The following is a 48,801-nucleotide window of genomic DNA, read 5'->3' on the forward strand; positions in this document are numbered from 1 at the left end:
ATGCGGGGCGGCCGGTGGCTGGACATGGTTAACCGCTTCATTTAGTGATCGCCGCCCCCGCGCGCCCGCCGCGCGGCCGACCTTTCTGGATCGTCCTCCCCATGACCTCTGCCGTCATGCCGGGCAGCCGCGCCACGCCGCGCGAATGGATCGGCCTCGCCGTGCTGGCGCTGCCTTGCCTGGTCTATTCCATGGACCTGACCGTCCTGAACCTGGCGATTCCCCAGCTCTCCGCCGAGCTGCGGCCGAGCGCTGCCCAGCTTTTGTGGATCGTCGACATCTACGGCTTCCTGGTCGCGGGCTCGCTGATCACCATGGGCACGCTCGGCGACCGGATCGGCCGGCGCCGGCTGCTGCTGATCGGTGCCGCCGCGTTCGGTGTCGCCTCGGTGCTGGCGGCCTTCGCACCCAGCGCCGGGCTGCTGATCCTGGCGCGCGCCGTACTGGGCCTGGCCGGCGCCACCCTGGCGCCCTCCACCCTCTCCCTGATCCGCACCATGTTCCAGGACGACCGGCAGCGCACCTTCGCGATCGGCGTCTGGATCGCCAGCTTCTCCGCCGGTGCTGCGATCGGGCCGGTGGTGGGCGGCGTGCTGCTGGAGCATTTCTGGTGGGGCTCGGTCTTCCTGATCGCCCTGCCGGTGATGCTGCTCCTGCTGGTGCTGGGGCCCTTCCTCCTGCCGGAGGCGCGCGATCCGGACGCGGGAAGGATGGACCTGCCAAGTGCCGCCCTGTCGGTCGGGGCGGTGCTGGCAGTGATCTACGGCATCAAACGCAGTGCGGAGGCGGGCTTCGGCCTGCTGCCCACGCTGGCGATCCTGGCGGGTCTGGTGGTGGGGCTTCTGTTCGTGCGCCGCCAGCGCCGCCTGGATGATCCGCTGATCGACGTGTCGCTGTTCCGCATCCCCTCGTTCAGCGCGGCATTGCTCATCAACCTCCTGTCCCTGTTCGCCGCCTTGGGCTTCTTCCTGGTGATCGGCCAATATCTCCAGCTCGTGCTGGGGATGGGGCCGCTGGAGGCGGGCCTGTGGGTGGCGCCGTCCGGGATCGCGTTCGCGGCCGGCTCGATGGTGGCGCCCTGGCTGGTGCGCCGCTGGCAGCCGGCCACCGTCATCGCCGGTGCGCTGGCGGTGGCGGCGCTGGGCTTCCTGATCCTCACCCAGCTCGGCGGCAGCTGGCCGCTGGCCGTGCTGGTCACCGGCATGCTGGTGTTCTGCCTGGGCCTGTCCCCGGTCGGCACGCTCACCACCGACCTGGTGCTGGGCTCGGCACCGCCGGAGCGTGCCGGCGCCGCCTCGGCGATCTCCGAGACCAGCTTCGAGCTGGGCGGAGCCATCGGGATCGCCGTGCTGGGCAGCGTGCTGACGGCAGCCTATCGCGAGCGGGTGATACCGGCCCTGCCGGCGGAGCTGCCGGCCGAGCTGGCGCTGGCGGCGAGCGGCACGCTGGCGGCCGCCCTGGAGGTGGCCGAGGAACTGCCCGACAGTGCCGGCGCCGCGCTGGCCGCGGCCTCGAAGGCTGCCTTCACCCAGGCGATGGAGCTCTCCTCCATCCTGTGCGCCGCGATCGCCCTGGGCACCGCACTGCTGGCCTGGATGACGCTGCACCGGCGCCGCCGACCGCCGGCCTCCGGCGAAGCCCTGGCCACCCGGGGCTGAGCCGGCGGCTCAGCGCTTCGGCTTGGCCTTGTTCGGGAACAGGAACTCGCGGCCGACCTTGACCCGATACTCGCCGTCATAGGCGATCACGTCGGCAGTGGCATAGGTCTCGGTCCACTGGTCGGGCAGGTAGGAGCCGGTGCCGACCACATCGATGGGGGCCCGCACCGAGGCCATCAGCTTGCATTTCTGCGGGCTGAAGCCGGAGGAGGCGACGATGCGCACCCGGGGATAGCCGGCCTGGTCCAGCCGCTCGCGGACATGCCAGATGGCGGCGGCCGACACGCCGGTGCCGGTCAGCCAGCGCAGTTCCTCGTGCGTGCGGTAGGTGCGGATCGCGTCGGGCACGTGGCGGTCGAGCACCGCATAGGACTCGGCGGTGTCCAGGTCCTCCACGAAGCGGCCGCCATGGGTGTCGAGCCGAACGGAGAGCCGGCCGGACGCCGCCAGCTCCGGGAAGCGGGCGCAGACCGCCAGGCTGTCGCTGATCTCCTGCCCGAAATAGTCGACCAGCACGGTCAGCGGCTGGTCGGGGAAGGTCTCGTGGAACATCTCGGCGGCGCGCACCGTGCTGCCGGCATAGCCGATCAGCGCATGGGGCATGGTGCCCGTACCCTCGTCCCGGCCGAAGAAATGCGCGGTGGCGTCCACGGCATTGCCGATGAAGCCCACTGCACCGGCGCGGCGCCGTGCCTCGGCCGAGCCCACCGAGGCGGCATAGGCCATCATCTCGCCCATCTCCGCTCCGGCGCAGTGCCGGGCGTCCATGGCGAGGAAGCCGACCTTGGGCAGGTCGGTGCACATGTTGTAGGCGTTGAACGCCGCCACGCAGCACGGGCCCAGCCGCTGCAGGAGGATGGTCTCCAGGTCGACCAGCCCCGCGAACGGTCCGGTCAGGTAGAGCATCGGCTCGCCGGCGCCGACCCAGTCGCCTTCCTGGAAGCGCAGGTCGAGCTCGATCGCGATCCCGCGCTCGGCCATGATCCGGGCCAGCCAGTCCAGCGCCAGCCGCGGCGCGAACAGGACCGGGCGACGCATGAACACCGCGTAGGTGACGCGGACGTCGCCGTACCGCTCCACCACTTCCTTCGTGCGCACGAAGTACTTGTCGGTGAACCGGGCGATGTCGCCGTTGGTGGGGCCATAGCCGGCCCCGGCGAGCGTGGTTGGGCGAGACGACATGCGAGGATCCCGTGGAAGCCCGGCCGGAGCCGGGGCTGGCGGCAGGAGCTGTTCGGTCGGGTTCAGCTCGCGACCCGGACGAGCTCGCGCTCCTCTTTCAGCGCCCGCGCCATCAGGAAGGCCAGCTCCAGCGACTGCTGGGCATTCAGGCGGGGATCGCAATAGGTGTGATAGCGGTCGGACAGGCCGGCCTCGGTGATTGCCTGGGCGCCGCCCAGGCATTCGGTGACGTCCTGGCCGGTCATCTCCAGATGGACGCCGCCGGCATGGGTGCCTTCCGCCTTGTGGATGGCGAAGAAGCTGCGCACCTCGGACAGGATCCGGTCGAACGGCCGGGTCTTGTAGCCGCTGCCGGCCTTGATCGTGTTGCCGTGCATGGGATCGCAGGCCCAGACCACCTTGCGGCCCTCGCGCTCGATGGCGCGGATCAAGGGCGGCAGGTGGCGCTCGACCTTCTCGTGGCCCATCCGGGCGATCAGGGTCAGCCGGCCCGGGCGGTTGTCCGGGTTCAGGAGGTCGCACAGCCGCAGGAGGTCTTCGGCCGTCATGGTCGGGCCGCACTTGAGCCCGAGCGGGTTGGCGATCCCGCGGCAGAACTCGACATGGGCGCCGTCGAGCTGGCGGGTGCGGTCGCCGATCCAGAGCAGGTGGGCGGACGTGTCGTACCAGCGGCCGCTGGTGCTATCCACGCGGGTCATCGCCTGCTCGAAGCCCAGCAGCAGGGCCTCGTGGCTGGTGTAGAAGCTGGTGCGCAGGATCTCGGGGTTGTTGGCGTCGGTGATCCCGCAGGCGCGCATGAACGCCAGCGATTCGGTGATCCGGTCGGCCATGTCCCGGTAGCGCTCGCCTTCCGGGCTGTTGCTGACGAAGCCCAGGTTCCAGGCCTGGACCCGGTCGAGCGAGGCATAGCCGCCCTGGGTGAAGGCGCGCAGCAGGTTGAGCGTGGCCGCTGCCTGGGAATAGGCCTGGAGCTGACGCCGGGGGTCGGGGGCGCGCTGCCCGGCCTCGAAGGCCAGGCCGTTGACGATGTCGCCGCGATAGGCCGGCAGGGTCACGCCGTCGACCGTTTCGTCCGGGGCGGAGCGCGGCTTGGCGAACTGGCCGGCGATCCGGCCGAGCTTCACCACCGGCATGCCCGAGCCGAAGGTCAGCACCACGGCCATCTGCAGGATCACCCGCAGCGTGTCGCGGATCTTGTCGGCGGTGAAGTCGGCGAACGCCTCGGCGCAGTCGCCGCCCTGCAGGAGAAAGGCCCGGCCCTCGGCGACGTCGCCCAGCTTCTGGGTCAGCTCGCGCGCCTCGCCGGCGAACACCAGCGGGGGGTAGCCCGCCAGCTGCTGCTCGACCTCATTCAGCACCGCCTGGTCCGGGAAGCTCGGCATCTGCTGCGCGACCTTCGCTCGCCAAGTCGAAGGGTTCCAGCTCGCGACCATGTCCGTTTCTCCTTCCCTCACCAGTATAGCTAGCCTTTGAACGGCTGGTACATGGTGACGAACTCTTCCGCGGCGGTCGGGTGGACCGCGATCGTGTCGTCGAAGTCGGCCTTGGTGGCACCGGCCGTCATGGCAGTGGCGAAGCCCTGGATGATCTCGCCGGCCTCGGGCCCGACCATGTGGCAGCCCAGCACCCGGTCGGTCTTCCGGTCGACCACCAGCTTCATGAAGATCCGGTGCGCGTGCTGGCCCATCGTGGTGCGCATCGGCCGGAAATTGGCCTTGTAGATCTCGACGTCGTAGCCCTCGGCATGGGCCCGGACCTCGGAGATGCCGCAGGTCGCCGCCTCCGGGGAGGAGAAGATCGCGGTGGCCAGCGTATCGTAGCGCACCGGCATGACGCGGTCGTTGAACAGCCGCTCGGCGATGGCGCGGCCCTCGGCGATCGCCACCGGGGTCAGGTCGAACTGGCCGCTGTCCACGCCGCAGCCGGCATGGTCCGAGCAGTCGCCGACCGCATAGAGGCCGTCCACGCTGCTCTTGTAGGTGTCGTCGACCAGGATGGCGCCCTCGTGGTCCATCCGCACTTCCAGCTCTTCCAGGCCGATGCCGTGCGTCTTGGGGATCGGCCGGCGCCCGGTGGCGTAGACCACGAGGTCGGCTTCCAGCGCCGGCTCGATGCCGTGAAGGCAGAGGCCGCCCGCCGTGCGCTCGATGCGCTTCACCACGCTGCGGCTCAGGATCTCCAGCCCGCCGGCCGCCATCTGGTCGGTGAGATGGCGGCGCAGGTCCTCGTCGAAGCCGCGCAGCGGCTGGTCGCCGCGCAGGACCAGGCTGGTCTTCGCCCCGAAGCCCTGGAAGATGCAGGCCAGCTCCACGCCGATATAGCCGGCCCCGATCACCGCCACCCGTGCCGGCAGGTCGTAGACGTCCTCCAGCACCTGGTCGGAGGTGACCACGTGCTCGATGCCGGGGATGTCGGGGAAGAACGGCGCGGCGCCGGTGGCGATCAGGACCCGCTTCGTTTGGAACAGCTCGCCGCCGGCTTCGACCACGAAGCCGTCGCCCTGGCGGCAGGCGACCTTGGCCCGGCTCTTGACCACCGTCACGCCGGCACCGTCCAGCATGCCGCGATAGATCGCCTCGAGCCGGGCGATCTCGCGGTTGCGCGCCTCGAGGAAGCCGCGGAAGTCGTGCCGCACCTCGCCGAACGACCAGCCCATGTCCCGGGCCACCGCCAGCTCGTGCGGCACGCCGGCACCGTAATGCATGAGCTTCTTCGGCACGCAGCCGCGGATCACGCAGGTGCCGCCCAGGCGCGAATCCTCGGCGAGCGCCACCTTGGCGCCATGGGAGGCGGCGCGGCGGGCGCAGGCGACGCCGCCCGACCCACCGCCGATCACGAACAGGTCGAGCTGGCTCACGCCTCTTGGCCTCGCTTGGTCGACGGGACGGTTACGGGGCGACGCCGATGCCACCCAGGCTGACGTACTTCAGCTCCAGATAGTCATCGACGCCGTACTTGCTGCCCTCGCGGCCGAGCCCGGACTGCTTCACGCCGCCGAACGGCGACACCTCGTTGGCGATCACGCCGTCATTGACGCCCAGCAGGCCGACCTCCAGCGCCTCGGCGACGCGGAACACCCGGCCGAGGTCGCGGGCATAGAAGTAGCCGGCCAGGCCGTAGTCGCTGTCGTTGGCCAGCGCGATCACCTCCTCCTCCGTCTCGAAGCGGAACAGGGGGGCCACCGGGCCGAACGTCTCCTCGCGCGCGATCTGCATGTCCATGTTGCAGGCGGAGAGCACGGTCGGCTGGAAGAACAGCCCGCCCAGCTGATGGCGCTCACCGCCGGTCAGCACCGAGGCACCCTTGGCGACCGCGTCCTTGACGTGCTCGGCCGCCTTGTCGACCGCGGCCGGCTCGATCAGCGGGCCCATCTGGGTGCCGGCCTCCATGCCGTTGCCGACCTTGAGCGCGCCCGCGGCTTCCGCGAACTTCTTGGCGAACTCGTCATAGACGCCGGCCTGGACATAGATCCGGTTGGTGCAGACGCAGGTCTGGCCGGAATTGCGGAACTTGCAGGCGATGGCACCCTGGACGGCGGCATCGATGTCGGCGTCGTCGAACACGATGAACGGCGCGTGGCCGCCCAGCTCCATGCTGACCTTCTTCACCGTGTCGGCGCACTGCTTGAGCAGGATCTTGCCGACCTCGGTGGAGCCGGTGAAGGAGATCTTGCGGACCTTCTTGTTCTCGGTGAGCTCGCCGGCGATCTTGCGGGCCGAACCGGTCACGATGTTGAACACGCCCGGCGGGAAGCCGGCGCGCTCGGCCAGCTCGGCCAGCGCCAGGGCGGAATAGGGCGTGTAGGTCGCGGGCTTGATCACCACGGTGCAGCCGACCGCCAGGCCCGGCGCCGACTTGCGGGTGATCATCGCGTTGGGGAAGTTCCAGGGCGTGATCATGCCGCACACGCCGACCGGCTGCTTCATCACCAGGATCCGGCGCGACGCCACCGTCTGCGGGACGATGTCGCCGTAGATGCGCTTGGCCTCCTCGGCGAACCACTCGATGAACGAGGCGCCGTAGACGACCTCGCCGCGGCTCTCGGTGAGCGACTTGCCCTGCTCGCGAGTCATGATGATCGCGAGGTCTTCCTGGTTCTCGATCAAGAGGTCGAACCACTTGCGCAGGATCGCGGCGCGTTCCTTGCCGGTCTTCTGCTTCCAGGACTTGAACGCCTCGTCGGCCGCCTCGATGGCGCGCCGGGTCTCGGCCTCGCCCATGTCGGGGATGGAGCCCAGCCGCTCGCCGGTGGCCGGGTCGGTCACGTCGATCGTCTTGCCGCTGTCGGCGCCCACCCACTTGCCGCCGATATAGGCCTGCTCCTTGAAGAGCGAGGGGTCCTTCAGCAGGTTGCGGATGTCTTTGAGGGCAGTAGCCATCTCGTCTCGAACTCCCCTTGGCCGGAGCCGGGCGACATGGGCCCGGGCTGCCCCGGCGACGACCGACCTGGCCGGATGCGCCTGCATCCGGCCCACGTGAGGCGGCGGCCTCCATACAGGATGGGGGCTTGCGCGGTAAAGGCGCAGCCCGCCCGGCGGTCAGGGCGAGACCGCCCGCATCTCCATCACGACGGGGCGGCTCATTCTGGCCGCCCGCCGCTTGCTCAGTAGTTCTTCTGGATCTGGTCGTAGACGAAGCCCGACGCGGCACCCGCGGCGGCACCGATCCCGACCTGGCTCAGCCAGTTGCCGCCGAACAGGCCGACCACGCCACCCGCGGCCGCCCCGGTGGCGGCACCGACCGCCGTGCTGCGCCCGGTCTGGCGGTCCACCGCGCAGCCGGCCACGCCGAGGCTCGCGATCAGCAGCGCCACGCCGCCCAGCCGCTTCATCCTGCTCATGTCCCGTTGGTCTCCCATCATTGCTTGCACGGCCAGATCGACGCGGCAGCCCGCCAGAACCCGTCCACCGCACTCTCGCTGCCGGTCTGCGGGTTGGTCTCGCCCCAGGCGACGATCGCGCGGCGGATGTCGTCCAGGCTCGGCACCGGATCGGCACATGCCCAGGGCTGAATGGCACCGGCACGCAGCAAGGTGGCGTAGAGGCTGCCGTTGCCGACCAGCCAGCCGCGGCAGAACTGGGCCGCATCCTCGGAATCGGCGCCGCAGACCGCGACGAGATCGGAGAACGTCCGCATCTTGAAGGCATCGGGCGCCACCGGTGCGGCGAGCGCCCCGCCCGCAGCCGTGGCCAAGATTCCCGCAAGCGCTGCTGTCCGCCAGCCCCGCATCGTCCACCTCCATCTCGGCCGGACACCAGGCCGCGTCCGCGGCCGTCTCGACGGAACATATAGGGCCGGCGCCGCTTCGAACCAACGCCGCGGCGGCGCCGGCTGGCTGATGCCGCGGTTCAGGCGCCCCGGTTCAGGTCCCGATGCCGCGCGCCACGAAGGTCGACATGCGCCGGCCGAACGCGGCCGGATCGGGCAGGGGCTCGCCCTCGACGATCCGGGCCTGGTCGAGCAGCAGGTGGGCGAGTTCCCCGAAGTCCGGGGTGTCGTCCTTGGCGAGTGTGGCCAAGCGGCGGACCAGGTCGTGACGCGGGTTCACTTCCAGGATCCGCTTGGCCAGCACGTCCAGCTGGTTGTGGCTCTTGAGGAACCGCTCCAGGCGCATGTCCATCGCCTGGTCGCCTGCCACCAGGCAGACGGCACTCTGGCGCAGCCGCTTGCTTTCCCGCACGTCCGCGACCTGGTCGCCCAGCGCCAGCTTGAGCTTGGCGATCAGCCGGCCGAGATCGCCTTCCTCGGTGGCCGGCTCCTCGGGCTTCTCCGCCTCGGCCGCGTCCTTCTCGATCGCGGACAGGTCCACGTCGCCCTTGGCCAGCGACCGGATCGGCTTGCCGGCATGCTCGGTCACCTGCTCCAGCCAGAACGGATCGACCTGGTCGTCCAGCAGCAGCACCTCCACGCCCTTGGCGCGCGCCTCCTCGAGCTGCGGACTGTTGCGCAGGGCGGCGTGGCTCTCGCCGGAGATCACGTAGATCGCCTCCTGGCCGGGCTTCATCCGGCCGACATAGTCGGCGAGCGACGTCCAGCCATCCGCGGAGTGGGTCGAGCGGAAGCGCGCCAGCTCCATGATCCGCTCGCGGTTCTCGCTGTCCTCGTACAGCCCCTCCTTCAGCACCGGGCCGAAGTCGGTCCAGAAGGCCAGGTACTTGTCCTTCGCCTCCTGCTCCTCCGCCTGGGCCTTGTTCTTCAGCTCGTCCAGGATCCGCTTGACGATCGCCTTGCGCATCTTCGGCACGACGCTGCCCTGCTGCAGGGTCTCGCGGCTGACGTTCAGCGGCAGGTCCTGGCTGTCGATGATGCCGGACACGAAGCGCAGGTAGCGCGGCAGCAGGTTCTCCAGGCTGCTCGTGATGAACACCCGCTTGACGTAGAGCTTCACCCCGTGGGCGCGGCGCGGGTCGTAGAGGTCGAAGGGCCGGGCCGTCGGCACGAACAGCAGGGCCGTGTATTCGAGCAGTCCCTCGGCGTTGAAGTGGACCCGGGCGAACGGCTCGTCGAAGGCGTGTGCGACGTGGTGGTAGAATTCCTTGTACTGCTCGTCCGTGATCTCGGACTTGGGCCGGGTCCAGAGTGCTGAGCCTTCGTTGATCTGCTCAGGGGCGGACGGCTCGTCGCCTTCCTGGTCGGCCTTGATCAGCCGCAGCCGGATCGGCAGGGCGATATGGTCGGAATGGGTGCGCACGATCCGGCGCAGCGTCCACTCGTCCAGGAACTCCTTGGCGTCGTCCTTGAGGTGCAGGGTGATCGCCGTGCCGCGCTTGAACGAATCGGTCGGCAGCTCCTCGATGGCGAAGCCGCTGCGGCCGTCCGAGGCCCAGCTCCAGGCGGTGCTCTCGCCGGCCCGGCGCGAGATCACCACCGCCTTGTCCGCCACCATGAACACCGAATAGAAGCCCACGCCGAACCGGCCGATCAGGTCGACGTCCTTCCTGGCATCGCCGGTCAGCAGCTCGGCGAAGCGCGCCGTGCCCGAGCGGGCGATGGTGCCCAGATTCTCCGCCAGCTCCTCGCGGGTCATGCCGATGCCGTTGTCGGCGATCGTCAGGAGGCCGTTCTTGGCATCGGCCAGGATGGTGATCTCGAGGTCCGGGTCGGTGCCCAGCAGCTCCGGCCGGCTCAGGCTCTCGTAGCGCAGCTTGTCGCACGCGTCGGACGCGTTGGAGATCAGCTCCCGCAGGAAGATCTCGCGATCCTTGTAGAGGGAGTTGATCACGAGATCGAGGACACGGCCGACATCGGCCTCGAACGGCTGCATCGTCTCGCTCATCGCCTTGTTGTTTCAGTCGGTTAGGGTGGGCCTGCGTGCCGAGCCATCTGGGAATTCGCCAGGGCGTCTGCAAGACGCAAGCGGCCGCACCTGCACAGGCGAACATGCGCTCGTGGCCTTTTACCGGTGGTTGCCGGGGCGAAGCTAGCCGTTGAAGCCTAGGCTGATTGAGATGTGGCCGCCCTGGCTCCGGGTGGCGGCGTGATCGGGGAAGACGCCGATCGAGAGGCGCTGCAGCCCGGCGGTCGCGGGGGCTTCCTCGTTCTCCGCCGAGATGACCGAGCGGAGCGTCGGGATGGTCAGGGCGACGCCGTCATAGCGGATCTCGATGTCCAGGCCGTCCTTCCGGTGGGTGGCGACGACGGCGAGGGGCTTGTGCAGGTAGTGGCCTTCCTTCAGCAGCCGGAAGGCCTGTTCGACGCCGGTGAGCGTGCGGGCGATCAGTGCGGGGCCAAGCTGCCACTCGGTCGCGTTCGCGTTCAGCGTGCGGGCAAGGTCGGCCAGGGCCTTGTCGGATTCGCGCCAGTTGATCGTCTCCGACTGCGGCGTGGCGATCCGGAAGACCAGGGTGAGCGCGCAGGCCGCCGCCAGGCTGAGGGCGAGCCCGCTCTCGGCCACCAGATGCAGGTAGGCGGGCAGCCGGTCGAAGAAGCCGGGGCTCAGCTGCCGGGTGAGCGGCAGGAGCAGCCCGAGCCCGACCACGAACACCGCCCGCGTATCGAGCGTCCGCGAGGTGATCAGCTGCAGGCCACTGCCGATCATGATCGAGGCGGTGAACACCAGCAGGGCACCGGCCACCGCCGTGGGCAGGTCGAGGATGGCACCGGCCACCTTCGGCGTGAAGGCGAGCACCACCAGCACGGCGGCGCAGGCATAGGCGATGACCCGGCTGGTCACGCCGGTCGCGATCGAAATGCCGACCAGGCTCGGGCCGATGTTCATGCCGGGCGTGCCCAGCGCGCCGCCCACCGCGCAGCCCAGCCCGTCCGCCAGCACGCCCTTGCGGATGTTCGGGAAGTCCGGCGCCTTCCAGGCTGGATCGTTGGCGCGCTGGCAGGTGGTGACGACCCCGACCACCCGCAGCGCACCGGCCAGGCCGGCGGCCACAAAGGCCGGTATCAGCGCCGGCTCAAACGCGAACCGGATATGGTCGATGCCGGGCAGGGCGGCCCAGGAGGCCGTCGCGATCCCGCCCATGCCGCCCGGCCCGGGCAGGCCCAGCAAGGTCGCCGTGACCACGCCGGCGACCAGCCCGCCCAGGGAGGAGACGAGGCGCCAGACGCCCCGGCCCCAGATGGTCAGCCCGATGCAGACGGCGAGCGTCGCCGCCGCCACGGTCACGTGGCCGGCGGAATAGACCGATCCGGAAGAGCTGATGCCCAGCGAATGCTCCATCCCGACCAGGCCCAGCTGCAGGCCGACCACGGTGATCGCCAGCCCGCTGATGGTCGGCTGGATGATGATCCGGAGCCGCTGCAGGACGAACGACAGGGCCACCTCGACCAGGCCCGCGAAGATCGTCATGCCGAACACGGCCGGCAGCCCGCCCACCGCCGCCGCCTGGATCGAGGGGCCGAGATAGATGGCCGAATAGACGGGTGGGGCCAGGAAGCCCGAGCCGACCGGGCCCGAGCGCAGCGCCTGCAGGACGGTGGCGATCGCGGCCGCGATCATGCCGAGGCTGATGGCGCTGCGGGTCACCTCCTCGTCCGCCTGGGCCGCCCGGAAGACGATCACAATCAGGATCAGGTAGATCGCCAGCATCACCGCGTACTGCACGCCCAGCAGCACGACCTGCAGCGGTGGCGGGACGGCGTCGACGTCGTAGCTGAGCGGGACGAAGGTCGATGCGGCGGGGGCAGACGTCGCCATCGGGCAGGTCCCTGCTCAGGTCAGCGGCGGGATGGCCGGTCGGCGCGTGAGCGATTTCCGTGCCAGGCCCGGAACTGCCGCCCAGCTTCAGCCGGATCGCTTCGACCGGCTCCCTGGGCAGGCAGACGGCCCCGGACTGTTGCGCCACCTGGAAATCCGCATCTCGCGCTGTACAGGATGCACATCCTGGCAGGCGTAGATCATCGGGAGCGCATGGGCAAGTTTACGGCCCATCGGCCAGGGCCGGCACCAGCCGCAGGCAGGCGACCGGCTCGCTGAAGCCGCGCAGGGGCAGGGCCGCCAGCTCGCGGGTGATCGGCTGGACCAGCTCGCCGATCGCCCGATCCTCGGCCAGGGATGCGGAGATCACCACCTCGCCCGGGCCGGCCACGCCCTGGAGGCGGGCGGCCAGGTTGGCGGTGGAGCCGAAATAGTCGAGCCGGTCGTTCAGCGTGACCGCGATCGACGGGCCGGCATGGATGCCGATCTTGAGGAGGAGCGGCGGGTCGGCCGGGTCCGCGGCATGCTCGCCCGACTGGATGGCGCCCGACTGGATGGCGCCCGACTGGATGGCAATGGCGGCTCGCACTGCGTCCAGCGGATCGGCGAACGCCGCCATGACCGCATCGCCGATCGTCTTGATCACGGCACCGTCATGCTCCCCGACGATGCGCTGCAGCCGCGCGAAATGCTCGCGCACCCGCCGGAACGCCGCCGCCTCGCCGATCCGCTGGTACAGCGCGGTGGAGCCGGCCAGGTCGCTGAACAGGATCGCCACGCGCGCGATCCCGACCTCGTCCCCTGGGCGCAGCACCTGGTCGGAGAACAGGTCGCGGAAGGCCTGGATCGCGGCGACCCGGTCGGCGGTGAGCGCGTCCCGGATCCAGTCGCGCTGCTCCAGCACCGCCGTGCGCGGCAGGGCCGTCCGGTTGGCCAGGGTGAGCCGGCCCGGGGCATCCGGCAGGCCCAGCGTCACGGCGGCGTCGCCGAGATCGATCAGCGGCAGGGCGCCGCCATCGTGCTCGAACAGCACTTCCGGGCCCGGCTCCAGGGTGCGGGCCCGGTAGCTGCCGGGCGGCACCTCGATCTCGACCGTCCGGCGCTCGCCGGGTGCGAGGGTCAGGTGGACCAGGATGTGCGGGGTGCTCATCGGGCCCAGCAGGCAGAATTCGCCCTGGACGAGCGGGCGCAGACCGGCGGCCGGGCGGAAGGTGACCTCGACATTGCGGCTGAAGTCGCGGTCGTAGCGGATGGCACAGGTATCGCAGTGCACCGTCGTGGGGAGCTGGTCGAGCGAGCCCACCCGCTGCTTGGCACCCCGGCAGCGCGGGCAGAGCAGGTCCCAGGACAGGTCGAGCAGGCCACGCCGCGCCGCGTCCAGGCAGGCGGTGACCGTGGCCCGCGGGTCGAAGCCGTGGGCCTTGGCCAGCGCCAGCGGCCGGATTCGGCGCACGTCGTTCTCGCCGCCGCTGCGCAGCAGGCGCACCAGCTCCGCCAGGATCTCCGGCGGGTGCCCGGCCTGGCGGAGCTCCTGGTGCAGGCGCTCGATCTGGCCCTGCGCCCGCTCGTCCAGCCGCGGCGGCGGCGGGTCGAACGGGTCCAGCGCCTGCTCCGCCACGAATTGCTCGGCCCGGCGCGCCAGCCGCAGGAAGGCCTGGCCGAACTTGGACAGCAGGCCGGTCGCCAGCAGCACCCTGCCGGCCACGCCGCGCGGCTCGGCCAGGAGATGGTAGGCGGCCGTGCAGCCATCGTCGGTGTCGCTCAGCGTCAGGGTGACGCACAGCCGCGCCACCGGGCCGGTCTCGACCAGCCGGTCGTGCTCGTACCAGCGCTCCTTCACCCAGTTGCCGGGCAGGTCCAGCCATTCGAGCTGCCAGGAGCCGAGCCTGGCCCTGCCGCGGAACTGCCGCTCGCCCTCAGGCGTGGTGGCGGCCACGATCGGATGTGCCGGCAGGCCCAGCGCCTCGTTGAACCGGGCCGTGTCGGCCAGCGCCTCCCAGACCTTCGCGCGCGGGCCGGCGAACCGGTGATGGACTCGATGCTCGGTTGCCATGGCCGTGTCACCCCCGCGTGCACATGTGAGGGCCGGATGCAGAAGCGGGAGAAGCCACCTCTTGCAATCGGCCGCCGGGAACGGAATCTTCTCTGTCATGAGCTCGATGCGCACTACCGACTCGCGCATCTTGGCGGTCCTCGGACCGACCAACACCGGAAAGACGCACTTCGCGATCGAGCGTCTTCTGGCGCACCATTCCGGCATGATTGGCCTGCCCCTGCGGCTGCTCGCCCGCGAGATCTACGACCGGATCGTCAAGGAACGCGGCCCAGATGCCGTGCAGCTGGTCACCGGCGAGGAGAAGATCGGCAGCGACAAGGCGCCCTACGTGGTCGCCACGGTCGAGGCGATGCCGATGGACCGCCCGGTCGCCTGCCTCGCCGTCGACGAGATCCAGCTGTGCGCCGACTGGGAGCGCGGCCACGTCTTCACCGACCGGCTCCTGAACGCCCGCGGCCTGCACGAGACGATCTTCCTGGGCTCGGACACGATCAAGCCGCTGATCCGCCAGCTCGTCCCCGAGGCGGTGCTGATCGCCCGGCCGCGCATGTCCACCCTGACCTATGTCGGCGAGAGCAAGCTGCACCGGCTGCCGCGCCGCTCCGCGATCGTCGCGTTCACCGCGGCCGACGTCTATGCCCTGGGCGAGGTGATCCGGCGCCAGCGTGGCGGGGCCGCGATCGTGATGGGCTCGCTCAGCCCCCGCACCCGCAACGCCCAGGTCGCCATGTACCAGGCGGGCGAGGTCGACTACCTGGTCGCGACCGATGCGATCGGCATGGGCCTCAACATGGACCTGACCCATGTGGCGTTTGCCGCCCTGCACAAGTTCGACGGGCGCGAGCGGCGCAAGCTGGCCGCCACGGAGGTGGCGCAGATCGCCGGGCGGGCCGGCCGGCATATGGCCAACGGCACGTTCGGCACCACCAACGGGGTGGGCGAGCTCGACGAGCGGATCGTGGAGGCGGTGGAGACCCATAGCTTCCCGCCGCTGAAGCATCTGCGCTGGCGCAACTCGGCACTGGACTTCCGCACCCTGCAGGGCCTGCTGCGCTCGCTGGACGCCGGGCCCGACCGTGCCGCGCGCGATGCGCTGTGGAAGGTGCGCGATGCGCTGGACGACCGCTCCTTGCACATGCTGGCCGCGCGCGACGAGATCCGCCAGATCGCCGACCGCCCGGAGCGGGTGCGGCTCCTGTGGAGCGTCTGCCAGACTCCGGACTTCTCCAAGACCCTGGCCGAGAGCCACCTGCATCTGCTCAGCACGATCTACCGCCACCTGACCAGCCCCGGCGGGGTGATCCCGGCCGACTGGGTGGCGCGGACCATCGACCATATCGACCGGATGGACGGCGATATCGACACGCTGATGGGCCGGCTCGCCCATATCCGGACCTGGACCTATCTCTCGCACCGCCAGGACTGGTTCCAGGACGCGGCCCACTGGCAGGAACGGGCCCGGGCCGTGGAGGACCGGCTGTCGGACGCCCTGCACGAGCGGCTGATGCAGCGCTTCGTCGACAAGCGCACCACCGCCCTGCTGCGCTCCCTGCGCGAGCATGACGACCTGCCGGCGACGGTGGAGGCGGACGGCTCGCTGGCGGTGGACGGCCACCCGGTCGGGACCATCGAGGGGCTGGACTTCACCCTCCTGCCCGGCGAGGCCGACCTGGCCCGCAAGGCGCTCAGCGCCGCTGCGCGCCGGGCGCTGCGCCCGGCCCTGGAACGGCGGGTCGCCCAGATGCTCGGGGCACCCGAGGACGAGGTGTGCTTCGATCCCGGCGGCGCGGTGCGCTGGCAGGGTGCGGTGGTCGGCCGGCTGGCACCCGGCCGCGTGCCGCTGCGGCCGGTCGTGCGGCCCAAGGTCAGCGATGAACTGCCCGGCGAGCTGCGCGAGCGGGTGGCGGACGAGCTCGGCCGGCGGCTGGACGGCTGGATCGCGCGGGGCATCGGCCGGATCGCGCGGCTGGCCGCGGCCAGCGACGATGCCGGGCAGAGTGGTGCGGTGCGCGGCGTCGCCTATGCGCTGGCCGAGGCCCTGGGTGCCATCCGGGTGGATCGGATCGAGAGCGTGTCCGCTCCGCTGGGCGAGGCCGACCGCAAGGCGCTGGCCAGGCTGGGCGTGCGGCTGGGCGTGGAATGGCTGTTCCTGCCTGAGCTGATGCGGCCGCGCGCGCGGCGCGTGATCGCGCTGCTGATCCGGGTCTGGACCGGGCAGGACTGCCCGTTGCCGCCCGAGGGCGCCACTACCTGGCGGGACCTGCCGGACCTGCCCGCTTCCACCCTGGCCGCTCTGGGCTTCGCGCGGTTCGGCACGCTGGGTCTCCGGCTGGACGTCACCGAGCGGCTGGCCGCCCAGTTGCGGGCACGGGCGCGGGAGAGCCGGCAGTTCGACCTGCCGGGCGACCTCGCGGCTGCCGCCGGGCTGAAGCTCGACGAGCTGGTCGCGGTGGCGGCGGGGCTGGGTTTTGCCTGCGTGGTCGAGGGCGAGGCGCGCAGGCTGGTGCGCATGCGCAAGCGGCGCCGGCCGGATCCGGTCGAGCGCAAGCGCGCAGCGCGGGCAGGGCGCAGCGATTCCCCGTTCGCGGTGCTGCGCACCCTGGTCGCCGGACGCAGTTGAGGGTCCAGGAGAGCCGGTTGAGGGCCGGCGAAAAGGAGGCAACTTGCACGACGAAGCGCTGAGACTGGACACCTGGCTCTGGCACACGCGGTTCTGCAAGACCCGCACGGATGCCCAGAAGCTCGTCGAAGGCGGCCGGGTCCGCGTCGACGAACGGATCGTGACCAAGGCTCATCTTCAAGTGCGCACCGGCATGGTGCTGACCCTGCCGCAGGGGCGGGACATCAAGGTGATCCGGGTGCTGGCGATGCCCAAGCGCCGCGGGCCCTATGCCGAGGCCCGCGAGCATTACCAGGAGCTGCCGCTGGCCTGAGCGTCAGCCGCCGGGTGCCGGCCTGGGCGGCCGTTCGCCGAAGATCTTCGAGCCGACCCGCACGGTGGTGGCGCCGAAGCGGACCGCCTCCTCGTAGTCGGCGCTCATGCCGATCGACACGCCGGCCAGGCCATGGCGCTTGGCGAGCTTGGCCAGCAACGCGGTGTGCGGGACGATGTCCTCCCCCTCGGGCGGGATCGCCATCAGCCCCTCGACCTCGAGGCCGAGCTCGTCCCGGCACAGATGCAGCAGCTCGTCGAGGCCGTCCGGCAGGACACCGCCCTTCTGCGGCTCCTCGCCGGAATTGACCTGGACGTAGAGCCTGGGCAGGCGGCCCTGCCGGTCGCGTTCCTTGGCCAGGGAGCGCGCCAGCTTCGGGCGGTCCAGCGTCTGGATCACGTCGAACAGGGCCACGGCGTCCGCGGTCTTGTTGGTCTGCAGCGGCCCGATCAGGTGGAGCTCCAGGTCCGGATGGGCCTCGCGCAGCGGCGTCCAGCGGCTGCGCGCCTCCTGCACGTAGTTCTCGCCGAACACGCGCTGCCCGGCCGCGAGTGCCGCATGGACCCGCGGGGCGGGCTGCAGCTTGCTCACCGCCACCAGTGTCACCGAGCCCGGCTCGCGGCCGGCGCGCTCCGCAGCCTGGGTGATCCGATCCCGCACCTCGGCCAGTGCCAGGGCGATCTCCTGCTCGACGTCCATCGGGTCGCATGCTCGTGGTTGGAGGATGACGGGCGGCTGCCTTCCGTCGGCAGATCCACCAAACCGCGTGCGGACGCAAGCGATGGGTCCCGGACATGCCCCGGCACCGGTCTCCAACGCCTTCTTCCGCCCTGTCCGGGCCAGGATCGCGCCTGGATCGTGTCGCCAAGTGGCCCGCGGTCGAGAACCCGGCCATCGCGTGCCTGCCGATGGGTCGGCGTGAAGAGATCGATCAAGAACCACAAAAAAGTGGCTAAAATTTTTCGGGTTATTACTTTATCCGGATACGCGGGTTTCCATTCTCAGACCAGTCGCCATGACTTCATAGAGAGTGTTGCGGACAAGTCTTTCGATTTCTGTATGCGGTCGAGAAACCGGTGCCAGTTCTACTTTTGGTGTTGTGCCGGCGGCAAGAAGGCATGTTGCACTAATGTCGCAGGCCCCCGTCTACGCCCAGTGGAAGTAGCGAAACGAGTTGAGGCGTGCAGGCGTGGTGGGCAACTACTCCCTCGGCGACTGGGCCGTGAAGGTCACCTGGCTTATCGGATAGGATCTCGTTCGGAACCTCCGGTCCGGTTCAGAAGGTCGCGCTAGTTCGAGAAGGAAGGATAGATATGAGGATCAAGACCCTCCTGTTGGCCGGCGTGGCCTCAGGCGTTGTCGCGGCCGCCGGGGCCGCCAACGCGGCCGAGGTGATGCCGGGCGGCGCGCTCGACATCACCCTGTCCGGTCAGTTGCGGGCGGGCGTGCTGTTCGGCGAGAACGACTCGATCAGCGGAAACGATCCCGGCTACGGGATGTACACCAACAACCGCGTGTTCATCGACGTGCGCGGCAAGGACGACGGCAGCCTGATGGAGTATGGCGGACGGTTCCGTCTGCGCTTCGACAACGGCCGTGGTTCCAACAACAACATCGTCGACCGCAGCTGGCTGTTCATCCGCGGCGGCTGGGGTGAAGTCCGCCTCGGCAACGAAGTCGGCCCGGGTGACAACTCGAAGGTCTTCTCGAGCGTGATCGCGGCCGGTACCGGTGGTATCGACGGTGACTTCAATCCGGCGTTCGGCAACTCGGTCTACACCTATGTCGTGCCGCTCTCGGGCGCCGCGACCAAGGTCGTGTACTACACCCCCGAGATCGCCGGGTTCCAGGCGGGCGTGTCGTTCGCTCCCGATGACGATGCCGGCGGTCTGGTCAGCCAGAACGACGACAGCGACCAGGGCGGCCGTCAGCACGTCGAAGGTGCCATCACCTACAAGGGCGCCTTCTCTGGTGTCGACATCCTGGCCGGCGTGACCGCGTCGACCGCGAAGTTCGGTCCGGACGACGAGGACCTCAACGGCATCAGCGGCGGTGTGTCGCTCGGCCTGTTCGGCTTCAACCTGGCCGGTGCCTATGGTCACAACGGCGGCGACCTGGCCGACGTCGACTACTGGAACATCGGTATCGGTGGCAGCTTCGGTCCCGCCAAGTTGGCCCTCGAGTACTCGCAGGCCGACGGTAACGTCGACCCGCTCCTCGGCGGCACCCCGGGCGATAGCACCCCGACCGCCATCGTCCTCTCGGGCACGATGGGCATCATGCCGGGCGTCTCGCTCCTGACCGACATCGGTCTGTACGACACCGATCTGCCGGGTTCGGACGAGAACTTCGCCGGCCTGGTGGCGGTCGACATCCAGTTCTGATCCGTCTTCCCTCAAGGGAGCAGATCTTCTGGAATGCTGCGGCGGGGGATACCCCGCCGCAGTTTTTTCTTTTCGCCCTCGCACTGTGTCGGCCGCCCTGGCAGAATGGCGTGCGCCGGATAGATGCGAACGATGTTCCCGGATCGCCGGGCAGACCTGCGGGAGTGGCTTGCGATGTGGCGGATGCTGGCGGCCAGCATCGTCGGATTGGTCGGGATGAGCCAGATCGCGGCGGCTGCGGATCTGGTCGCCGGTGGCTATGTCGGCCACTCGGACGAGCCTGCCGCCGATAGCGAGCGTCCCGGCACCATGAGCTTCGGCTTCACGCCCAGGGGCAGCGCCACGGATCGCCTGCGCTTCGATCTGACCGCAGCACCGCTCGAAGTCGCCCCGGAGCCGCGTGCGGCGACCTCGCTCGACGGTGGCGATGACGGCTTCGTGCTGGGCGGAGCGCTGGTCTGGAACGACTGGACCTTCAACAGCACCATGCAGCAGTTGAGCGAGGGGCGGTTCCAGACCGAGCTGGTCGGCGCCGGCGTCGCCTATGGCGGGGTCGCCGCGCGGCTGGCGCTAGCGGAGACGGAGACCCCGGTGGGCGAAACCCGCTCGACCATGCTGCTCAGCACCGATCTCGCCGCCTGGTCCTGGCTGACCCTGGAGGGTGATCTCGCCTTCACCGGCCGCAGCGAGGGACGGCCCGACGGCGACGCCGCCGGCCGGTTCGGCATCCGCCTGAGCTTCTGATCGTCCTGTCCCGTTTCGCCCCGGGCGTGCCCGGACTGGCGGAACGCCTGGGCCGTGCTATGGTCGCGCCGCGGAGAGGGTATAGTGACGACCCTCGAATCTTTGGCGGACCCGGGCTCGCATCGTGCGCAGAACACTCACCAGCATCCTGTTCGTGGCCGCGCTCGCCGGCTGCAGCGAAGAAGTGACGCCGCCGGTCACCCAGTCGGAAGCCGGCATGTGGGACACGGACGACGCCCGGCGCCGCCAGCAGACCGGCACGATCTTAGGCTCGGACGGGTTTACCCTGTACGGCTCCCGCTCGCGCGAGGCCAAGGCCCGGCAGGACGAATCCGGCGGGGTCGGGGTGAACAGCTATCTCTGGCGCGCCTCGCTCGACACGATCGACTTCATGCCGGTCGCCAGTGCCGACCCGTTCGGCGGGCTGATCACCACTGACTGGTTCCAGCCGACGGAGACACCGAACGAGCGCTTCAAGCTGCAGGTGCTGGTGCGCGACAAGTCCCTGCGCGCGGACGGGATCAAGGTGTCGGTCTGGCGGCAGACCCGCTCGGAGAGCGGTGACTGGCTGGATGCCCCGGTCGATCCGCAGACCGCCCTGGCGCTGGAGGACCGGATCCTCACCCGTGCGCGTGAGCTTCGGATCGCCGCTGCCGCCACCGACTGACCGGTACCTTACCCTCCTTCCCCCTTCTCCCCGCCTGGACCGGACCGAATTCCTCCATGTCCCGATATGCGTTGCGTGCCGCCGAACAGAAATGGCAGCGGATCTGGGAAGAACGCCGCCTGTTCGAGGCGCGCGTCGACCAGTCGAAGCCCAAGTACTTCGCCATGGAAATGTTCCCCTATCCGTCGGGGCGCATCCATATGGGCCATGTCCGCAACTACGCGCTGGGTGACCTGATCGCGCGCTACAAGCGGGCCCAGGGCTTCAACGTACTGCACCCGATGGGCTGGGATGCGTTCGGCCTGCCCGCCGAGGGCGCTGCGATCAAGCGCGGCATCCACCCGGCCACGTGGACCTATGCCAACATCGCCGAGATGCGCGCCCAGCTGAAGACGATGGGCCTGTCGATCGACTGGTCGCGCGAGATCGCGACCTGCTCGCCCGAATACTACAAGCACGAGCAGGCGATGTTCCTCGACTTCCTCGAGGCGGGCCTGGTCTATCGCAAGGAGAGCTGGGTCAACTGGGACCCGGTCGACAACACCGTGCTCGCCAACGAGCAGGTGATCGATGGCAAGGGCTGGCGCTCCGGCGCCCCGGTCGAGCGGCGCAAGCTGAACCAGTGGTTCTTCAAGATCACCGACTATGCCGATGATCTCCTGAAGAGCCTGGAGACGCTGGACCGCTGGCCGGAAAAGGTCCGGCTGATGCAGCAGAACTGGATCGGCCGTTCGGAGGGAGCGAAGGTCCGCTTCCAGGTCGAGGGCCGCAACGAGCCGCTGGTGGTCTACACCACCCGCCCGGACACGCTGTTCGGCGCCTCCTTCCTGGCGATCGCCCCGGACCACCCGCTGGCCGAGGAGCTTTCCCGAACGAACCCGAGCCTCCGCGCGTTCGCCGAGGAGTGCAAGCTGCTCGGCACGTCCGAGGAGGCGCTGGAAAAGGCCGAGAAGAAGGGCTTCGATACCGGGCTGAAGGCGCGGCATCCGTTCCTGCCGGACGTCCTGCTGCCGGTCTATGTCGCGAACTTCGTGCTGATGGACTACGGCACCGGCGCCATCTTCGGCTGCCCGGCGCACGACCAGCGCGACCTGGAGTTCGCCCGCAAGTATGGCCGGCCGGTCATCCCGGTCGTGCTGCCCGAAGGGGCCGACCCGGAGAGCTTCGCGATCGGCGACGAGGCCTATACCGAGGACGGCCGGATCTTCCATTCGGACTTCCTGGACGGGCTCGACGTGCCCACCGCCAAGAAGACCGTGATCGACCGGCTGGAGGAGCTGGGGGTCGGCGAGCGCCAGGTGCAGTTCCGCCTGCGCGACTGGGGCCTGTCCCGCCAGCGCTACTGGGGCTGCCCGATCCCGGTGCTCTATGCCGAGGACGGCACGGTGGTGCCGGTGCCGCGCGACCAGCTGCCGGTGACCCTGCCCGAGGACGTGGACTTCTCCAGGCCCGGCAATCCGCTCGATCTCCATCCGACCTGGAAGCACACCACCCTGCCGGATGGGCGGCCCGCCACGCGCGAGACCGACACGATGGACACGTTCGTGGAATCGTCCTGGTACTTCGCGCGCTACTGCTCCCCGGATTACGAGGACGGCCCCTGCCGCAAGGAGGAGGTCGATTACTGGCTGCCGGTCGACCAGTATATCGGCGGCGTCGAGCATGCCGTGCTGCACCTGCTCTATTCGCGCTTCTATACCCGCGCGATGAAGAAGGTCGGCTACCTGTCGGTGGACGAGCCGTTCCAGGGCCTGTTCACCCAGGGCATGATCAACCACCAGACCTTCCAGGACGAGCAGGGCAACTGGCTGGAGCCCGGCAAGGTCAAGAAGAACGATGCCGGCCAGTGGGTGACGGTCGACGGTGAGCGGCCGGTGGTGGCCGGCCGGGTCGAGAAGATGAGCAAGTCCAAGCTCAACACGATCGACCCCACCGACATCATCCAGGCCTACGGCGCCGACACTGCCCGGCTGTTCATGCTCTCGGACAGCCCGCCGGACCGCGACCTGGAATGGACCGATGGCGGCATCGACGGGGCCTGGCGCTACCTGAACCGGCTGTGGCGGCTGGTCGACGAGACCAGGGAGCGGCTGGGCGAGCCGGGCATCGTACCGGAGGGAGCCGAGGGCGCGGACCTGGAGCTGCGCCGCGCCGTCCACGTGACGATCGACGGGGTGACCCATGCGATCGAGCGCTTCCACTTCAACAAGGCGGTGGCGCTGCTGCGCGAGCTGCACAACACGATCGAGGGGCACCTCAAGCGTGGCCAGCCGGGGGCGGCGGTGCTGCGCGAGGCGATCGAGACGCTGGTGCGGCTGTTCAACCCGATGATCCCGCACGTCACCGAGGAGGCCTGGGCGACGCTGGGTCATGAGCGGCTCCTGGCCGAGACGTCGTGGCCGGCGGCCGATCCCAGCCTGATGGGTGCCGAGGAGGTGACCCTGCCGATCCAGGTGAACGGCAAGCGGCGCGGCGAGATCCGGGTGCCCAAGGGGGCCGAGCGCGCGATGGTGGAGGCCGCGGCGCTGGCGGAGCCGGGCACGATCCGGGCGATGGAGGGCAAGCCGCTCAAGAAGATCATCGTGGTGCCGGACAAGATCGTGAACGTGGTGGTCTGATGGCGAGCCCGGCCGTGCGGCGCCGCTCCCTCCTGGTCCTGCCGGCCGGCCTGGCACTCGCCGGTTGCGGCTTCCAGCCGCTCTATGGCGAGTTCTCGGCCGGCCAGGACGTGCGCGCCGAGCTGGCCTCGGTCAACGTGATCGTCCCGCACGGGCGGCTCGGCCAGACCCTGAAGGCGGCGCTCGCCACCGACCTCAACCCGTCCTCGCTCCAGGTGCCGGCCGACTACGACCTCGCCATCTCGATCGGGCGCACGACCAAGGCGCTGGCGATCCAGCTCAATGCCACGATCACGCGCTACGACCTGATCCTGGATGCGGTGTTCAGCCTGAACCGGCGCAGCGACGGTGTCTCCGTCTACCGCAACCGGATCCGCCGGATCGCCAGCTACAATGTCAGCCGGGCGCCGTACTCGACCCAGGTGGCCGAGGAGGACGCCGAGCGCCGGGCGGCGGTGGACAGCTCGCGGCAGATCGCGGCCCTGCTGGCCGTGTTCTTCCGTGAGCAGAACCAGCCGGCGGACCAAGAGACCGCCTCGTGATCGTCCAGCCGAAGCGGATCGAGGCCTTCCTCTCCGCACCGGACGCGGGCATCTCCACCTTCCTGATCCACGGCCCCGACCGCGGCCTCGTGGTCCAGCGCATCGAGGCGCTGCTCGACCGGCTGGTCGGCGATCGTTCGGATCCCTTCCGGGTGGGCGAGCTGCCGGCAGAGCGGATCGCCGCCGATCCCCGCCTGCTGCTGGAGGAGGCGCAGAGCCTGTCGCTCCTGGGCGGACGGCGGGCAGTGCGGGTGCGTGACGCCGACGACCGGATCAAAGGGGCCGTGCGCGAGCTTTTGAAGCTGCCGGCACAGGAGAGCCTGGTATTCCTGGAAGGCGGCGACCTGCCCGGCTCCTCGGACCTGCGCCGGGCGATCGAGAAGGCGCCCCAGGCGGCCTCCCTGGCCTGCTATCGCGACGAGGGCCGCACGCTCGAGGACGTGCTGCGCCACGAGCTGCAGCGCCATCGGCTGGTGGTGGACCGTGACGCCTTCGGGGCACTGCTGGCCTCGCTGGGATCGGATCGCGCCGTCACCGTCGCCGAGATCGAGAAGCTGGCGATCTACATGGGCGACCCGCCCGGCAAGGTCGGTCTCGCCGACGTGCGGGCGGTGATCGCCGATGGCGGCGTGCTCAGCCTGGACGACCTGATCCTCGACCTGCTCACCGGCGACGGGCCGGGCCTGGTGGCCGACCTCGACCGGCTGCTGGCCGAGGGCGGCAACGAGATCCAGATCGTGAACCGCCTCCAGGCGGCGTTCGGCCGCCTCGCCCGGCTGCGCGCGGAGCTGGATGCCGGCAGCTCGCCGGACCAGGTGGTGGCCGGCCTGTTCTGGAAGCTGCGCGATCCCTGGAAGAAGGCGCTCGGCCGCTGGACGGTACGCGCGGCACAGCGGGCGATGCGCGAGCTGCTGGAGCTCGACCTGCGTCTGAAGGGCGAGGGCGGGCCGCCCCGGCGCGAGCTCATCGACCGGGTCCTGCTGGTGCTGTGCGATCCGCGGCTGCGGGGTGTCGGCGGCGCCTGAGCAGATGGTTTCCGGAAATAAGGTCGCCTCCTGCCATGGCGATTTCTCTCGCCATCGAAAGGCACTAGCATCTCGGGCATCCGCTCGGGGGAAGGCTCGTTGCTCAGCTACGTGATCCGTCGGTGCCTCACCATGATTCCGACGTTGATCGCGATCAGCGTCGTCGTGTTCGTGATCATCCAGCTGCCGCCCGGCGACTATCTCACCAGCCAGCTGGCGGAGATGCAGTCGCAGGGCGAGAACATGCCCCAGGCGCAGCTCGAGCATCTGCGCCAGCAGTACGGCCTCGACCGGCCCTTGTGGGAGCAGTACCTGTTCTGGGCCTGGGGCCTGCTCCAGGGCGATCTCGGCTGGTCGTTCGAGTACAACCTGCCGGTCAACGACGTCATCGGCGACCGGGTGCTCCTGACCTTCATCGTCAGCTTCGCGACGATCATCTTCACCTGGATCATCGCGTTCCCGATCGGCATCTACTCGGCCACCCATAAATATTCCTGGGGCGACCACGGCCTGACGCTGCTGGGCTTTTTGGGCCTGGCCACGCCGAACTTCCTGCTGGCCCTGGTGATGCTCTACTTCGCCAATGTCTGGTTCGGCACGTCGATCGGCGGGCTGGTCGATCCGGAATTCATCGACCAGCCGATGTCCTGGGCCAAGTTCGTCTCGGTGCTGGAGCATATGTGGATCCCGGTGCTGATCATCGGCACGTCGGGCACCGCCGCCATGATCCGCCGGCTGCGCGCCAACCTCCTGGACGAGCTGAGGAAACCCTACGTGGTGACCGCGCGCGCCAAGGGGCTGCCGTCGCACCGGGTGCTGGTGAAGTATCCCCTGCGGGTGGCGCTGATCCCGTTCGTCGCCGACATCGGCAACCTCCTGCCGGAGTTCATCAGCGGCGCCGCCTTGGTCTCGGTGGTGCTCTCCCTGCCGACCACCGGGCCGATGCTGGTGCGGGCCTTGCAGACCCAGGACATGTATCTCGCCGGCTCGTTCCTGATGCTGGAGGCGACGCTGGTGGTGATCGGCACGCTGGTGTCCGACATCCTGCTGGGCTTCCTCGACCCCCGGATCCGGCTGGGGGCCGGGGCGGAACGATGAGCGAGCGCCGTCATCCGCTGAGCGAACGCTGGGTCGACACCACCCCGTTCGACCCCAACCGCGAGGAACCCGCCGATCCCGAGCGGGAGCGCTGGGCCAGGGCGTCCCAGTGGCAGCTCCTGTGGTGGCGCTTCAAGCGGCACAAGCTGGCAGTGGTATCCATGTGGTTCCTGGCGTTCATGTACGCCACGATCTTCGTCACCGAGTTCCTGGCCCCGCATGGCCGCGACACGCACAACGCGTTCGCGATCAACAGCCCACCGCAGATGGTCCACCTGTTCCACGAGGGCGAGTTCGTCGGGCCGTTCGTGTATGGCCGGAAGCAGACGCTCGACATGGAGACGCTCAAGCGGATCTATGTCCCGGACACGACCAAGGTGCAGAAACTGCGCTTCTTCTGCCGGGGCGACCGCTACCTGTTCTGGGGCATGATCCCGGGCGACCGCCACCTGGTCTGCCCGGCGGAGAACGGCACCTTCTACCTGATGGGCTCCGACCGGCTGGGCCGCGACCTGTTCTCGCGCATCCTCTACGGTGCCCGGGTATCGCTCACCATCGGCCTGATCGGCATCGCGGTGAGCTTCGTGCTCGGGATCACGCTGGGCGGCATGGCCGGCTGGTACGGCGGCTGGGTCGATGCCGCGGTCCAGCGGGTGATCGAGGTGATCCGCTGCTTTCCGACCATCCCGCTCTGGCTGGCGCTGTCGGCGGCGATGCCGGTCGACTGGGACCCGCTCTGGGTGTTCTTCGGCATCACCATCATCCTGGGCCTGATCGACTGGACCGGCCTGGCGCGCGCGGTGCGCTCCAAGATCCTGTCGCTGCGCGAGGAGGACTTCGCGCAGGCCGCGACCTTCATGGGCGCCAGGCCGGCAAGGGTGATCGGCCGCCACCTGATCCCGTCCTTCACCAGCCACCTGATCGCATCGGCCACCCTCTCGATCCCGAGCATGATCCTGGGCGAGACGGCGCTCTCTTTCCTGGGCCTGGGCGTGCGCCCGCCGATCGTGTCCTGGGGCGTGCTTCTCAACGACGCGCAGAACATCAACGTCGTGGCCCTCTATCCCTGGCTGCTCCTGCCGGTGGTGCCGGTGATCCTGGTGGTGCTGGCCTTCAACTTCATGGGCGACGGCCTGCGCGACGCGGCCGATCCGTATCAGTGAGCGTCCGAGCTTTTGACCAGAGGGTTGAGTGACGAGGTGGCTGTGTCGGAGATCAGGGAACTCGAACGGACGAAGAAGCCGCAACCTGGGGTATCGAAGCGAAATCAGGCCGAAGCTCGCCGAGTGGTGAATGCACACATTGCCTTTCAATGCTGTGCTGTCTGCGGGATCCAGTTGCCCACTTGCCTGACCATCGCACATCTTGATCATAATCCGGGAAACAATGCGGCTGACAATCTCGCTCTTCTCTGTCAGACGCATCATTGGATGTATGACGCGGGCCTTTATCCGCTGGAAGCCATTCGGCTTCTTCAGGATCATTGGCAGACGACGCGTGGCAAGCCATGCCACAAGGCAAGGATGAAAGACGCGGGTGTCAAAGCAGCCCTGGCCCGGAAGCGGCGCGAGGCGGCACGCAAGGCCGTGGCTACTCGGAGGCGCAATGCTGACCGCCTGAAGGCAGTAGCGGCATCCAGTGCCGATCAGCCTGAGAGTTCAGTGAGGAGGCCGGAAAAAAACAGCCCGGAGGCGAGCCTCCGGGCGTAATGGCCACGAAGCGGCGGCTCGGTGGCCGCCGTTCGTGGCGCTCGGGCCAAAAGGAAGATGGTCACCCCCGACTACTAGCAAGGGGCGTGCCAATCAGGCGACACAGGGAAGGCCGGTGCCGGAGCCCGTGCCGGTTGGCCAGAAGTTCGCCAGATGCCTATCCTGTCGGCACAGCCGGGGCGGCCTTGCGGAAGGAGCAGAGGTGACGGAGTTCGACGTGGTGATCGCCGGCGGCGGGCTGACCGGTCTGGCCGTGGCCGCCGGCATCGGCCGGATCGGCGGGCGGGTCCTGGTGATCGAGCAGGAGCGCATCGACCGGCTGGTCGAGCCCTCCTTCGACGGGCGGGTGACGGCGGTGGCGCTGGGTTCCAAGCGGCTGCTCGACCGCTACGGGGCCTGGGACGCCGTGGCCGAGCAGGCCGGGCCGATCCTCCATATCGAGGTCGGCGAGAAGAACTCGCCGGCCACCGTCCACTACGACCATCTCGACGTGGGCCGGGAACCATTCGGCTGGATCGTCGAGAACCGCGACCTCCGCAAGGCCCTGATCGCGCGGGTCGACGAACTGCCGAGCGTGGAGGTCGTGGCCGGCCGCCGCATCCAGGCCTTCGACCGCACGCCGGCCCGGATCACGGTGGATCTCGGCGGCCGGTCGGCCTCTGCCCGGCTGTTGCTCGTGACCGAGGGCCGGTTCAGCCGGACCCGCGCCATGCTCGGCATCGACACGGAGGAGTGGGACTACCACCAGCGTGCTCTGGTCTGCACGCTCGCCCACGACCTGCCCCATCACGGCCGGGCGGTGGAGCGGTTCTTCCCGGACGGGCCGTTCGCGATGCTGCCGATGCGCGGGCTGCGCTCCTCGATCGTCTGGGCGCTGGAGGAGCGGCTGGCCGAGGAGGTCGCCCATCTGAACGACGGCCTGTTCCTGGCCGAGGTGGCGGAGCGGTTCGGCGATGCGCTGGGCGAGCTGGAACTGGTGGGGCCGCGCTTCTCCTATCCACTGCGCATGGTGATGGCCGAACGCGCCACGGACGAGCGGGTGGCGCTGGTGGGCGATGCCCTGCGCGGCATTCATCCGATCGCCGGCCAGGGCTGGAACCTGGCGCTGCGCGACGTGGACGCGATCGTCGAGCTGGTGACCGCGCGGCTGAGTGCCGGGCTCGATCCTGGCGATGCCGGAACGCTGGCGGCCTATGCCTCAAGGCGGCGGCTGGACGGCATCTCGATGGTCGCGATCACCGATGGGATCACCCGGCTGTTCGGCAACGACCTGTTCCCGCTGAAGCTGGCGCGCGAGACTGGCCTGGCGGTGGTCGAGCGGCTGCCACCGCTCAAGCGCCTGTTCATGCGCCACGCGATGGGCACGCTCGGCATCGGCGACAGCTGATCCCGCCATGACCAAGGGCAGTCGGGCCGGACCAGGCGTGATCCGGGTGGAGCCTCGGTCGGTCGCGCGTTAGCTTCGCGTCGGGCCGTGCCTGCTGCGGCCGATCCGACCCGATTGCCAGGAGCCTTGCCTTGCACCCTGCCGCCGAGACCGCCGTCCTGCCCGCCTCGTTCGTACCGCTGCGCCTGACCGACCGTCCGCTCGCCTGGAAGCTCCTGGCCGTACTGCTGGGCACGCTGTTCCTCGCTGCCTCATCCTGGATCGAGGTGCCGATGCTGCCGGTGCCGATGACGATGCAGACCTTCGCCATCACGCTCGTGGGCGCCGCCTATGGCTGGCGGCTCGGCACGCTGACCGTGCTCGCCTGGCTGGGCCAGGCGATGGTCGGGCTGCCGGTCCTGGCCGGCGGTGCCGGTGGGCCCCAGCATTTCGTCGGCCCGACCGCCGGCTATCTCGCCGCCTTCCCGGTCGCAGCACTGCTGGTGGGCTGGCTGGCCGAGCGCGGCTGGACGGGGCGCGGCATCGCCGCCTCGTTCGGCACGATGCTGCTCGGCAACCTCGTCATCCTGCTCCTGGGTGCCGTCTGGCTGAGCGGCCTGATCGGCGCCGAGGGTGCGCTGCAGGCGGGCGTCCTGCCGTTCCTGCCGGGCGCATTCCTGAAGGCAGCGCTGGCGGCCGCGCTCCTGGTGGCATGGCGCCGCACCGGGCGGAGCGCCACTGACCAGTGACCGTCCGCCTGCGCGCCCATCACCTCCTGTGCATGCTGACCTATGTCGGCAAGGGCTACAGCCCGGCCTTCTGCACAGGGTTCGATGCGATCGCGCGCCGGCTGAGCGGGCGCGAGGAGATCCTGATCGTCGAGGGGCCGGACGATGTCTGTCAGCCCCTGCTCGGCGAGGAGGGCGCGCATTGCCACCGGCCGGGCGTCCTGGAGCGGGACCGCCGGGCCGCGGCGGCAGTGGCGGCACTGCTCGACTGGCCGATTGCGCCGGGCGAGCGGCTGAGGCTCGACCCGCGGCTGCTGGCCCGCCTGCGCCGCGCCTTCGAGGCCGGCACCATCCGCGCCGCCTGTGGCAAATGCGAATGGTCGGAACTGTGCACCAGGATCGCGGCGAACGGCTATGCCGGCACCCGCCTCGACATGGCGAAGGACGTCGAAGCCGCCTGAGGGGAGGATGGAATGGCGCAGGACCAGACGACCGGCTCGCCGGCCCAGGGCGAGGGCGGGTGCCAGTGCGGCGCCATCCGCTTCCGGCTCGAGCAGCCGCCGATGGAGCTCTATGTCTGCCATTGCACCCAGTGCCGCCGGCAGTCCGCCTCCGCCTTCGGCATCTCGGTGATCCTGCCGGCCGACGGGGTGCGCCTGCTCCAGGGCGAGCCGAAGGTCTGGAGCCGGCCCACGCTGAGCGGCGACGAGCTGCGCTGCGCGTTCTGCCCCAGCTGCGGGAGCCGACTCTGGCATCGCTCGGCGCGCAGGGGTGTCTTCAGCGTGAAGGGCGGAGCACTCGACCGGCCGGTCGACCTCGCCGGCGCCTTCCATATCTGGACGGCGGAAAAGCTGCCGGGCGTGGTGATACCGGAAGGGGCCCGCCAGTTTCCGGGCGAGCCCCCGAGGTGACCGGCACGGGTCAGGTCACCCAGGCGATCCGCAGGAGATTGGTGGCGCCCGGCGTACCGAACGGCAGGCCCGCCGTGATCACCACGCAGTTGCCGGCCTGGGCGAAGCCTTCCTCCACCGCATAGCGGCGCGCCTTGTCGACCATCTCGTCGAGCGAATGGGCGTCGCCGGTGAAGATCGGGTGGACGCCCCAGGCCAGGGCCAGCTTGCGCGCGGTGCCCATCCGGGTGATCAGCCCGATGATCGGCCGGTCGGGCCGCTCGCGCGCAGCGCGCAGGGTGGTGGCACCACTGGTCGAGTAGGTGACGATCGCCACCGCCTGCATGGTGTGGGCGACCTGGCCGGCGGCGAGTGTGATCGCGTCCGCCGTCGTGCGCTGCGCCTGGGCGTGGTAGGCGTCGAGATAGGTGCGGTAGAGCGGGTCGCGCTCGGCGGTCTTGATGATCCGGTCCATGATCTGGACGGCCTCGACCGGATAATCGCCCGACGCACTCTCGGCCGAGAGCATCATCGCATCCGCGCCGTCGAACACGGCGGTGGCGACATCCGAGGCCTCCGCCCGGGTGGGGGCCGGCGCCTTGATCATGCTTTCCAGCATCTGGGTCGCGACGATCACCGGCTTGCCCTGCTCGCGGGATGCCCGGATGATCTTCTTCTGCAGGCCCGGCACCACTTCCGGGGGCATCTCGACGCCCAGGTCGCCGCGCGCGACCATGATGCCGTCGACCAGCTCCAGGATCTCGTCGAGCCGGTCGATCGCCTGAGGCTTCTCGATCTTGGCCATGATCGCCGCACGGCCGACCACCAGCTTGCGCGCCTCGGCCACGTCGTCGGGGCGCTGGACGAAGCTCAGCGCCACCCAGTCGAAGCCCATGTCCATGCCGAACGACAGGTCGTTCAGGTCCTTGGGCGTCAGCGCCGAGATCGGCAGGACCGCGTTGGGGACGTTCACGCCCTTGCGGTTCGACAAGGGTCCGCCGGTGACCACCACCGTGTCGGCGCTGTCGGAGGTGACCTTCTCGACCCTGAGCCGGATCTTGCCGTCGTCGAGCAGGAGCTCGGTACTAGGCTTGATCGCCTTGAAGATCTCTGGATGGGGCAGCTGGACCGCCTGCTCGTCGCCGGGCCCGCCGTTCAGCTCCAGCCGGAACGGCCGGCCGGCGACGAGATTGATCTTGCCGTCCGCGAAGGTGCCGATCCTGAGCTTGGGCCCCTGCAGGTCCATCAGGCAGCTGATCGGCCGCTGGCGCTCCTTCTCGATCGCGCGCACGATCCGGAAGCGCTCGGCATGGTCCTCGTGGCTGCCATGGCTGAAGTTGAAGCGGAACACGTCCACGCCGGCGTCGGCCAGCTCGCGGATGCGCTGCTCGGTCGAACTGGATGGGCCAAGGGTGGCTACGATCTTGGCGCAGCGTTCGCGACGCATGATGAATCCCCGTTCATAGGCCCGGCTCGCTATAGCTTCGGACGGTTGCGATGTCATGTCACGGCTGGACCGGCCTGCATGTTCATGCGCGGCCGAGCGGGTGTCGCCGCCCGGACATTGTATTTCCGGAAAGCAAATGGTACGACTTTTCTCAACTCTGAGTTGGGGAGGGGTGTGCCGCATGCTGGAACCATCCATCCTGCTGCCGTCCCTGCGCGAGAGCCTGGCCGGGATGGGGCAGGTGCTGATCGATGCCGTGCTGCCACCCCGCTGCCCGTCCTGCGGTGACATGGTCGAGCGCCAGGGCAGCCTGTGCCCGCCCTGCTGGCAGAAGCTGCGCTTCATCGCGGAGCCGGCCTGCCAGCGCTGCGCCACCCCGGTGCTGGGCGCTCCGGACGGTAGCATCGTCTGCCCGGCCTGCATCGTGAGCCCGCCCGTGCATGATCGCGCCCGGGCCGCCTTGTGCTACGACAGCGCCACTGCGCCCATGATCCTGGCGATGAAGCATCGTGGCCGGCTGCAGGCGGTCCGGGCGTTCGGCGCCTGGATGGCCAGGGCCGGGCACGACCTGTTCGGCGAGAGCGACGGGCTGGTGCCGGTGCCGCTGCATCGCTGGCGCATGCTGTGGCGCGGCTACAACCAGTCGAGCCTGCTGGCCCGCGCGGTGGCGCGCCAGGTCGGCCTGCCGGTGATGGACGGTGCGCTGGCGCGGCGGCGGGCCACGCGCAGCCAGCAGAGCCTGAGCGGCGCGGACCGCGCCCGCAACATGGCCGGCGACGTGTTCGAGGCCCCCGCGCGCAGCCTTGTCGAGGGTCGCCGGTTGATCCTGGTGGATGATGTGCTGACCACCGGCAGCACGCTCGCAGCCTGCGCCTCCGCCCTGCTGGAGGCCGGCGCCGCCCAGGTGGATGTCCTGGTGCTCGCGAGGGTGGTGCGCGGCGATTTGATGACCATATCGTCACCAGGAGAATGACAGCCGGGCCGGAGTGCTCCGTTCGTTCCGGCACTGACCTGCGGAGAACGGTAGCAGCATGTCCAGGATAGAAATCTACACCACGCCGATCTGCCCCTACTGCATCAGGGCCAAGCGGCTGCTCGACCAGAAGGGGGTCGCCTATCAGGAAATCGACCTCTGGTCAGAATCCGGCCGGCGCGGCGAGATGGTCCAGCGTGCCGGGGGCCGCACCACCGTCCCGCAGATCTTCATCGACGGGCAGGGCATCGGCGGCTCCGACGACCTGCATGCGCTGGAAGCGGCCGGCCGGCTGGACGCCCTGCTCGGGCAGGGCGAGCCGGCTGCCGTCAGCCGCAGCTAGCGGCCACCATGCCGCCAGGAGCCGCATCGTGATCAAGTTCACCCTGCAATGCCAGGCCGGCCACGAGTTCGAGGGCTGGTTCCGTGACAATGCCGCCTTCGAGGACCAGGCCGGCAAGGGCGTGCTCACCTGCCCGGTCTGCGGTGACGTCCGGATCGCCAAGTCGATCATGGCGCCGGCGGTGCGCACCTCGGAGAACGCGGCCGCCGCGCGTGCCGAGCAGCGCGCCCGCATGAAGGTCTTCATGCAGCAGCTGCGTGCCGCGCACGAGCATGTCGAGAAGAACTTCGAGAATGTCGGGGAACGGTTCGCCGAGGAAGCGCGTGCCATCCATTACGGCGAGAAGGAGCAGCGCGACATCTTCGGCCAGACCACGCTCGAGGAAGCGCAGAGCCTGCACGACGAGGGCATCGGCTTCGGCTTCCTGCCGCCCTTGCCCAAGGCCGACGCCTGATTTGCCAGTGGCCCGGGCGCTCAGCCCGGGCCGGTGCCGGCCGAAGCCTATGCCGAGGCCTCTGTTTGCGCCGGGCCTCCTTTCCCGGCTCGCCAGGCCATGGGGCTCGTTCCCGTCACCCGCCGGAACTCCCGGTTGAAGTTGGACTTCGTCTGGAAGCCGACCTCCAGCATGACGGCGGTGACCGGCAGGTCCGTGCCGGCGAGGAGACGGCAGGCTTCGCCGATGCGGTAATCGTTGACGTATTGCGAGACGTTCCGGTCGCGCAGCCGGTTGATGGCCGCCGAGATGCGCCGCGCGGGGATCCCTGCCTTGCGGGCGAGGCGATTCAGGTTGAGATCCGGCTCGCGGAATACGTGCCGGGTGCGCATGAGCGTGTCGATCTGCCGGACGATCTCGAGGTCCTCGCCGTCCGGCGGCGGCATGGCCGGCGGTGCTGGCTCTTCGGCGGGTGCTTCCTTCTGCCCGGCCGCCGCGGCGGCGATGCCCAGGAGCAGCAGGATCGGCACGTTCGCGAGACCGACCAGAAGGGCGGCGCGGCTGCCGTCCCACCACTGAAGATCGAGCCGGATGGCGAGGTCGAGGAGGGCGGAGGCGAGCAGGGCCGCTGCCGTAACCTGAACGGTCCGGTGGATCAGAGGGGCCTCGTCGAGCGGCGCTAGGCGCAGTGCGTCCGGGCCGGCCAGGGCCAGCCGGGTGAGTGCCAAGCCATAGGCCAGGTAGGTCGCGATGATCACGACGTCGATCGGGCCGGGCCACAGGACGATCAGCACGAGCACCAGGCCGGCCGGCAGCGCATGGGGCCAGAGGCGCTGGCGGCCGGCCGCTGTCAGGCCTGTGAAGCAGAGCCAGGCGAGCGGCGGCAACAGGGCGGCCAGGACCGATTGCAGGGGCAGGACGGCCTCGATGCCGTAGCCCCAGCGCAAGCCGATCACGACCGACAGAACCGCATAGACCGCGATCAGCGCCACGAAGCGCCGGTCGGCCGGACGATCGTCGACGCGCCTGACCATGCGCCCGAGCAGGATCGCGAGGAGCAGGGCGACCACCCATGGAAGCGGCACGAAGATCAAGGGGCAAGCCCGCCAACGGGGTTCTACGGGGTGACCCTGTATAGAGCCCGGATGCTCCTGCCGCGACGGTGCCGCGTCTTCCCGCTGCCTGGGACCGGATCGTGATCCAGGCCGACCTCGATCGCGAAACAGGTCGCGGTCCGGATGGACGGATCGTCTCCTCGCCATGTGCCACCGGCAAAGGTGGTGGAGGGGAGACAGCGATCCATGAAGTTTTGTTCGATCATGCTGACGGGCATGCTCGTCTTCGCCGGTGGAGGGGCCCAGGCGGCGGGCTTCCAGCATGTCCGGGTTCCGGACCCGCAGGATGCAGCGATCGAAGTCGGCATCTGGTATCCGAGCGACGCAGCGATCCGGACAGACGTCGACAGCCCCGTCCGGCAGGCGCTGGCGCCGGATGCACCGGTTGCCGGCGATCGCCTGCCGCTGGTGGTCATCTCCCATGGATCGGGCGGTTGGATCGGCGGCCATGCCGGCCTGGCGCTGGCCCTGGCGGAGGCCGGGTTCGTCGTCGCGGCACCGGCGCATACCGGCAACCACAGCGAGGACGAGCGCTACCCGCCCGCCCGGTGGATGGTCGAGCGGCCACGGCATGTGGGCCTGGTGATCGACTACCTGCTGGGCGCATGGGGAGGGCGGGATCGCATCGACCCCGATGCCATCGGCATCTTCGGCTTCTCGGCCGGCGCCTTCACGGCCCTGGTGGCCGTCGGCGCCGTTCCGGACCTGGAGCGGGTCGCAGCCCATTGTGCCGGCCATCCCGACGAGCATGCGTGCGGCATTGGCGGGCTGCCCTCACCCGGCACGGTGCTCGCGTGGCGCCACGACCCGCGCATCCGGGCTGCGGTGGCGGCCGCGGTGGGCTTCGGCTTCGCCTTCGACGCGGCGGCGCTCGCGCAGGTGGCCGTGCCGGTGCAGCTATGGGCCGCCGCGGACGACCAGGTCGTGCCCTACCGGACCAACATGGCGCCCCTCCGCCGGTCGCTGCCGGCGGTGCCCGAGTTCCACCTGGTGGAGAACGCCGGGCATTTCGCGTTCCTGCGGCCCTGCGACCCTCGGCTGGAGAGAGCGGCGCCGGAGACCTGGGCGATGATCTGCATCGATGCGCCCGACTTCGACCGCAGGGCCTTCCATAGGCGGCTCAACGAAGAGGTCGTGGCCTTCTTCGGCAGGGTGCTGCGGCCGTCGCCATCACGGCCGTGACCGTCTAGAGCTTCGTCGCGCTGTAGATCGTCGGGCTGAGGCCGCGGAGGAGGCCTACGCCGTTCAGATGGTCCTTCGTCCGGCGCATCGTGGCGTGGTTCAACTCGAACCGGATGCCACCGACGACGACATAACCCTTGTAGGTGCACGACTGGCCGGCGGTCGGCTGGATCACGCCGAAGGCCTTGCGGCTGACGTTGCTTCTGCTGGCGCAGGTCGAGCGGTCGGCCGTGAACGCGCCGGTCGGCTTGATCTCGAACGTGCAGCTCATCCAGAACGGTGGCGTGGCCACGTGGTGGGTGAAGAAGAACTGCCACGTGCCGACCAGATCACTCTGGCTGCAGGCCGCTGCGGCCGGGGCGGCCGGAACCAGGCAGGCGAGCGCCAGGGCGCCCGTGGCCGCGCTGCGGATCAGGCGGTTCAGACGCGACATCAGATTTTCTCCGCTTGAGCGGTCGGTGCGCACCGCTGCGTATCCCACGGGGCCGGCACCCTGGCAGAAGTGTGCCCGGGTGCCGGTAGGTCAGAGCTTGGTCGCGTTGAACACGATGGAGCCGGCCGGGGACGAGCCGGCCCCGTCGATATGGTCCTTGCCGCGGGACAGGGCGCCGCGCGTCAGGGAAACCCGGAGGCTGCCCAGCTGGTAGGTGCCATGGATGATGCAGGTGCTGCCGCCGATGTTCTCGACCGAGCCGGATACCTTGGTCTGCTGGCCCGCCTGATCGGTGCACACCGAGTTCTGCGGGTTGATGGTTCCGTCCGGCTTGATGGCGAACGTGCAGCTATGCCAGTAGGGATCACGCGTCGGCTGAAAGATCGACGCAGGTGCCGGCGGGTAAGTAATGACATAATACTGCCACAGCCCGGCCAGATCCGCCTTGCTGCAGGCTGCCAGTGCGGTACCGGCCTGGCCTGCACCCAGGACAAAGGCGAGCGCAACCGCCAGCCGGCTCCAAAATAGACGGCACATCTACACCTCCGCGCCCGGATTGATCGGGCATTCTGGTTCTTGATGGCTTATGTTCGCGGCACGGAGGTTGGCAAGCGATATAGTTAATACCGCTCCATTTTTCCGGAAAATACATAAACAAGAGGTTAAAGGCGCGCTGCGACCAGCAGGTAGTTCACGTCCGGCCGCGGCGCGTCGACGAACCGCCCCGTCCGGGCGTCCCAGGTAACCGCGCGGAGTTCCTGCACGACCAGTCCGCTGCCACGCACCCAGCGCGCCAGCTCCGACGGCTGGACGAAGCGGCGCCAGTCATGGGTGCCGGCCGGCAGCCAGCGCAGCAGATATTCCGCCGCCACGATCGCCTGCAGCCAGGCCCGGTTGGTGCGGGCGATGGTGGACACGACCAGGAGGCCGCCCTCGGCCACGCAGGCCGCCGCCTCCTGGACGAGCCGCTCAGGATCCTCCGCGTGCTCGACCACCTCCAGCGCGGTCACCACGTCGAAGCGCCGGCCCTGCGCCGCCATGTCCGCGACCGTGGCCTCGCGGTAGTCGATCCGTAGCTCCTGCTCCTCGGCATGCAGCCTGGCCGCGGTGATCACCTCGCCGGCCGGGTCGATCCCGGTCACCTCCGCACCCAGCCGGGCCATCGGCTCGCACAGAAGGCCGGCACCACAGCCGATGTCGAGCAGGCTGCGTCCGACCAGAGGGGTCCGCTTTGCCGGGTCGCCTCCGAACTGCCGGCAGATCGCATCGCGGATCACGCCGATGCGCCAGGGATTCATGGCGTGGAGCGGTGCCATCGGCCCGACCGGGTCCCACCACTGGCCGGCCAGTGCCGCGAACTTTTGCACCTCGCGCGGATCGAGCGCCGGATCCGGGCGCGACCCGGCCGCCTTCTGCCCGGCCGGCTTTTGCCTGGCCGCCGGCCTGCGCTTCGCCTTGCGCTCCTCGTTGCCGACCATGGTCACCCTCGCGCTTACGGTTGCCGGCTTTCCAGCGGGCCCGGCGGTCGCCCATGCCGCCCTGGCCGGGCTTGTGGTAGACAAGCCCGGCCAGTATGAGAACCGCGTCCATTCAATCGTGGGATGACGTGCTCCGCGTGCGCGGCCGGTGCCCCCACCCCATTTCGAGAGCGTCGATCCTTGGCTCTGCTCGTCCAGAAGTATGGCGGCACGTCCGTCGCCGATCCAGACCGCATCCGGAACGTTGCACGCCTGGTCAAGCGCGCGGTGGACGATGGCCATCAGGTGGCCGTGGTGGTGTCGGCCATGGCCGGGACCACCAACCAGCTGGTCAAGTGGGTGGACGAGCTGGACGCCGGCCATTTCGATCCGGCCGAATATGATACGGTGGTCGCCGCGGGCGAGCAGGTGACGAGCGGTTTGCTCGCGGTGGCGCTCAACCAGCTGGGCGTGAAGGCCCGCTCCTTCCAGGGCTGGCAGATCCCGCTGGTGACCGAGGGTGGCCACGCCAAGGCCCGAATCGAGAGCGTCCCGCCGGACAACCTCCTGCGCACGCTCGGCGAAGGCAAGGTCGCGGTGATCTCCGGCTTTCAGGGCGTCTCGCCGGACGGCCGGATCGCGACGCTCGGCCGCGGCGGCTCGGACACGTCGGCGGTCGCAATCGCCGCGGCAATCAAGGCGGAGCGCTGCGACATCTATACCGACGTCGACGGCGTCTACACGACTGATCCCCGGATCAGCGACAAGGCGCGCAAGATCGACCGGATCACCTATGAGGAGATGCTGGAGCTGGCCTCGCTCGGTGCGAAGGTCCTGCAGACGCGCTCGGTGGCGCTCGCCATGCAGCACCAGGTCCGGGTGCAGGTACTCTCCAGCTTCGAAGACAAGCCCGGCACGCTGGTGGTCGGCGAGGACGAGATCATGGAAAACAACATCGTCACCGGCATTGCGCACAGCAAGGACGAGGCGAAGATCACCCTGGCCGGCGTCACGGACCAGCCGGGCGTGGCCGCGGCGATCTTCGGGCCGCTCGCCGATGCCAACATCAATGTCGACATGATCGTCCAGTCGGTGTCCTCCGACGGCGCGACCACGTCCATGACCTTCACCGTGGGCAAGGCCGATCTGATCCGGGCCAAGGCGCTGCTCGACGGGCTGAAGGAGAGCGTCGGCATCGAGCGGATCGACGCGGACGGCAACGTGGTGAAGATCTCGGTGGTGGGCGTGGGCATGCGCAGCCATGCCGGCGTCGCCCACACCATGTTCCGCACGCTTGCTGGGCGCGGCATCAACATCCAGGCGATCTCGACCTCGGAGATCAAGGTCAGCGTGCTGATCGGTGCCGACTACATGGAACTTGCCATCCGCTCGCTTCATTCTGCCTATGGCCTGGATGCCGGATAACAGTGACCATGCTCCCTGCCCATCCGCTGCTGGCAGCAGCTTCCGCCCGGGGACGCCGGTTCCTGGGCTGTGAACTCGCCTTTCTCGGCGGCGCGATGACCTGGGTGAGCGAACGCAACCTGGTGACGGCGCTGGGCCGGGCCGGTGCCTTCGGGGTCCTGGCCTGCGGAGCGATGACCCCGGAGCGGCTGGACGAGGAGATCCAGGCGACCCAGGCCCTGTCCGACGCACCGTTCGGGGTCAACCTGATCGTGATGCATCCGGACCTGGCGCGGCTCGTCCAGGTCTGCCTGGACCGCAAGGTCTCGCACATCGTCCTGGCCGGCGGGCTGCCGCACAAGGACACGATCCAGGCGATCCGCCAGGGTGGTGCCAAGCTCGTCTGCTTCGCTCCGACCCTGGCGCTGGCGAAGAAGCTGGTCCGCTCCGGCGCCGATGCCCTGGTGATCGAGGGCAGCGAGGCGGGCGGCCATGTCGGCCCGGTCTCGACCTCCGTGCTGGCGCAGGAGATCCTGCCGTTCGTCACCGACGTGCCGGTGTTCGTGGCCGGCGGGATCGGGCATGGCGAGATGATCGCCGCCTATCTGCGCATGGGTGCCGCAGGCGTGCAGATGGGCACGCGCTTTGCCGCCGCGACGGAATCCATCGCGCATCCTGCCTTCAAGCAGGCCTTCGTGCGGGCCAGCGCCCGCGACGCGGTGACCTCGGTGCAGATCGACCCGCAGTTCAAGGTGATCCCGGTCCGTGGCCTGGTGAATACCGGGACCGAGCGGTTCGCCGAGACCCAGGTGGAGGTGATCGGCCGCTACCGGCGCGGCGAAGCCAGCTACGAGGAGGCCTCGCTCCAGATCGAGCGCTTCTGGGCGGGTGCGCTGCGTCGGGCGGTGGTCGAGGGCGATGTCGAACAGGGTTCGCTGATGGCCGGCCAGAGCGTCGGCTTCGTCAAGGCAGTCGAGCCGGTCACGGACATCCTGGCGGAACTGGTGGTGCAGACCGAGGCGGCGCTGGCCCGTCGCGCGCCGGCGGGTGCCTTGCCCGCAGCTGCGGAGTAGCGGTTTGGCCCCGCGGCACGGGGCGGTCGAGCCCTCTGTGGGCGACAAGCCGCGCAACTACGACCAGATGGCGGGTTCGCGGCGGCTCCTGCGCCGGCTGATCGAGGTCGCGGCCATTCCGCTGGAGCCGCAGCAGCGCCTGGACCGGGTGGTGCGCATGATCGCCACCGACATGGTGGCGGAAGTCTGCTCGGTCTATGCCCAGCGCGCCGGCGACCTGCTGGAGCTGTTCGCCACCGAGGGCCTGGCGCCCGGCGCGGTGCACCGCGTGCGGATGCGGGTGGGCGAGGGCTTGGTCGGCTCGATCGCCGCGACCGGGCAGGTGGTCAACACCGCGGACGCCCAGTCGCACCCGAACTTCCGCTATTTCCCGGAGACGGGCGAGGAGATCTACCACTCGTTTCTGGGCGTGCCGCTCCTGCGCTCGGGCCGGGTCACCGGCGTCCTCACCGTCCAGAACCGGGCACCCCGGCATTATTCCGACGACGAGGTCGAGGCGCTCGAAGTCATCGGCACCGTGCTGGCCGAGATGTTCGCTTCGGGCGGGCTGGTCGACCCCAAGGTCTATGGTTACATCGCCGGGCTCCGGCGGGAATCGTACCGCCTGGATGGCACCAGGCTGGTCGAGGGGGTCGCGATCGGCCGGGCCTGGCTGCACGAGCCGCAGATCGTCATCAACCGGCTGATCGCGGAGAATGTCGGCACCGAGCTGAACCGGCTGGACCAGGCGGTGGCACGGTTCCGCGCATCCATGGACGAGCTGGTCGAGCGGCCGGACCTGGGCTCCGGCGAGCATCGCGACGTGTTCGAGGCGCTGCGGATGTTCGCCCACGATCCGGGCTGGGTGCGACGGATCCGCGAGACGGTCGAGACCGGGCTGTCGGCCGAGGCGGCGGTGCGGCGGGTGCAGGAGGAGACCCGGCTGAAGCTGGGCCACGTGGCCGACCCCTATATCCGCGAGCGGCTGCAGGACCTGGACGACCTCGCCAACCGGCTGCTCCGGCAGCTCACCGGCCAGGCACTCCATCACGATCCGTCCGACCTGCCCGGCGAGACGATCCTGATCGCGCGCAACCTCTCGGCCGCGGACCTGATCGAGTACGACCGCAGCAAGATCAAGGGCATCGTGCTGGAGGAGGGCTCGCGCACCGCGCACGTCACCATCGTGGCGCGTGCGCTGGACATCCCGATGCTCGGCCGGGTCGAGGGGGCGATGGCGGCGGCCGATCCAGGCGACCTGCTCGCGGTCGACGGCGACCATGGCCACCTGTTCCTGCGGCCGACCGAGGACGTCGAGCAGTCCTTCCTCAGCTCGATCCTGATCCGCCAAGAGCGGCGCCGGGTGCTGGAAACCCAGCGCAACCTGCCGTCCGTGACCCTGGACGGGGTGCCGATCGGCCTGTCGCTGAACGCGGCGTTCCTGATCGATCTCGCCCATCTCGACGAGAGCGGTGCCGAGGGCATCGGCCTGTTCCGGACCGAGCTCACCTTCATGAACCGCGCCCGCTATCCGGACCTCCCGGCGCAGACCGACTATTACCGCTCGATCATGGAGAAGGCCGGCGGCCTGCCGATCCTGTTCCGCACCCTGGACGTCGGCAGCGACAAGCAGCTGCCCTACTGGCGGACCCCGGCCGAGGAGAACCCGGCCATGGGCTGGCGGGCCATCCGGATGATGCTGGATCGCCCGGTCGTCCTGCGCGAGCAGCTGCGGGCACTATTGCGCGCCGCCAACGGCCGGTCGCTCTGCGTGATGTTCCCGATGGTCACCGAGGTGGCCGAGTTCGAGATGGCGCGCACCCTCCTCGACCGCGAGCTTGAGCGGCTGGATCGGGACGGGCTGCCGCGCCCCGAGCGACTCGAGGTCGGGGTGATGATGGAGGTGCCGGCACTGTTCTGGCAGCTCCCGGCAGTCCTCCGCCGGGTCGACTTCGTGTCGCTCGGCAGCAACGATCTGTTCCAGTTCCTGTACGCCTCGGACCGCGGCAACCCGCAGTTGACGGACCGCTACGACGTGCTGTCGCCCGGCATGCTGAGTTTCATTCACGATCTGGTGGAGCGCTGCCGGGCGGCCGGTGTGCGACTGTCGGTGTGCGGCGAAATGGCCAGCCGGCCACTCGAGGCGATGGCACTGATCGGCCTGGGCGTCCGCCATCTGTCCGTGACGGCTGCGGACCTGGCGCCAGTCAAGGCAATGCTCCGGTCGGTCGCGATCGGGCCGCTGCACGACTATCTGATGACGTTGCTGGAAGTTTCCGACCATTCATTGCGCGGGCGACTGCAGGCCTATGCACTGGACCATCAGATAGTGTTGCCGCCGGGTGTCTATCGCCCCTGAAGCGTATTAGATGCCGGCTTCCGGATCGGCTGCTTCTTTGGACCGGTCGGAGATTTCTGCTATCTCTACTGGAGAGCTACCCCCTCCAGCGCGACCGAGGTCGACCCCGACCCATGGCTCCAGGATCCACCTCCGCCCATCTGCGATCGGGCCCGCCCGGCGAGGCGGCTGCCCTGTCGATCGGCCGGGAGCTTCGCGCCGTGCGCGAGCAGCGTGGCGAAGACCTCTACGACGTGGCCGATCTTTTGCGGATCAAGCCCGCCTATCTCCTGGCGCTGGAGCAGGGTGATCACGCCCGGCTGCCAGGCATCCCCTATGCCCACGGCTTCCTGCGCAGCTATGCCGAGCATCTGGGGCTGGACGGCCAGAAATTCGTGCGGCGGCTGAAGGCCGCGGGTGCGGTGCCGGCCGCTCCGACCGCGTCGGCGGCGCCAGCCTTCCGCGTTCCCCCCGCCGAAGAACGCCGGCCGACCATGGTCGTGGCGCTTGCCCTGCTCGTGCTGGCCGGCGCCGGCTATGGCGGTTGGTCCTATCTGGGCCTGGGCGGCGAGGCACCGCCGGAAGCGGTCGCCGAGGCACCCTACCTGCCGCCGCCCGATCTCCCGCTCGCCGTCCGCCAGCCGCCGCCAGCGCCGCTGCGGCCGGATCCTATCGGGCCGGCCGTGCCGGAACGGGCGCTCGCCGCAGCGCCGACCCCGGCCGTCCAGGACCTGCCTTCCGTAGCCGAGGTGCTGGCCGTGGCGGCCACGGCACCCGTGCCCGCCCACGCAGCGCCGGCCCCCGATGGGAGTGCTGCCGCCGATGCGCCGCAGCCCGCGGCGGCCCTGGCTGTAGCAGCTGCACCTGCCGGGGCCGGCGAGGCCGCGGCAGCCGCTGAAGCCGTCGCGGCGGACGAAGGCCGGCCTAGCCCTGGTGTAGGTGCCGCGGTCGCCGGGGAAGCGCGCGTGGTGCTGGTGGCGACCGAGCCGGCCTGGATCCAGGTGCGGTCGGCCGACCGGTCGTTCTCGCGCAGCCGCCTGATGGAGGCCGGCGAGCGCTTCCTTCTGCCCGAGCGGGCCGATCTGGCGCTGTGGACCGGCAATGCCGGTGGGCTGCAGGTGGTGGTGGACGGTGCCGAACTGGCGCCGCTGGGTGCCCGCGGCGCCGTCCTGCGCGACGTGCCGCTCGACCCGGCCGCCCTCAAGGCCCGGCTCACGCCCGCCCATTAGAGCCGTTCCGGACGCCTCTTCCGGCTGGTGACGCGCTGGAGGAAGGCGAGATGGCTGGCCGCCCACTTGTCGCAGCGGCTGGCGATCCGCCGGTTCTCCTTCGAGCGGCAGACCACGTGCCACTCCCGGTACGGCGCCCAGCCCACCGGCCGCAGCCTCCTCGGTCGGGAGCAACGGCGTGGCGGCGCCGGTGCCGCGCGTCCGGAGGTGGTTCCGCACAAGCGGGCCCGTGGGGCTCCTCTCGCCCATGATCACCCGGAGTCGGCATCCAGGCAGGCTCACGGCACTCTGGCTCGTCGACGCGCGAGAGGCGGATTGCGGGTGACGCTGGCCCGGCGTCAGAGCGATCGCCATCGGCGCGGGCGCCCGCAGCGCCGATGCAACTCGCTCCCGCAAGGCGCGGGCGGCCGGATGTAGGGTGGAGCCCCCTGTTCCGCCGGCGGAAGAGCGACAGTTACGGCGCTGCTACCGTCGCCCATAGAGACTTCGCGGCCGCTGCGGCATATCGGGGCCGGGATGCAGCGCAGCTTGGTCGAGGAGCGCCTCCCACAATCGATCCTGGCCAATGGCAGAACGGCATCGCCACCGCCCCCCCAGGAGCGATGTGTTCAGGCAGTTCGGGCCACGGCGTGGCGATCCGGCTGGCCAGGGCAAGGATGATGCCTTGAGGGTGCCTGGGCGATCGGCTGTCGACGCCGAAGCATGCGTGCGGATCTGCTACGAAGGGTTCAAGGCATTCAACGAGCGGCACGGCTTTCCGCCCAACTATCCGTCCATCGAGGCCGCCACTGCGCGTGTGCAGGGCTTGCTCAAGCACCCGGCCGTCTTCGGCGTCGTGGCGGTCGACCAAGGCGGCTGTGGCCTGGGTTTCGACTTCCTGAGCGAGCGCAGCCCGATCTTGGTGGACTCGGCGGCCCAGGGAGAGGTGTAGGCCGGCAGCTCATGACGGCCGTGCTGGAGCGTGCGGCCGGCGCACCCGGGGTCCGGCTGGCGGAGGAGGCATTCAACCTGGGCGCGTTTGCCCTCTATGCCGTGCTTGGCTTCGAGGCCAGGGAGCCGCTGGTCGTCCTGGTCGGGCGGCCTTGGTGCGCTCGCCCAGCCGGATGGGACGTCCGGCCGCTGCGGGAGAAGGGTCCCGCCGCCAGCGCTGCGCTTCATGATCGGGTGCACGGCCATTCCCGCGCCAACGAGCTGCGCGAGTCGGTGGGCAGGGGGCTGGCCTGGGTCGCGGGATGGTCGGATGGTGGCGTACGCAGCGGCGGTCACAGCCTGGCTCGCCAACCACGGCGGGGCCGAGACCGAGGAGGACAGGGCGCTCTGCTCGCTGGCGCCGCGCGCTCGGTCGAGGCGCCACTGGCGCTGCTGAGCAGGGGCGCGTATCGTGAACTTCAGGGCGCCTAGTTCCCGTCGGTCCTCTACTGACATGTGGCTCGCCAGGTGCCGGCAGCGCATGGCAGCCCGGCATGGTTGCTGGTGACACGGGATGCCCGGCTGGGCTATCCCGCGCGCCTAGGACAGTCGGGACCGGTTGACCGCTCATGGTGGCACTTCGCCAGATCGTTCGGCATCGCACGCATGCGGTGGACGTGGGCGGCATCGTCGTCGGCGGTGCCGCACCCATCGTCGTGCAGTCGATGACCAATACCGACACGGGCGACGTGGACGCCACCACCCGCCAGGTGATCGAGCTGGCCAAGGCCGGCTCGGAGATCGTGCGGGTGACGGTCAACGACGACGCCGCGGCCAGGGGGGTGCCGGTCATCGTCGAGCGGCTGCGCCTGCTGGGTTGGGAAACGCCGATCGTCGGCGACTTCCACTTCAACGGCCACAAGCTGCTGGCCGAACATCCGGCGATGGCGCAGGCGCTGGCCAAGTATCGGATCAACCCGGGCAATGTCGGCTTTGGCAAGAAGCGCGACGTCCAGTTCGAGCAGATGATCGAGGCGGCACTGCGCTATGGCAAGCCGGTGCGGATCGGCGTCAACTGGGGCTCGCTCGACCAGGATCTGGCGACCGGCCTGATGGACGCCAATGCCAGCCGTCCGGACCCGCGCCCGGCCGACGACGTGATGCGTGAGGCGATGGTGATCTCGGCGCTGCAATCGGCGGAGCGGGCCGAGGCGCTGGGCCTGCCGGCCGACCGGATCATCATCTCCACCAAGCTCAGCCGGGTCCATGACCTGGTGGCGGTCTATCGCGAGCTGGCGCGGCGCTCGAACTATGCGCTGCATCTGGGCCTGACCGAAGCGGGGATGGGCACCAAGGGGATCGTGGCCTCGGCCGCCGCCCTGTCCCTGCTGCTGACCGAGGGGATCGGCGACACGATCCGCGCCTCCCTGACCCCGCGGCCGGGCGAGAGCCGCGCGCGCGAGGTCGAGACCTGCAAGGAGGTCCTTCAGGCCCTCGACCTGCGCCAGTTCGCCCCGGCCGTCACCGCCTGCCCGGGCTGCGGGCGGACCACCTCCACTTTATTCCAGGAGCTGGCCCTGTCGATCCAGACCTGGCTGGACGCACAGATGCCGCGCTGGAAGGCGACCCATCCCGGAGTCGAGACCATGAAGGTCGCGGTGATGGGCTGCATCGTGAACGGGCCCGGCGAGAGCAAGCATGCCGATATCGGCATCTCGCTGCCGGGCTCGGGCGAGAACCCGGCCGCACCCGTCTTCATCGACGGCGAGAAGCGCCACACGCTGCGCGGGCCCACCATTGCCCAAGAGTTCCAGCAGATCGTCGAGGCTTATGTCGAGCGCCGCTACGGCCGGCGCGAGGCGGCCTGACCCGTTCGTTTCTTGATCCAGCCGAAAGTCCGAGACAGCGATGAGCGAGCTGCGCCCCGTCCGCGGTACCCATGACCTTCTGGGCGAGGACATGCGGCGCCACAGCCATGTCCACGAGACGGCGCGCCGCCTGGCCCAGCGCTACGGCTATGGCGAGATCGAGACGCCGATCTTCGAGTTCACCGAGGTGTTCCAGCGCACGCTGGGCGACACCTCCGACGTGGTGACCAAGGAGATGTACACCTTCACCGACCGGGGCGGCGAGCAACTCACGCTCCGGCCGGAGAACACCGCGGGCGTGGCGCGCGCCTTCGTCACCAACGGGCTGCAGCAGTCCCTGCCGGTCAAGCTGTTCTACCATGGCCCGATGTTCCGCTACGAGCGGCCGCAGAAGGGGCGGATGCGCCAGTTCCACCAGATCGGCATCGAGGTGCTGGGCGCGCCCGAGGCGCTGGCGGATGCCGAGGTCATTGCGCTCGGCGCCCATGTGCTGGACGAGCTGGGGGTGCTGGACAAGACCGTGCTCCAGCTGAACAGCCTGGGGGATCCAGAAAGCCGGGCCGCCTATCGTGACCGGCTGGTGGCCTATTTCTCCAGCCACGAGGCGAAGCTGTCCGAGGACAGCCGCAACCGGCTGCACAAGAACCCCCTGCGCATCCTGGACAGCAAGGATCCGGGCGACCGGGAGCTGGTGGCCGACGCACCGCTCATGGGCGAGAGCCTGAACCAGGCGTCGAAGGACTTCTTCAGGACGGTGACCGACGGGCTGGACGCGCTCGGCATCGCCTATGTCCTGGACCCGCGCCTGGTGCGCGGCCTCGACTACTATACTCACACCGCCTTCGAGTTCGTGACCACCCATCTGGGTGCCCAGGGCACCGTGCTGGGCGGCGGGCGCTATGACGGGCTGATCCGCAGCATGGGCGGGCCGGATGTGCCGGGCGTGGGCTGGGCCGCCGGGGTGGAGCGGCTGGCGGCGCTGATCGACGCACCGCCGCCGTCGGTGCGGCCGGTCGCCATCGTTCCCATCGGCCAAGCGGCGGAAAAGGCGGCATGGCAGCTCGCCACGGAGCTGCGTCGGGCCGGGCAGGCGGTGGAACTCGCCTACAAGGGCAAGCCCGGGCAACGGATGAAGCGGGCCGACCGGCTGCAGGCGAGGCTGGCGCTGTTCCTGGGCGACGACGAGCTGGCGACGGGCCAGGTCAAGCTTCGCGACCTCGCGTCAGGTGAGGAGCGCAACGTGGCACGTGAAACACTGCTGGATGAACTCAACTCTCTGGTTTAATAGCCTATTTGACAACGACGTGACAGTGCGATGACGTTGGCGGTCCTTCGAGAAGGCCGCTTGCGCATTGAACGGTACCGAAATCCTCCTGCATCTGCTGGGTGGCGTGGCGCTGCTCCTCTGGGGCGTGCGCATGGTGCGGACCGGCATGACCCGGGCATTCGGCGCGGGGCTGCGCCGCTTCCTGGGCGGTGCGGTCCGCAACCGGTTCGTCGGCTTCGGTGCCGGCCTCGCCGTCACCATGCTGCTGCAGTCCTCGACCGCGACCTCCGTGCTGATCTCGTCGTTCGCCGCACGCGGCATCGTCGAGACCGGGCCGGCACTGGCAGTGATGCTGGGTGCCGATGTCGGCACCGCCCTGATCGCCCTGCTCCTGTCCTTCCAGATCTCCTGGCTGGCCTTCCTCTTCCTGTTCCTGGGCGTCGCCGTGTTCCTCGGCACCGAGAACGGGCGTGCGCGCAACCTCGCCCGGGTCGGCATCGGCCTGGGCCTGGTGCTGCTGGCGCTGCAGCAGATCGTGGGTGCGGCCGAGCCCCTGGGCGCCTCGCCGGTAATGGCAGAGCTGATGGGTGCCCTGGTGGACAC

43 protein-coding genes are annotated in these 48,801 nt (G+C 69.5%); 27 read left to right on the forward strand and 16 right to left on the reverse strand.

Annotated elements, in window-relative coordinates:
• Nucleotides 1-101 precede the first annotated feature (101 nt).
• Nucleotides 102-1,658 carry an MFS transporter gene (locus VNS22_RS15395; protein ID WP_325733892.1) on the forward strand — a complete coding sequence of 519 codons (1,557 nt, stop codon included), beginning with the start codon at nt 102-104 and terminating at the stop codon, nt 1,656-1,658.
• 9 nt (nt 1,659-1,667) lie between these two features.
• On the opposite strand, the gene VNS22_RS15400 is transcribed toward VNS22_RS15395, so the two are convergent.
• The 9 genes from VNS22_RS15400 to VNS22_RS15440 form a co-directional block, all read right to left on the reverse strand.
• Nucleotides 1,668-2,840, reverse strand: a complete 1,173-nt coding sequence (locus VNS22_RS15400; RefSeq protein WP_325733893.1) for a nicotinate phosphoribosyltransferase — start codon at nt 2,838-2,840, stop codon at nt 1,668-1,670.
• Between the two features lie 62 nt (nt 2,841-2,902).
• Nucleotides 2,903-4,273, reverse strand: a complete 1,371-nt coding sequence (locus tag VNS22_RS15405) for a class II 3-deoxy-7-phosphoheptulonate synthase (RefSeq protein WP_325733894.1) — start codon at nt 4,271-4,273, stop codon at nt 2,903-2,905.
• Nucleotides 4,274-4,302: 29 nt separating this feature from the next.
• A complete protein-coding gene (gene gorA, locus VNS22_RS15410; protein WP_325733896.1) occupies nt 4,303-5,697 on the reverse strand; it encodes a glutathione-disulfide reductase in 1,395 nt (464 codons plus the stop codon).
• A gap of 31 nt (nt 5,698-5,728) precedes the next feature.
• Nucleotides 5,729-7,219 (reverse strand): NAD-dependent succinate-semialdehyde dehydrogenase, encoded by a 1,491-nt coding sequence (locus VNS22_RS15415; RefSeq protein WP_325733898.1) that lies wholly within the window; start codon nt 7,217-7,219, stop codon nt 5,729-5,731.
• A gap of 224 nt (nt 7,220-7,443) precedes the next feature.
• Nucleotides 7,444-7,680, reverse strand: a complete 237-nt coding sequence (locus VNS22_RS15420) for a hypothetical protein (RefSeq protein ID WP_222183487.1) — start codon at nt 7,678-7,680, stop codon at nt 7,444-7,446.
• A 17-nt stretch (nt 7,681-7,697) separates the two neighbouring features.
• Nucleotides 7,698-8,033 carry a Rap1a/Tai family immunity protein gene (locus VNS22_RS15425; protein WP_325733901.1) on the reverse strand — a complete coding sequence of 112 codons (336 nt, stop codon included), beginning with the start codon at nt 8,031-8,033 and terminating at the stop codon, nt 7,698-7,700.
• A gap of 169 nt (nt 8,034-8,202) precedes the next feature.
• Nucleotides 8,203-10,116 carry a molecular chaperone HtpG gene (htpG, locus tag VNS22_RS15430; RefSeq protein ID WP_325733903.1) on the reverse strand — a complete coding sequence of 638 codons (1,914 nt, stop codon included), beginning with the start codon at nt 10,114-10,116 and terminating at the stop codon, nt 8,203-8,205.
• A gap of 144 nt (nt 10,117-10,260) precedes the next feature.
• On the reverse strand, nt 10,261-11,988 hold the full coding sequence (locus tag VNS22_RS15435; RefSeq protein WP_325733905.1) for a solute carrier family 23 protein: 1,728 nt from the start codon (nt 11,986-11,988) through the stop codon (nt 10,261-10,263).
• 223 nt (nt 11,989-12,211) lie between these two features.
• Entirely contained in the window at nt 12,212-14,041 is a 1,830-nt protein-coding gene (locus VNS22_RS15440; RefSeq protein WP_325733907.1) for a DUF5939 domain-containing protein, read from the reverse strand.
• A gap of 97 nt (nt 14,042-14,138) precedes the next feature.
• Here VNS22_RS15440 and VNS22_RS15445 point away from each other — a divergent pair, with 97 nt between their 5' ends.
• The gene (locus VNS22_RS15445) at nt 14,139-16,664 is read left to right on the forward strand and encodes a helicase-related protein (RefSeq protein ID WP_325733909.1); all 2,526 of its coding nucleotides are present in this window, start codon (nt 14,139-14,141) and stop codon (nt 16,662-16,664) included.
• Nucleotides 16,665-16,707: 43 nt separating this feature from the next.
• On the forward strand, nt 16,708-16,977 hold the full coding sequence (locus tag VNS22_RS15450) for an RNA-binding S4 domain-containing protein (protein WP_325733911.1): 270 nt from the start codon (nt 16,708-16,710) through the stop codon (nt 16,975-16,977).
• 3 nt (nt 16,978-16,980) lie between these two features.
• On the opposite strand, the gene VNS22_RS15455 is transcribed toward VNS22_RS15450, so the two are convergent.
• The gene (locus VNS22_RS15455; RefSeq protein ID WP_325733913.1) at nt 16,981-17,676 is read right to left on the reverse strand and encodes a YggS family pyridoxal phosphate-dependent enzyme; all 696 of its coding nucleotides are present in this window, start codon (nt 17,674-17,676) and stop codon (nt 16,981-16,983) included.
• A gap of 614 nt (nt 17,677-18,290) precedes the next feature.
• Between VNS22_RS15455 and VNS22_RS15460 the strand changes: the two genes are divergently transcribed.
• The 12 genes from VNS22_RS15460 to VNS22_RS15515 all read left to right on the forward strand — a co-directional run bounded on the left by VNS22_RS15460 (nt 18,291) and on the right by VNS22_RS15515 (nt 30,769).
• Nucleotides 18,291-19,361: a porin gene (locus VNS22_RS15460; protein ID WP_325733915.1), complete on the forward strand. Its 1,071-nt coding sequence runs from the start codon at nt 18,291-18,293 to the stop codon at nt 19,359-19,361.
• A gap of 132 nt (nt 19,362-19,493) precedes the next feature.
• Nucleotides 19,494-20,105, forward strand: a complete 612-nt coding sequence (locus tag VNS22_RS15465; protein ID WP_325733917.1) for a hypothetical protein — start codon at nt 19,494-19,496, stop codon at nt 20,103-20,105.
• Between the two features lie 124 nt (nt 20,106-20,229).
• On the forward strand, nt 20,230-20,772 hold the full coding sequence (locus VNS22_RS15470) for a DUF3576 domain-containing protein (protein ID WP_325733919.1): 543 nt from the start codon (nt 20,230-20,232) through the stop codon (nt 20,770-20,772).
• A 56-nt stretch (nt 20,773-20,828) separates the two neighbouring features.
• A complete protein-coding gene (gene leuS / locus VNS22_RS15475) occupies nt 20,829-23,390 on the forward strand; it encodes a leucine--tRNA ligase (RefSeq protein WP_325733921.1) in 2,562 nt (853 codons plus the stop codon).
• A complete protein-coding gene (gene lptE / locus VNS22_RS15480) occupies nt 23,390-23,932 on the forward strand; it encodes an LPS assembly lipoprotein LptE (protein ID WP_325733923.1) in 543 nt (180 codons plus the stop codon). Before leuS ends, lptE begins: the two co-directional genes overlap by 1 nt.
• On the forward strand, nt 23,929-24,957 hold the full coding sequence (gene holA / locus VNS22_RS15485; protein WP_325733925.1) for a DNA polymerase III subunit delta: 1,029 nt from the start codon (nt 23,929-23,931) through the stop codon (nt 24,955-24,957). The genes lptE and holA overlap by 4 nt, the downstream gene beginning before the upstream one ends.
• 99 nt (nt 24,958-25,056) lie before the next feature.
• Nucleotides 25,057-26,055, forward strand: a complete 999-nt coding sequence (locus VNS22_RS15490; protein WP_349261807.1) for an ABC transporter permease — start codon at nt 25,057-25,059, stop codon at nt 26,053-26,055.
• Nucleotides 26,052-27,218: an ABC transporter permease gene (locus VNS22_RS15495; protein WP_325733928.1), complete on the forward strand. Its 1,167-nt coding sequence runs from the start codon at nt 26,052-26,054 to the stop codon at nt 27,216-27,218. The genes VNS22_RS15490 and VNS22_RS15495 overlap by 4 nt, the downstream gene beginning before the upstream one ends.
• 748 nt (nt 27,219-27,966) lie before the next feature.
• The gene (locus VNS22_RS15500; RefSeq protein ID WP_325733930.1) at nt 27,967-29,151 is read left to right on the forward strand and encodes a UbiH/UbiF/VisC/COQ6 family ubiquinone biosynthesis hydroxylase; all 1,185 of its coding nucleotides are present in this window, start codon (nt 27,967-27,969) and stop codon (nt 29,149-29,151) included.
• A 131-nt stretch (nt 29,152-29,282) separates the two neighbouring features.
• The gene (locus VNS22_RS15505; protein WP_325733932.1) at nt 29,283-29,879 is read left to right on the forward strand and encodes a biotin transporter BioY; all 597 of its coding nucleotides are present in this window, start codon (nt 29,283-29,285) and stop codon (nt 29,877-29,879) included.
• Nucleotides 29,876-30,319: a DUF1284 domain-containing protein gene (locus VNS22_RS15510; RefSeq protein WP_325733934.1), complete on the forward strand. Its 444-nt coding sequence runs from the start codon at nt 29,876-29,878 to the stop codon at nt 30,317-30,319. The genes VNS22_RS15505 and VNS22_RS15510 overlap by 4 nt, the downstream gene beginning before the upstream one ends.
• 12 nt (nt 30,320-30,331) lie before the next feature.
• Entirely contained in the window at nt 30,332-30,769 is a 438-nt protein-coding gene (locus VNS22_RS15515) for a GFA family protein (protein ID WP_325733936.1), read from the forward strand.
• A gap of 10 nt (nt 30,770-30,779) precedes the next feature.
• Here the strand turns inward: VNS22_RS15515 and pyk are convergent, their stop codons facing one another.
• A complete protein-coding gene (gene pyk, locus VNS22_RS15520; protein WP_325733938.1) occupies nt 30,780-32,195 on the reverse strand; it encodes a pyruvate kinase in 1,416 nt (471 codons plus the stop codon).
• A gap of 181 nt (nt 32,196-32,376) precedes the next feature.
• On the opposite strand from pyk, the gene VNS22_RS15525 reads away from it, so the two are divergent.
• The 3 genes from VNS22_RS15525 to VNS22_RS15535 are packed head-to-tail and all read left to right on the forward strand — an operon-like array spanning nt 32,377 to nt 33,965.
• The gene (locus VNS22_RS15525; protein WP_325733942.1) at nt 32,377-33,168 is read left to right on the forward strand and encodes a ComF family protein; all 792 of its coding nucleotides are present in this window, start codon (nt 32,377-32,379) and stop codon (nt 33,166-33,168) included.
• A gap of 58 nt (nt 33,169-33,226) precedes the next feature.
• On the forward strand, nt 33,227-33,511 hold the full coding sequence (gene grxC, locus VNS22_RS15530; RefSeq protein ID WP_325733944.1) for a glutaredoxin 3: 285 nt from the start codon (nt 33,227-33,229) through the stop codon (nt 33,509-33,511).
• Between the two features lie 28 nt (nt 33,512-33,539).
• Entirely contained in the window at nt 33,540-33,965 is a 426-nt protein-coding gene (locus tag VNS22_RS15535) for a DUF1178 family protein (RefSeq protein ID WP_325733946.1), read from the forward strand.
• Between the two features lie 47 nt (nt 33,966-34,012).
• Here VNS22_RS15535 and VNS22_RS15540 read toward each other — a convergent pair whose 3' ends face one another.
• Nucleotides 34,013-35,038: a helix-turn-helix domain-containing protein gene (locus VNS22_RS15540; RefSeq protein ID WP_414653368.1), complete on the reverse strand. Its 1,026-nt coding sequence runs from the start codon at nt 35,036-35,038 to the stop codon at nt 34,013-34,015.
• A 207-nt stretch (nt 35,039-35,245) separates the two neighbouring features.
• Between VNS22_RS15540 and VNS22_RS15545 the strand changes: the two genes are divergently transcribed.
• Complete coding sequence (locus VNS22_RS15545; RefSeq protein ID WP_325733948.1) at nt 35,246-36,241, forward strand: hypothetical protein; 996 nt, start codon at nt 35,246-35,248, stop codon at nt 36,239-36,241.
• Nucleotides 36,242-36,245: 4 nt separating this feature from the next.
• On the opposite strand, the gene VNS22_RS15550 is transcribed toward VNS22_RS15545, so the two are convergent.
• The 3 genes from VNS22_RS15550 to ubiG all read right to left on the reverse strand — a co-directional run bounded on the left by VNS22_RS15550 (nt 36,246) and on the right by ubiG (nt 38,152).
• Complete coding sequence (locus tag VNS22_RS15550; RefSeq protein WP_325733949.1) at nt 36,246-36,674, reverse strand: hypothetical protein; 429 nt, start codon at nt 36,672-36,674, stop codon at nt 36,246-36,248.
• 90 nt (nt 36,675-36,764) lie between these two features.
• Nucleotides 36,765-37,211, reverse strand: a complete 447-nt coding sequence (locus tag VNS22_RS15555) for a hypothetical protein (protein WP_325733950.1) — start codon at nt 37,209-37,211, stop codon at nt 36,765-36,767.
• A gap of 125 nt (nt 37,212-37,336) precedes the next feature.
• On the reverse strand, nt 37,337-38,152 hold the full coding sequence (ubiG, locus tag VNS22_RS15560) for a bifunctional 2-polyprenyl-6-hydroxyphenol methylase/3-demethylubiquinol 3-O-methyltransferase UbiG (protein ID WP_325733952.1): 816 nt from the start codon (nt 38,150-38,152) through the stop codon (nt 37,337-37,339).
• Nucleotides 38,153-38,332: 180 nt separating this feature from the next.
• Between ubiG and VNS22_RS15565 the strand changes: the two genes are divergently transcribed.
• The 4 genes from VNS22_RS15565 to VNS22_RS15580 all read left to right on the forward strand — a co-directional run bounded on the left by VNS22_RS15565 (nt 38,333) and on the right by VNS22_RS15580 (nt 44,154).
• Entirely contained in the window at nt 38,333-39,556 is a 1,224-nt protein-coding gene (locus VNS22_RS15565) for an aspartate kinase (RefSeq protein ID WP_325733954.1), read from the forward strand.
• A gap of 8 nt (nt 39,557-39,564) precedes the next feature.
• Nucleotides 39,565-40,608, forward strand: coding sequence for a nitronate monooxygenase (locus tag VNS22_RS15570; protein WP_325733956.1), 1,044 nt, complete (start codon nt 39,565-39,567; stop codon nt 40,606-40,608).
• Nucleotides 40,609-40,645: 37 nt separating this feature from the next.
• Nucleotides 40,646-42,946 carry a phosphoenolpyruvate--protein phosphotransferase gene (gene ptsP, locus VNS22_RS15575; protein ID WP_325733958.1) on the forward strand — a complete coding sequence of 767 codons (2,301 nt, stop codon included), beginning with the start codon at nt 40,646-40,648 and terminating at the stop codon, nt 42,944-42,946.
• A 113-nt stretch (nt 42,947-43,059) separates the two neighbouring features.
• A complete protein-coding gene (locus VNS22_RS15580) occupies nt 43,060-44,154 on the forward strand; it encodes a helix-turn-helix domain-containing protein (protein WP_325733960.1) in 1,095 nt (364 codons plus the stop codon).
• Here VNS22_RS15580 and VNS22_RS15585 read toward each other — a convergent pair.
• A complete protein-coding gene (locus VNS22_RS15585; RefSeq protein ID WP_325733962.1) occupies nt 44,151-44,300 on the reverse strand; it encodes a hypothetical protein in 150 nt (49 codons plus the stop codon). The genes VNS22_RS15580 and VNS22_RS15585 overlap by 4 nt on opposite strands.
• 560 nt (nt 44,301-44,860) lie before the next feature.
• Here VNS22_RS15585 and VNS22_RS15590 point away from each other — a divergent pair.
• From VNS22_RS15590 to VNS22_RS15605, 4 genes are all read left to right on the forward strand, one after another.
• Complete coding sequence (locus VNS22_RS15590; protein WP_325733964.1) at nt 44,861-45,085, forward strand: hypothetical protein; 225 nt, start codon at nt 44,861-44,863, stop codon at nt 45,083-45,085.
• A 607-nt stretch (nt 45,086-45,692) separates the two neighbouring features.
• The gene (ispG, locus tag VNS22_RS15595; RefSeq protein ID WP_325733966.1) at nt 45,693-46,931 is read left to right on the forward strand and encodes a flavodoxin-dependent (E)-4-hydroxy-3-methylbut-2-enyl-diphosphate synthase; all 1,239 of its coding nucleotides are present in this window, start codon (nt 45,693-45,695) and stop codon (nt 46,929-46,931) included.
• Nucleotides 46,932-46,971: 40 nt separating this feature from the next.
• Nucleotides 46,972-48,216, forward strand: a complete 1,245-nt coding sequence (gene hisS / locus VNS22_RS15600) for a histidine--tRNA ligase (protein ID WP_325733968.1) — start codon at nt 46,972-46,974, stop codon at nt 48,214-48,216.
• A gap of 67 nt (nt 48,217-48,283) precedes the next feature.
• The coding region (locus VNS22_RS15605) for a Na/Pi symporter (protein ID WP_325733970.1) at nt 48,284-48,801 on the forward strand (518 nt) is incomplete at its 3' end.

This window comes from Geminicoccus sp., assembly GCF_035556675.1.
Lineage (GTDB): Bacteria > Pseudomonadota > Alphaproteobacteria > Geminicoccales > Geminicoccaceae > Geminicoccus.

What these genes read in the sequence shown, in the direction of transcription:
- VNS22_RS15460 (WP_325733915.1), top strand. Translation starts at nt 18,291, where the DNA reads ATGAGGATCAAGACCCTCCTGTTGGCCGGCGTGGCCTCAGGCGTTGTC.
- VNS22_RS15570 (WP_325733956.1), top strand. Translation starts at nt 39,565, where the DNA reads ATGCTCCCTGCCCATCCGCTGCTGGCAGCAGCTTCCGCCCGGGGACGC.
- VNS22_RS15420 (WP_222183487.1), bottom strand. Translation starts at nt 7,680, where the DNA reads ATGAGCAGGATGAAGCGGCTGGGCGGCGTGGCGCTGCTGATCGCGAGC.
- VNS22_RS15465 (WP_325733917.1), top strand. Translation starts at nt 19,494, where the DNA reads ATGTTCCCGGATCGCCGGGCAGACCTGCGGGAGTGGCTTGCGATGTGG.
- VNS22_RS15395 (WP_325733892.1), top strand. Translation starts at nt 102, where the DNA reads ATGACCTCTGCCGTCATGCCGGGCAGCCGCGCCACGCCGCGCGAATGG.
- VNS22_RS15525 (WP_325733942.1), top strand. Translation starts at nt 32,377, where the DNA reads ATGCTGGAACCATCCATCCTGCTGCCGTCCCTGCGCGAGAGCCTGGCC.
- VNS22_RS15400 (WP_325733893.1), bottom strand. Translation starts at nt 2,840, where the DNA reads ATGTCGTCTCGCCCAACCACGCTCGCCGGGGCCGGCTATGGCCCCACC.
- VNS22_RS15435 (WP_325733905.1), bottom strand. Translation starts at nt 11,988, where the DNA reads ATGGCGACGTCTGCCCCCGCCGCATCGACCTTCGTCCCGCTCAGCTAC.
- VNS22_RS15415 (WP_325733898.1), bottom strand. Translation starts at nt 7,219, where the DNA reads ATGGCTACTGCCCTCAAAGACATCCGCAACCTGCTGAAGGACCCCTCG.
- lptE (WP_325733923.1), top strand. Translation starts at nt 23,390, where the DNA reads ATGGCGAGCCCGGCCGTGCGGCGCCGCTCCCTCCTGGTCCTGCCGGCC.
- VNS22_RS15550 (WP_325733949.1), bottom strand. Translation starts at nt 36,674, where the DNA reads ATGTCGCGTCTGAACCGCCTGATCCGCAGCGCGGCCACGGGCGCCCTG.
- VNS22_RS15555 (WP_325733950.1), bottom strand. Translation starts at nt 37,211, where the DNA reads ATGTGCCGTCTATTTTGGAGCCGGCTGGCGGTTGCGCTCGCCTTTGTC.
- hisS (WP_325733968.1), top strand. Translation starts at nt 46,972, where the DNA reads ATGAGCGAGCTGCGCCCCGTCCGCGGTACCCATGACCTTCTGGGCGAG.
- grxC (WP_325733944.1), top strand. Translation starts at nt 33,227, where the DNA reads ATGTCCAGGATAGAAATCTACACCACGCCGATCTGCCCCTACTGCATC.
- VNS22_RS15445 (WP_325733909.1), top strand. Translation starts at nt 14,139, where the DNA reads ATGAGCTCGATGCGCACTACCGACTCGCGCATCTTGGCGGTCCTCGGA.
- VNS22_RS15580 (WP_325733960.1), top strand. Translation starts at nt 43,060, where the DNA reads ATGGCTCCAGGATCCACCTCCGCCCATCTGCGATCGGGCCCGCCCGGC.
- VNS22_RS15545 (WP_325733948.1), top strand. Translation starts at nt 35,246, where the DNA reads ATGAAGTTTTGTTCGATCATGCTGACGGGCATGCTCGTCTTCGCCGGT.
- pyk (WP_325733938.1), bottom strand. Translation starts at nt 32,195, where the DNA reads ATGCGTCGCGAACGCTGCGCCAAGATCGTAGCCACCCTTGGCCCATCC.
- VNS22_RS15440 (WP_325733907.1), bottom strand. Translation starts at nt 14,041, where the DNA reads ATGGCAACCGAGCATCGAGTCCATCACCGGTTCGCCGGCCCGCGCGCG.
- VNS22_RS15405 (WP_325733894.1), bottom strand. Translation starts at nt 4,273, where the DNA reads ATGGTCGCGAGCTGGAACCCTTCGACTTGGCGAGCGAAGGTCGCGCAG.
- VNS22_RS15495 (WP_325733928.1), top strand. Translation starts at nt 26,052, where the DNA reads ATGAGCGAGCGCCGTCATCCGCTGAGCGAACGCTGGGTCGACACCACC.
- ubiG (WP_325733952.1), bottom strand. Translation starts at nt 38,152, where the DNA reads ATGGTCGGCAACGAGGAGCGCAAGGCGAAGCGCAGGCCGGCGGCCAGG.
- leuS (WP_325733921.1), top strand. Translation starts at nt 20,829, where the DNA reads ATGTCCCGATATGCGTTGCGTGCCGCCGAACAGAAATGGCAGCGGATC.
- VNS22_RS15515 (WP_325733936.1), top strand. Translation starts at nt 30,332, where the DNA reads ATGGCGCAGGACCAGACGACCGGCTCGCCGGCCCAGGGCGAGGGCGGG.
- VNS22_RS15455 (WP_325733913.1), bottom strand. Translation starts at nt 17,676, where the DNA reads ATGGACGTCGAGCAGGAGATCGCCCTGGCACTGGCCGAGGTGCGGGAT.
- htpG (WP_325733903.1), bottom strand. Translation starts at nt 10,116, where the DNA reads ATGAGCGAGACGATGCAGCCGTTCGAGGCCGATGTCGGCCGTGTCCTC.
- ispG (WP_325733966.1), top strand. Translation starts at nt 45,693, where the DNA reads ATGGTGGCACTTCGCCAGATCGTTCGGCATCGCACGCATGCGGTGGAC.